This is a genomic window from Pseudonocardia sp. Ae150A_Ps1 (assembly GCF_001932315.1).
In the GTDB taxonomy this organism is placed as follows: domain Bacteria; phylum Actinomycetota; class Actinomycetes; order Mycobacteriales; family Pseudonocardiaceae; genus Pseudonocardia.
In genome coordinates this window covers 5,506,187-5,561,564 of sequence record NZ_MCIJ01000001.1, presented here as the reverse complement: position 1 = coordinate 5,561,564, position 55,378 = coordinate 5,506,187, and the positions used below count along the sequence as shown (strand labels likewise).

Annotated in this window: 52 protein-coding genes, 1 tRNA gene and 2 pseudogenes (2 of these 55 cut by a window edge); 28 read left to right on the top strand and 27 right to left on the bottom strand. The window is 74.0% G+C overall.

The features are described from left to right. The 5 genes from Ae150APs1_RS26175 to Ae150APs1_RS26155 form a co-directional block, all read left to right on the top strand. Window positions 1–163, top strand: the 3' end of a protein-coding gene (locus tag Ae150APs1_RS26175) for an acyl-CoA dehydrogenase family protein (RefSeq protein ID WP_075300905.1). The gene continues 1,019 nt to the left of window position 1, outside the view; 163 of the gene's 1,182 nt are visible here — the last part of the coding sequence; its start codon lies off the left edge, out of view; it ends in the stop codon at window positions 161–163. 42 nt (window positions 164–205) lie between these two features. Further along, window positions 206–1,861: an AMP-binding protein gene (locus Ae150APs1_RS26170; RefSeq protein ID WP_075300903.1), complete on the top strand. Its 1,656-nt coding sequence runs from the start codon at window positions 206–208 to the stop codon at window positions 1,859–1,861. Next, window positions 1,858–2,700 (top strand): enoyl-CoA hydratase/isomerase family protein, encoded by an 843-nt coding sequence (locus Ae150APs1_RS26165; RefSeq protein ID WP_075300901.1) that lies wholly within the window; start codon window positions 1,858–1,860, stop codon window positions 2,698–2,700. Before Ae150APs1_RS26170 ends, Ae150APs1_RS26165 begins: the two co-directional genes overlap by 4 nt. 135 nt (window positions 2,701–2,835) lie before the next feature. Continuing rightward, window positions 2,836–3,222: a hypothetical protein gene (locus Ae150APs1_RS26160; RefSeq protein ID WP_139317202.1), complete on the top strand. Its 387-nt coding sequence runs from the start codon at window positions 2,836–2,838 to the stop codon at window positions 3,220–3,222. Window positions 3,223–3,341: 119 nt separating this feature from the next. Further along, window positions 3,342–3,980 (top strand): hypothetical protein, encoded by a 639-nt coding sequence (locus Ae150APs1_RS26155; protein WP_075300900.1) that lies wholly within the window; start codon window positions 3,342–3,344, stop codon window positions 3,978–3,980. A gap of 70 nt (window positions 3,981–4,050) precedes the next feature. On the opposite strand, the gene Ae150APs1_RS26150 is transcribed toward Ae150APs1_RS26155, so the two are convergent. Further along, on the bottom strand, window positions 4,051–4,419 hold the full coding sequence (locus Ae150APs1_RS26150; RefSeq protein WP_010238659.1) for a hypothetical protein: 369 nt from the start codon (window positions 4,417–4,419) through the stop codon (window positions 4,051–4,053). A gap of 126 nt (window positions 4,420–4,545) precedes the next feature. Here Ae150APs1_RS26150 and Ae150APs1_RS26145 point away from each other — a divergent pair, with 126 nt between their 5' ends. Next, window positions 4,546–5,538, top strand: coding sequence for a sugar-binding domain-containing protein (locus tag Ae150APs1_RS26145; RefSeq protein WP_075300899.1), 993 nt, complete (start codon window positions 4,546–4,548; stop codon window positions 5,536–5,538). Window positions 5,539–5,542: 4 nt separating this feature from the next. On the opposite strand, the gene Ae150APs1_RS26140 is transcribed toward Ae150APs1_RS26145, so the two are convergent. The 3 genes from Ae150APs1_RS26140 to Ae150APs1_RS26130 are packed head-to-tail and all read right to left on the bottom strand — an operon-like array spanning window position 5,543 to window position 9,546. After that, the gene (locus Ae150APs1_RS26140; RefSeq protein WP_075302619.1) at window positions 5,543–6,553 is read right to left on the bottom strand and encodes a LacI family DNA-binding transcriptional regulator; all 1,011 of its coding nucleotides are present in this window, start codon (window positions 6,551–6,553) and stop codon (window positions 5,543–5,545) included. A gap of 51 nt (window positions 6,554–6,604) precedes the next feature. Then, window positions 6,605–8,158, bottom strand: coding sequence for a DASS family sodium-coupled anion symporter (locus Ae150APs1_RS26135; protein ID WP_075300898.1), 1,554 nt, complete (start codon window positions 8,156–8,158; stop codon window positions 6,605–6,607). Next, entirely contained in the window at window positions 8,155–9,546 is a 1,392-nt protein-coding gene (locus Ae150APs1_RS26130; RefSeq protein WP_083680550.1) for a lyase family protein, read from the bottom strand. The genes Ae150APs1_RS26135 and Ae150APs1_RS26130 overlap by 4 nt, the downstream gene beginning before the upstream one ends. A 501-nt stretch (window positions 9,547–10,047) precedes the next feature. Here Ae150APs1_RS26130 and Ae150APs1_RS26125 point away from each other — a divergent pair. Both Ae150APs1_RS26125 and Ae150APs1_RS26120 read left to right on the top strand, forming a co-directional pair. Next, the gene (locus Ae150APs1_RS26125) at window positions 10,048–10,896 is read left to right on the top strand and encodes a GAF domain-containing protein (protein WP_075329540.1); all 849 of its coding nucleotides are present in this window, start codon (window positions 10,048–10,050) and stop codon (window positions 10,894–10,896) included. Further along, window positions 10,845–11,609, top strand: a complete 765-nt coding sequence (locus Ae150APs1_RS26120; RefSeq protein WP_010224715.1) for a GAF and ANTAR domain-containing protein — start codon at window positions 10,845–10,847, stop codon at window positions 11,607–11,609. The genes Ae150APs1_RS26125 and Ae150APs1_RS26120 overlap by 52 nt, the downstream gene beginning before the upstream one ends. A 5-nt stretch (window positions 11,610–11,614) precedes the next feature. On the opposite strand, the gene Ae150APs1_RS26115 is transcribed toward Ae150APs1_RS26120, so the two are convergent. From Ae150APs1_RS26115 to Ae150APs1_RS26105, 3 genes are all read right to left on the bottom strand, one after another. Beyond that, entirely contained in the window at window positions 11,615–12,493 is an 879-nt protein-coding gene (locus Ae150APs1_RS26115) for a YhjD/YihY/BrkB family envelope integrity protein (protein ID WP_075300896.1), read from the bottom strand. Between the two features lie 247 nt (window positions 12,494–12,740). Next, a complete protein-coding gene (locus Ae150APs1_RS26110) occupies window positions 12,741–13,724 on the bottom strand; it encodes an AraC family transcriptional regulator (protein ID WP_075300895.1) in 984 nt (327 codons plus the stop codon). Between the two features lie 80 nt (window positions 13,725–13,804). Next, window positions 13,805–15,643: a PP2C family protein-serine/threonine phosphatase gene (locus Ae150APs1_RS26105; RefSeq protein ID WP_075300894.1), complete on the bottom strand. Its 1,839-nt coding sequence runs from the start codon at window positions 15,641–15,643 to the stop codon at window positions 13,805–13,807. Window positions 15,644–15,801: 158 nt separating this feature from the next. Here Ae150APs1_RS26105 and Ae150APs1_RS26100 point away from each other — a divergent pair, with 158 nt between their 5' ends. Beyond that, complete coding sequence (locus Ae150APs1_RS26100) at window positions 15,802–16,530, top strand: GAF and ANTAR domain-containing protein (protein WP_010224720.1); 729 nt, start codon at window positions 15,802–15,804, stop codon at window positions 16,528–16,530. 8 nt (window positions 16,531–16,538) lie between these two features. Here Ae150APs1_RS26100 and Ae150APs1_RS26095 read toward each other — a convergent pair whose 3' ends face one another. From Ae150APs1_RS26095 to Ae150APs1_RS26085, 3 genes are all read right to left on the bottom strand, one after another. Then, window positions 16,539–16,859, bottom strand: coding sequence for a hypothetical protein (locus tag Ae150APs1_RS26095; RefSeq protein WP_010224721.1), 321 nt, complete (start codon window positions 16,857–16,859; stop codon window positions 16,539–16,541). After that, on the bottom strand, window positions 16,856–17,200 hold the full coding sequence (locus Ae150APs1_RS26090; protein WP_010224722.1) for an STAS domain-containing protein: 345 nt from the start codon (window positions 17,198–17,200) through the stop codon (window positions 16,856–16,858). Before Ae150APs1_RS26090 ends, Ae150APs1_RS26095 begins: the two co-directional genes overlap by 4 nt. A gap of 268 nt (window positions 17,201–17,468) precedes the next feature. Next, window positions 17,469–18,290, bottom strand: coding sequence for an alpha/beta hydrolase (locus tag Ae150APs1_RS26085; protein WP_075300893.1), 822 nt, complete (start codon window positions 18,288–18,290; stop codon window positions 17,469–17,471). 161 nt (window positions 18,291–18,451) lie between these two features. On the opposite strand from Ae150APs1_RS26085, the gene Ae150APs1_RS26080 reads away from it, so the two are divergent. Continuing rightward, window positions 18,452–19,489, top strand: coding sequence for a helix-turn-helix domain-containing protein (locus tag Ae150APs1_RS26080; protein WP_075300892.1), 1,038 nt, complete (start codon window positions 18,452–18,454; stop codon window positions 19,487–19,489). Here Ae150APs1_RS26080 and Ae150APs1_RS26075 read toward each other — a convergent pair. The 5 genes and pseudogenes from Ae150APs1_RS26075 to Ae150APs1_RS26040 all read right to left on the bottom strand — a co-directional run bounded on the left by Ae150APs1_RS26075 (window position 19,391) and on the right by Ae150APs1_RS26040 (window position 27,065). Next, complete coding sequence (locus Ae150APs1_RS26075) at window positions 19,391–20,236, bottom strand: alpha/beta hydrolase (RefSeq protein WP_170918136.1); 846 nt, start codon at window positions 20,234–20,236, stop codon at window positions 19,391–19,393. The genes Ae150APs1_RS26080 and Ae150APs1_RS26075 overlap by 99 nt on opposite strands. A gap of 395 nt (window positions 20,237–20,631) precedes the next feature. Beyond that, window positions 20,632–21,816, bottom strand: a complete 1,185-nt coding sequence (locus Ae150APs1_RS26070; RefSeq protein WP_075300890.1) for an acyl-CoA dehydrogenase family protein — start codon at window positions 21,814–21,816, stop codon at window positions 20,632–20,634. 106 nt (window positions 21,817–21,922) lie between these two features. Further along, window positions 21,923–23,851: pseudogene (locus Ae150APs1_RS33990) on the bottom strand (CoA transferase); the annotation flags it as partial. Window positions 23,852–24,759: 908 nt separating this feature from the next. After that, entirely contained in the window at window positions 24,760–26,064 is a 1,305-nt protein-coding gene (locus Ae150APs1_RS26045) for an MFS transporter (protein ID WP_075300885.1), read from the bottom strand. A 107-nt stretch (window positions 26,065–26,171) separates the two neighbouring features. Further along, on the bottom strand, window positions 26,172–27,065 hold the full coding sequence (locus Ae150APs1_RS26040; protein ID WP_075300883.1) for a LysR substrate-binding domain-containing protein: 894 nt from the start codon (window positions 27,063–27,065) through the stop codon (window positions 26,172–26,174). 63 nt (window positions 27,066–27,128) lie between these two features. Between Ae150APs1_RS26040 and Ae150APs1_RS26035 the strand changes: the two genes are divergently transcribed. After that, window positions 27,129–27,203, top strand: a tRNA-Ile gene (locus tag Ae150APs1_RS26035). Here the strand turns inward: Ae150APs1_RS26035 and Ae150APs1_RS26030 are convergent. From Ae150APs1_RS26030 to Ae150APs1_RS26020, 3 genes are all read right to left on the bottom strand, one after another. Next, the gene (locus tag Ae150APs1_RS26030; RefSeq protein ID WP_075302613.1) at window positions 27,162–27,749 is read right to left on the bottom strand and encodes an NUDIX domain-containing protein; all 588 of its coding nucleotides are present in this window, start codon (window positions 27,747–27,749) and stop codon (window positions 27,162–27,164) included. The two genes, Ae150APs1_RS26035 and Ae150APs1_RS26030, sit on opposite strands and share 42 nt — an antisense overlap. Before the next feature lie 30 nt (window positions 27,750–27,779). Then, the gene (locus Ae150APs1_RS26025) at window positions 27,780–30,032 is read right to left on the bottom strand and encodes a DPP IV N-terminal domain-containing protein (RefSeq protein WP_075300881.1); all 2,253 of its coding nucleotides are present in this window, start codon (window positions 30,030–30,032) and stop codon (window positions 27,780–27,782) included. 126 nt (window positions 30,033–30,158) lie between these two features. Beyond that, window positions 30,159–31,130, bottom strand: coding sequence for an NAD(+)/NADH kinase (locus Ae150APs1_RS26020; RefSeq protein WP_010239481.1), 972 nt, complete (start codon window positions 31,128–31,130; stop codon window positions 30,159–30,161). Between the two features lie 280 nt (window positions 31,131–31,410). Between Ae150APs1_RS26020 and Ae150APs1_RS33985 the strand changes: the two genes are divergently transcribed. The 4 genes from Ae150APs1_RS33985 to Ae150APs1_RS26000 all read left to right on the top strand — a co-directional run bounded on the left by Ae150APs1_RS33985 (window position 31,411) and on the right by Ae150APs1_RS26000 (window position 33,750). After that, entirely contained in the window at window positions 31,411–31,683 is a 273-nt protein-coding gene (locus Ae150APs1_RS33985; RefSeq protein WP_249266484.1) for a hypothetical protein, read from the top strand. Beyond that, entirely contained in the window at window positions 31,680–31,946 is a 267-nt protein-coding gene (locus Ae150APs1_RS26010) for a hypothetical protein (RefSeq protein ID WP_075300879.1), read from the top strand. Before Ae150APs1_RS33985 ends, Ae150APs1_RS26010 begins: the two co-directional genes overlap by 4 nt. Then, window positions 31,943–32,275: a rhodanese-like domain-containing protein gene (locus tag Ae150APs1_RS26005; protein ID WP_075300877.1), complete on the top strand. Its 333-nt coding sequence runs from the start codon at window positions 31,943–31,945 to the stop codon at window positions 32,273–32,275. The genes Ae150APs1_RS26010 and Ae150APs1_RS26005 overlap by 4 nt, the downstream gene beginning before the upstream one ends. A gap of 119 nt (window positions 32,276–32,394) precedes the next feature. After that, window positions 32,395–33,750 carry an MFS transporter gene (locus Ae150APs1_RS26000; RefSeq protein WP_075300876.1) on the top strand — a complete coding sequence of 452 codons (1,356 nt, stop codon included), beginning with the start codon at window positions 32,395–32,397 and terminating at the stop codon, window positions 33,748–33,750. Between the two features lie 4 nt (window positions 33,751–33,754). On the opposite strand, the gene Ae150APs1_RS25995 is transcribed toward Ae150APs1_RS26000, so the two are convergent. Then, window positions 33,755–34,615, bottom strand: a complete 861-nt coding sequence (locus tag Ae150APs1_RS25995) for an LLM class flavin-dependent oxidoreductase (protein ID WP_075302611.1) — start codon at window positions 34,613–34,615, stop codon at window positions 33,755–33,757. A gap of 423 nt (window positions 34,616–35,038) precedes the next feature. On the opposite strand from Ae150APs1_RS25995, the gene Ae150APs1_RS25990 reads away from it, so the two are divergent. The 4 genes and pseudogenes from Ae150APs1_RS25990 (at window position 35,039) to Ae150APs1_RS25975 (ending at window position 39,153) form a co-directional block, all read left to right on the top strand. Then, complete coding sequence (locus tag Ae150APs1_RS25990) at window positions 35,039–35,380, top strand: hypothetical protein (protein ID WP_139317203.1); 342 nt, start codon at window positions 35,039–35,041, stop codon at window positions 35,378–35,380. A 305-nt stretch (window positions 35,381–35,685) separates the two neighbouring features. Then, window positions 35,686–35,847 carry a hypothetical protein gene (locus tag Ae150APs1_RS32275; RefSeq protein WP_010239461.1) on the top strand — a complete coding sequence of 54 codons (162 nt, stop codon included), beginning with the start codon at window positions 35,686–35,688 and terminating at the stop codon, window positions 35,845–35,847. A gap of 141 nt (window positions 35,848–35,988) precedes the next feature. After that, a complete protein-coding gene (locus tag Ae150APs1_RS25980) occupies window positions 35,989–37,155 on the top strand; it encodes a mandelate racemase/muconate lactonizing enzyme family protein (RefSeq protein WP_075302609.1) in 1,167 nt (388 codons plus the stop codon). A gap of 110 nt (window positions 37,156–37,265) precedes the next feature. Beyond that, window positions 37,266–39,153 (top strand): annotated as a pseudogene (locus Ae150APs1_RS25975) (molybdopterin-dependent oxidoreductase). 144 nt (window positions 39,154–39,297) lie between these two features. Here the strand turns inward: Ae150APs1_RS25975 and Ae150APs1_RS25970 are convergent. Both Ae150APs1_RS25970 and Ae150APs1_RS25965 read right to left on the bottom strand, forming a co-directional pair. Next, window positions 39,298–39,615, bottom strand: coding sequence for a PASTA domain-containing protein (locus tag Ae150APs1_RS25970; RefSeq protein WP_060572922.1), 318 nt, complete (start codon window positions 39,613–39,615; stop codon window positions 39,298–39,300). A 50-nt stretch (window positions 39,616–39,665) separates the two neighbouring features. Beyond that, the gene (locus tag Ae150APs1_RS25965) at window positions 39,666–40,202 is read right to left on the bottom strand and encodes a metal-dependent hydrolase (RefSeq protein WP_075300874.1); all 537 of its coding nucleotides are present in this window, start codon (window positions 40,200–40,202) and stop codon (window positions 39,666–39,668) included. A 195-nt stretch (window positions 40,203–40,397) separates the two neighbouring features. Here Ae150APs1_RS25965 and Ae150APs1_RS25960 point away from each other — a divergent pair, with 195 nt between their 5' ends. The 4 genes from Ae150APs1_RS25960 to Ae150APs1_RS25945 all read left to right on the top strand — a co-directional run bounded on the left by Ae150APs1_RS25960 (window position 40,398) and on the right by Ae150APs1_RS25945 (window position 43,345). Then, window positions 40,398–40,736: a hypothetical protein gene (locus Ae150APs1_RS25960; protein WP_075300873.1), complete on the top strand. Its 339-nt coding sequence runs from the start codon at window positions 40,398–40,400 to the stop codon at window positions 40,734–40,736. A gap of 45 nt (window positions 40,737–40,781) precedes the next feature. Next, complete coding sequence (locus Ae150APs1_RS25955) at window positions 40,782–42,080, top strand: D-arabinono-1,4-lactone oxidase (RefSeq protein WP_075300872.1); 1,299 nt, start codon at window positions 40,782–40,784, stop codon at window positions 42,078–42,080. Then, on the top strand, window positions 42,062–43,072 hold the full coding sequence (locus Ae150APs1_RS25950) for an alanine racemase (protein ID WP_075300871.1): 1,011 nt from the start codon (window positions 42,062–42,064) through the stop codon (window positions 43,070–43,072). Before Ae150APs1_RS25955 ends, Ae150APs1_RS25950 begins: the two co-directional genes overlap by 19 nt. Window positions 43,073–43,153: 81 nt before the next feature. After that, a complete protein-coding gene (locus Ae150APs1_RS25945; protein ID WP_029239844.1) occupies window positions 43,154–43,345 on the top strand; it encodes a DUF1918 domain-containing protein in 192 nt (63 codons plus the stop codon). 58 nt (window positions 43,346–43,403) lie between these two features. On the opposite strand, the gene Ae150APs1_RS25940 is transcribed toward Ae150APs1_RS25945, so the two are convergent. The 4 genes from Ae150APs1_RS25940 to Ae150APs1_RS25925 are packed head-to-tail and all read right to left on the bottom strand — an operon-like array spanning window position 43,404 to window position 46,646. After that, on the bottom strand, window positions 43,404–43,838 hold the full coding sequence (locus Ae150APs1_RS25940) for an SRPBCC family protein (RefSeq protein WP_075300867.1): 435 nt from the start codon (window positions 43,836–43,838) through the stop codon (window positions 43,404–43,406). Between the two features lie 20 nt (window positions 43,839–43,858). After that, entirely contained in the window at window positions 43,859–44,614 is a 756-nt protein-coding gene (locus tag Ae150APs1_RS25935; RefSeq protein WP_139317205.1) for a hypothetical protein, read from the bottom strand. Next, complete coding sequence (locus tag Ae150APs1_RS25930; protein WP_060572931.1) at window positions 44,614–45,447, bottom strand: phosphoenolpyruvate hydrolase family protein; 834 nt, start codon at window positions 45,445–45,447, stop codon at window positions 44,614–44,616. Before Ae150APs1_RS25930 ends, Ae150APs1_RS25935 begins: the two co-directional genes overlap by 1 nt. Continuing rightward, window positions 45,444–46,646, bottom strand: coding sequence for a Tm-1-like ATP-binding domain-containing protein (locus Ae150APs1_RS25925; RefSeq protein ID WP_075300863.1), 1,203 nt, complete (start codon window positions 46,644–46,646; stop codon window positions 45,444–45,446). Before Ae150APs1_RS25925 ends, Ae150APs1_RS25930 begins: the two co-directional genes overlap by 4 nt. A gap of 126 nt (window positions 46,647–46,772) precedes the next feature. On the opposite strand from Ae150APs1_RS25925, the gene Ae150APs1_RS25920 reads away from it, so the two are divergent. Next, window positions 46,773–47,939 (top strand): hypothetical protein, encoded by a 1,167-nt coding sequence (locus tag Ae150APs1_RS25920; RefSeq protein ID WP_075300861.1) that lies wholly within the window; start codon window positions 46,773–46,775, stop codon window positions 47,937–47,939. A gap of 47 nt (window positions 47,940–47,986) precedes the next feature. Here Ae150APs1_RS25920 and Ae150APs1_RS25915 read toward each other — a convergent pair whose 3' ends face one another. After that, window positions 47,987–49,087: a DoxX family protein gene (locus Ae150APs1_RS25915; protein WP_075300859.1), complete on the bottom strand. Its 1,101-nt coding sequence runs from the start codon at window positions 49,085–49,087 to the stop codon at window positions 47,987–47,989. A 112-nt stretch (window positions 49,088–49,199) separates the two neighbouring features. Here Ae150APs1_RS25915 and Ae150APs1_RS25910 point away from each other — a divergent pair, with 112 nt between their 5' ends. Both Ae150APs1_RS25910 and Ae150APs1_RS25905 read left to right on the top strand, forming a co-directional pair. Beyond that, a complete protein-coding gene (locus tag Ae150APs1_RS25910) occupies window positions 49,200–50,162 on the top strand; it encodes an ROK family protein (RefSeq protein ID WP_083680553.1) in 963 nt (320 codons plus the stop codon). A 46-nt stretch (window positions 50,163–50,208) separates the two neighbouring features. Then, window positions 50,209–51,927 carry an alkaline phosphatase D family protein gene (locus tag Ae150APs1_RS25905; RefSeq protein WP_075300858.1) on the top strand — a complete coding sequence of 573 codons (1,719 nt, stop codon included), beginning with the start codon at window positions 50,209–50,211 and terminating at the stop codon, window positions 51,925–51,927. 16 nt (window positions 51,928–51,943) lie between these two features. Here Ae150APs1_RS25905 and Ae150APs1_RS25900 read toward each other — a convergent pair whose 3' ends face one another. Further along, window positions 51,944–52,726, bottom strand: coding sequence for a maleylpyruvate isomerase family mycothiol-dependent enzyme (locus Ae150APs1_RS25900; RefSeq protein ID WP_075300856.1), 783 nt, complete (start codon window positions 52,724–52,726; stop codon window positions 51,944–51,946). 86 nt (window positions 52,727–52,812) lie between these two features. Here Ae150APs1_RS25900 and Ae150APs1_RS25895 point away from each other — a divergent pair, with 86 nt between their 5' ends. Next, window positions 52,813–53,259, top strand: a complete 447-nt coding sequence (locus Ae150APs1_RS25895) for a hypothetical protein (protein ID WP_139317206.1) — start codon at window positions 52,813–52,815, stop codon at window positions 53,257–53,259. A 125-nt stretch (window positions 53,260–53,384) separates the two neighbouring features. Beyond that, window positions 53,385–55,378, top strand: the 5' portion of a protein-coding gene (icmF, locus tag Ae150APs1_RS25890; RefSeq protein WP_060572940.1) for a fused isobutyryl-CoA mutase/GTPase IcmF. 1,282 nt of this gene lie beyond the right edge of the window; the window shows 1,994 of its 3,276 coding nt (coding positions 1–1,994); it begins with the start codon at window positions 53,385–53,387; its stop codon lies off the right edge, out of view.

The following is a 55,378-nucleotide window of genomic DNA, read 5'->3' as shown; positions in this document are numbered from 1 at the left end:
GATGCTCGGCGGGAACGGCCTGTCCGCCGCGTACCCGCCGCTGCGGCACGTGGCGAACCTGGAGGCGGTGCGGACCTACGAGGGCACCGACGAGATCCACACGCTGATCCTCGGCCGGGCCCTCACCGGGATCCCGGCCTTCACCGCGGGCGGTGCGGGGTGACCCGCCCGGCCCGCACCTGACGCCCTCGACGAGGAGGAGCCGATGTACACCTACGACCCCGCACCCTTCCGGGAGTGGTTCGAACGCGACTTCACCTACCTGGCCGGGTTCCGGCGCACCGTGCGCCGGTTCGGCCGCCGGACCGCCGTCGTCGACCCGGCCACCGGTGACCGGCACACCTACGCCGACCTGGCCGCCCAGGTGGACGCTCTGGCGGCCGGCCTGCTCGACGCCGGGGTGCGGCCCGGCGACGTCGTCGCCTACCAGCTGTTCAACACCGCCGACTTCGCGCGCCTCTACCTGGCCACCCAGGCCGCGGGCGCGGTCGGGGCACCGGTCAACTTCCGGCTCGCCGCGGGCGAGGTCGCGCACGTCCTCGACGACAGCGGGCCACGGGTGTTCGTGTACGACACCGAGCTGGCCGGTACCGCGCGCGACGCGCTGGGGATCGCCGCGCATCGCCCGGAGCTGCTCGTCGCCGCCGGCGGCGGGGAGCCGCTGCCCGGGTCGGTCCGGATCGGCGAGCTCGCCCGGCCCGGCGAGGTGCCCCCGGAACCGGCGCGCACCACCTACGACGAGACCACCCGGCTCTACACCTCCGGCACCACCGGCATGCCGAAGGGCGTGCCGCTGAACAGCCTCGTCGAGGTGTTCAGCGCGCACGACGTGCTCATGCACTTCCCGCTGGGGCCGGGCGACCTGACGCTGAACATGACGCCGTGGTTCCACCGCGGCGGGCTCTACGCCGGCGGGCCGAACCCGGCGTTCTACGTCGGCGCGGGCGTCGTCCCGCTGCGGGCGTTCGACCCGGACCGGGTGCTGGACCTGGTCGCCGAGCACGGCATCACCTACCTGGTCGGCGCCCCGACCAACCTGGAGATGCTCTCCCACGCCCAGGCCGGGCGGGCCCGGGACCTGTCGTCGCTGCGCGGCGTCGTCACCATGGGCGCGCCGCTGGAGCGCGAGGCGTGCCTGCGCTACCAGGAGCTGCTCACCCCGCGGATCTTCAACGGCTACGGCACCACCGAGACGTTCTGGAACACCTTCCTGCGCCCCGACGACCTGCCCGGGCACGCCGGGACCACGGGGCGGGCCTGCACCGACGACGACGTCCGCGTGGTCCGCATCGACGACTCCGGCCGGGCCGACCCGGACGATCCCGCCGCCCGTGACGGCCAGGAGATCGGCGAGGTCGTGGTGCGCTCCCCCAAGGGCGGCTACGCCTACACCGGCGGCGCCGACCCGGGGAAGTTCGCGGGCGGCTGGGTCCGGCTCGGCGACCTCGCGACCTGGGACGCCGACGAGTTCGTCACCGTCGTCGGCCGCAAGGACGACATGCTCGTCTCCGGTGGCGAGAACGTGCACCCCGCGCAGGTCGAGGAGGCGCTGAACCAGCACCCCGGGATCGCCGACTCGCTCGTCGTCGGCGTGCCCGACGCGCGGTGGGGACGCCGCGTCGTCGCCTACGTGGTGCGCGCCGATCCCGGCCTGACCGCCGACGACTGCGACCGGCACTGCCGCGCCCACCCGATGCTCGCTGACTTCAAACGCCCCCGCGGCTACCGCTTCGTCGACGAGCTGCCCCGCAACGCGACCGGGAAGAAGATCCACTACAAGGCGGTGGCCCAGGCCGCCGACGACGACGCCGGCGGCCTCTTCGAGACCGTCACCACCCGTCCGGAAGGAACACCACGATGACCACGACGACAACGACGACCCTCGACCCGAGCTCCTACTCCCAGCTGCTGTTCGAGCGCCGCGACGACGGCGTCCTGCTCATCACGATCAACAACCCGGAGAAGTACAACGCCACCGACGAGCAGCTGCACGGCGAGCTCGCCCGGGTGTGGAACGACGTCGCCCGCGACGACGAGACCCGGGTCGCGGTGATCACCGGTGCCGGTAAGGCGTTCTCCGCGGGCGGCGACCTGGGCATGGTCGAGCGGATGGCCGGTGACCACGAGCGCGTCTCGCACATGCTCACCGAGATGAGCGACCTGGTCTACAACATCATCAACTGCGAGAAGCCGGTCGTCTCCGCGATCAACGGCGTGGCCGTCGGCGCCGGTGTCGTCGTGGCGTTGCTGGCCGACATCGCGATCTGCGCCGAGGACGCGAAGATCGGTGACGGCCACGTCAGGCTCGGGGTGTCGGCCGGGGACCACGCCGCGATCATCTGGCCGCTGCTGGCGGGGATGGCGAAGGCCCGCTACTATCTGCTCACCGGCGAGATCCTCTCCGGCGCCGAGGCCGAGCGGCTGGGCATGGTCGCCAAGGCGCTCCCCCGCGACCAGGTTCTCGACGAGTCGCTGCGGGTCGCGCACGAGCTGGCCACCGGGTCGCAGCAGGCGATCCGGCTCACGAAGCGCTCGCTGAACAGCTGGCTGCGCAGCGCCGGACCGACCTTCGACCAGTCGGCCGCCTACGAGATGCTCTGCTTCCTCGGCCCGGACGTCGTCGAGGGCGCTGCGCGAGAAGCGCCGGCCCGACTTCCCCCTCGGCGAGGCGCCCCTGACACCCGATCGGTGGGGGCGTGAGAGCGCCCTCACCGCAATTCCTGCGTACTTTCACGCTTCAGGTCGTGTTTAACCGGGTTCGCGCCGGGAAGAATGATACGCGGGCTGCACCACCGGGGGGCGGCGTACCGGAAGGGGCAACGGACTGTGAGCGCCGTGAGCACCGGTAGGACGAACGCCGTCATGGCCGTGGTCCGGGTCGAGGCCCCGGCCGGGGCCGAGGCGCACACCGTGGAGGCCGAGCTGACCCGGGCCCTGCACGCCCGGCAGAAGCGCCCGATGACGGTCGAGCTGTCGCTGGCCGACGGCACCGGCCCGTGGCCCCGGCGCGGCCCGGCGCGGTACGCGTTCGTCGCCGTCCTCACGATGGCGGGCCGGTCTGTACCGGAGCGGCTGCACCGCAAGATCGAGAAGACCGCCCGGAAGGCACTCGAGCGGCGCTTCGGGTGCCCGGCACGGGCACGGGTGCGCACCGAGCTCTCCGACGCCGAGGCGGGCGCCTACTGGTTCAGCCTGCGCGGCACCCCGCACCGCCAGGCCTGACCGGGCGTACCGGGCCGCTGCCCGCGCGTGCCGCGCTGACCGGAAACGGAAACTTGTCCGGACGTCTGCCCAGGTAGGGGGCCCGTAGGCGGTCCGGTGACCTGACGTACGGTGCGGCCATGGCTACCGAGACGACCCGAGACACGGAGACCACGCCGGCCGACACGGACACGGCCGGGACCGACGGCGCCGGCACCGAGTCGACGACGGCCACCACCAAGCCGGCCACCGCCGGGGCCGACGAGAAGACCGGTGAGAAGTCCGGCGACACGGTCACCGAGAAGGCCGCCGAGCCCGTGAAGGCCGCCGAGACCACCGGGACCGGTGCCGGCGCGGCCGCGACCTCCGGCGGGCTCGTCGCCGGTGCCGGCGCGGTCGTCGGTGCCGCGCTCGGCCTGGTGTCGCTGACCGGCACCCAGCTCACCGACATGCTCCGCGACCGGCAGAGCCTGATCGGCCAGATCGAGGCCGCGACCGGCCTGCCCGGCAACCAGATCGAGGCGTTCTACGGCGCCCCGTGGCACACCGCGGCGCTGGCCAACGGTGTGTTCGCGATCCTCGCCGTGATCGTGGCCGGCGCGATCGCGTTCGGCCCGGCGGCCCGCCCCGGTGCGGCCGCGTGGGCCCGCCCGGTCGCGCTCGGCGGGCTCGTGCTCGGCGTGCTGGGCCTGCTCGTCGCGGGCGGGATGTACCTCGACGTGTTCGCCGCGCAGCCGGTGCTGCCCGCGATGCCGGGCATGCCCGGCATGGGCGGCTGACACCGCAGGGACCCGGCCCGGGCCCGTCACCCCGCGTGGGTGGCGGGCCCGGCGTGCGTCCGGGGGTGGGTCAGGCGGGCCGCGCGCCCGGCGCGGACAGCACGAGCAGGTCCAGCAGGCCCGCCGCACCCGTGCCCAGGACCTCCACCGCGAACGTCCGCCCCCGCCCGAGGTGCACGACCTCGTTCGGCGACAGCACGGCCGTGACGCCGCCGTCGACCGTCACGCGGGCGTGCCCGGTCAGGACGACGAGCAGGCGGTCCTCGGTCGAGGCCGGTCCGCACCATGGCGCCGGGCCGGGCACGAGCGACAGCCGCTCGAGCGCGACGTCGCCGTAGCCGTCGTCCGGACCGACGAGCAGCTGGTGGGCGGGCGCCGGGCCGGACGGCCCGTTCGGGGCGCCCCACCGCACGACGCGATCGACAGCGGTGGCGGTCATGTCACCCTCCCGGTACTCGGTGACTCAGATGAGCGGAACACTCCGTGTTCCGCCACTCGGCCAGTAGAGGGTTTCGGGGTCCGACGGGTCAACTCGACCGGCGAAATGGTGGGCTAGGGTGCTCAGATGAGCGCCACTGCCGGGGACTCCGGGCCGGACGACCGGTGGGGGCCCGCCCGCAGGTTGCTCGCCGCCGACGTCGCCGACCGGTACTTCGCCGCCGGCCAGACGAAGATCACGATCGCGGCGGAGCTGGGGCTGAGCCGGTTCCAGGTGGCCCGGCTGCTGGACGCGGCCCGCGAGCGTGGCCTGGTGCGCGTCGAGATCGACGCGGGCCCGGACGTCGACCGGGCCCGCTCCGCCGGGCTGCGTGCGGCCTACGGGCTGCGCCGCGCGCTCGTCGTCCCGCCGGGGCCGGCGCGCTCGGTCCCGGTGCGGGTCGCCGCGCTGGCCGCGGATCTGCTGCGCGAGACCGTCGGCACCGGCGACGTGCTCGGGCTGGCCTGGTCGCGCACGGTCAACGACGTCGTCGAGCACCTCCACCGGCTGCCCCGCTGCCAGGTCGTCCAGCTGTGCGGGGCGTACTCGCTGCCGTGGCGCCGCGACGGGTCGGCGACCGCGGTCTACCGGGCCGCCGCGCTGTGCGGCGGGGACGCCTTCCCGATCTACGCCCCGCTCGTGCTCCCCGACCGGGACTCGGCGACCGCGGTGCGGTCCCAGCCGGGTGTCGCGGACGCCGTCGCCCGGTTCGCCGAGCTCGGCACCGCCGTCGTGTCGGTCGGCGCCTGGCGGACCGGGCACTCGACGGTGCACGACGTGCTGACGGCGGCCGAGCGGAAGCGGCTCGGCGGGCGGGGCGCGTGCGGCGAGATCGTCGGGCTGCTGGTCGACCCCGACGGGCGGGTCCTGGACACCCCGCTGGCCCAGCACGTCGTCGCGGTCGGCGAGGCCGAGCTGCGCGCCGCACGGGAGGTCGTCGCGCTGGTGCGGGACCCGGAGCGGGCCGACGCCGTCGACGCGGTGCTGCGGTCCGGGCTGGTGCACACCCTCGTCGCCGACGCCGGCACCGCCGACGCGCTGCTGCGGCTCACCGCGGAGCGACCGGTGCCCGGGGTGTGAGCCGCTACGGCCGGGCCGGGACGGCGCCGGTGACGGATCCCCGGATCCGGAGCTCGCCGGGCAACCGGATCGTCCCGCCCGCCGGGCCGGGCTCCTCCCCCATCGCGGCGATCAGCTCGTGTGCGGCCCGCCGGCCCATCTCGGCCAGCGGCGGCGCGAACGTGGTGATCCCCGGCTGCCAGATCGCGAACCACTCGGGGTCACCGAGGCCGGCCAGCGACAGGTCCGCGGGGATGCGGACCTCGTGCTCGCCCGCCCAGCGCAGCACACCCATCACCAGCCGGCTGCTCAGCGCGACGACCGCCCCCGGGAGGTCGCCCGCGGTCCGGGCCATCGCCGCGGCCCCGCCGTCGGCACTGAACCCGGTGACGAGCACCCGGTAGCGGGCGCCGCGGGGCCCGTCCTCGGCGAGACCGGCCGCGTCGGCGGCCGTGCGGAACCCGGCGAGCCGTTCGGCGCTGGTGGACAGCTCGGGTGCGCCGACCAGCACGGCGAGGTCGGTGTGGCCGGCGGCGATCACGTGCCGGGTCAGCTCCGCGACCCCGGCGACGTCGTCGCTGACGACGGCGGGCGTGCCCGCGGTGCGGGTGTGCCGGTTGAGCTGGACGACGGGGAGCCCCGGCGGTGCGACGCCGCCGGGATCGACCGGGACGTGGACGACGCCGTCGACCTGGCGGTCCAGCATCGTCTCCCAGGCGTGCCGTTCGGCGTCGGCGCTGTTGCCGGTCGCGACGACGAGCAGCTGGTACCCGGCGTCGGCCAGCTCGGCCTGCAGGACCGCGGCGCTCGCCGTGTAGAACTCGTTGTGGATGTCGGGAAGCATCAGCCCGACGACCAGGCTGCGCCGCTCGCGCAGGGCGCGCGCGGCGGCGTTGCGCCGGTAGCCGAGCTCGCCGGCCGCGTCGAGCACGCGGCGCCGGGTCGCGTCGTCGACGTAGCCCTTCCCGCTGATCGCGCGGGAGGCGGTACCGACACCGACCCCGGCCAGCCGGGCGACGTCCGCGAGGGTGCTCACGGTGTCGAACGTACTGACCGGGGCCTGGTGACCGGGCACGCGCTCAGGTCCTCACGGCAGGGCCAGCCCGATCATCGAGCCGATCCCGACGGTGGCGAGCAGGATCAGCGGGATCGTCGCCAGGTCGGCGACCACCCCGGTGCGGATCATGCGGATCATCGGGACGTAGCCGGATCCGTAGACGATGGCGTTCGGGGGCGTCGAGACCGGCAGCATCGCGCCGGCGTTGCCGCCGAAGATCGCGGCCATCGCGGGGATCAGCGGGTCCACCCCGATGGCCACGGCGATCGGGATGACGATCGGCACGACGATGCCGACCGAGGCGGTGTTGCTCGTCGTCTCCGAGATGACCATGCCGAGGACGACCGCGACCAGGCAGAGCAACAGTGTGGACTGCACGCCGGTCAGGTCCGCGACGGCGGCGCCGACCGAGTCCGCGAGGCCGGTCTCGCTCATCATCCGGCCGATGGTCAGTCCCACCCCGACCAGGACGACCGTGCCCCAGTCGATCCTCCCGGCGTCGGCCCAGGAGAGCGTCCGCTCCCCGCCGCCCGCCGGGAGGAAGAACAGCAGGCCCGCGGTGGCGACCACGACCGCGCCCTCGTTGAGCCGGTCCAGCACGATGGCGAGCACCGTGTCCGGCGCGACCGCCCCGAGGGTCTCCAGCAGCGACGGCGTCACCCACAGGACGACGGTCAGCGCGAAGATCCACAGCACGTTCCGCTCGCCGGTGCTCATGCCGCCGAGCTCGCGGTGGGCCGCGCGGAAGTGCTCCTGGCCGCCGGGGATGTGCCGGGTCTCGGGCCGGTTGAGCAGCACCACGGCGGTGAACACGACCACGCCGAGCGCGACGACGTACGGCGCGGACAGCGCGAGCCAGTCGAACAGCGGGATCTGGTAGCCGGTCATCTCCTGGACCGCGCCCCGGCCGATGACGTTCGCGATCCCGGTGATCGGGGTGAGCACCGAGCCGACCCCGGCGCCGTAGGCGATCGCCAGCATCAGCATGCAGGAGAAGCGGGTCCGATGCCCCCGCACCTGCGGGTTCTGCTCCTGGACGAGGTCCCCGACGGTGCGGACGACGCCGACGCCGATCGGCAGCAGCATCGCCGCGGTCGCCGACGCGGAGACCAGCGTGGCGAGCACCGTCGCGACGACGCCGAACGCCAGCGCCGTGCGGTAGGTGCTGTTCCCGACGCCGGGCAGCGCGAGCACCCGCAGCGCGAACCTGCGGTCGAGGCCGTGCACCGTCATCGCCCGTGCCAGCAGGAACGCGCCGATCACGAGGAACACGGTCGGCGAGCCGAAGGCACCGAACACCTCGGACGCGGAGCCGACGCCGAGCAGGACCAGCAGCGCGATCCCGATCAGGGCGGTCGCCGCGATCGGGATCGTCTCGCAGATCCACAGCAGGACGACGAACGCCAGCACCGCGAGCATCCCGCGCTGGTCGGCGGGGAGGTCACCGGGCCAGAGCAGGGCGAGCGCCATCAGCGGGAGGACCGCCCATCCGCCGATCCGCGAGCGGATCCGGTCGAACCGGTTCTCCGGGCCCTCGGCGTCGCCGTCGGCCGGGGCGGGCGCGGAGGTCGTGGGGGCGGTCACGACGCCGTCCCCGGGCCGCTCGCGGCCAGGGCCGGGACGGCGATCCAGCCGCGGACCGCGGCGGCGGAGATCCGGGAGGCCTCGCCGACGTAGTCGTCGGCGGTGACGAGCGGGTCGGGCAGCAGCGCGGCACGGCCCTGCTCCTCGGCGACCTCGGGCAGCACCTCGGCCAGGGTCCGGCCGTCCCGGCGGGCGCGGGCGGCGGCCTCGTACACCAGGTCGTGCGCGTGCTCGCGGCCCATCGCGCCGGCCAGCGAGATCATCTGGGCCTCGGCCATGACCAGCCCACCGTCCTGCTCCAGGTTGGCGCGCATCCGGCCGGCGTCGACCCGCATCCCGCGGACGACGACGAGCGTCTCGGCCAGCGCGGTCCCGGCCAGCACCGCGAGCTGCGGCAGCACCTGCCACTCGATCTGCCACTCGCCCGCGGCCCGCTCGTGCCCGGCCTCCTGCATCCGGGCCAGCGACGACGCCAGCGCCCCGGCCGTCCCGGACAACCCGATCACGATCTCCGAGGAGATCGGGTTGACCTTCTGCGGCATCGTCGACGACGCGCCGCGGTGGCTCTCGAACGGCTCGAAGACCTCGCCGATCTCGGTCCGCGACAGGTCGACGACGTTGCGGGCGAGCTTCGCGCAGGTCGCGGTGACGGTCGCGCAGAGCCAGCCGAACTCGGCGACGCCGTCGCGGTCGACGTGCCACGGCACGTCGGTGTGGTGCAGGCCGAGCAGCTCCGCGGTCGTCGCGCGGACCTCGGCGGAGCGCGGGCCGAGCGCGGCGCCGGTGCCGCCGGCGCCGAACAGCGAGACCAGCGCGATCCGCGGGGCGGCCTGGGCGAGGCGCTCGCGCTGGCGGGTGAACTGGGCGAGCAGGGTCGCGAGCGTGGCGCCGAACGTCGTCGGGACGGCCTGCTGGGCGTGGGTGCGGGCCGCCATCACCGTCCCGGCGTGCTCGCCGACCCGCTCGGCCAGCGCGTCTCCGAGCGCACCGAGGCGACGGTCGAGGGCGGCCAGCGAGCGCGCCATCTGCAGGGCGAGACCGGTGTCCATGATGTCCTGGGTCGTCGCGCCGTAGTGCACGCGGCCGTCCGGCCCGGGCGGCAGCGACCCGCAGATCTCGCGGACCAGGCCGAGGATCGGGTAGCCGACATTGCGGGCGGTCTTCCAGACGGCGTCCTGGTCGATGTTGTCCAGGTGCGCGGCGGCGACGATCGCCTCGGCGTCGTCCGGGGCTATCACGCCGTGCCGTGCCTGGGCCTGGGCCAGTGCCCGTTCGGCGGCGAGCCAGCTCTCGATCGAGCTCTGCTCGGAGAAGATCTCCAGCTGCTCCTCGTCACCCGCGAGCTGGGTGAGCAGGGAGAACGGGGACCGACCGGCGGTCGGGGTCATCGTCGAACCTCCATGGCGCGTCGCTGCACCACTCCGCGTCGAGCGGTGCGGAATGCATTCCACTATGGGATCGATTCCACACTCCGTCAAGACCTGTCCCGGCCGTAGACGCCGGGACGCCGCGTGCCTCACACTCGTCGGGTCGCCGGCCCCGGATACGTCCTCCTCCGCCGCGCGGCAGTGCCACCGGCCCGCGCGACGCCCCTGTCCCCGCCGTCGCCGCACCCGGCCCGTTCCGTGCCGCACGCCGTTCCGGACGGCCGCGCGATCGCCGTGCGCCGGCTCGGGCGGATCCGGTCGGTTCGTGGATACCCTTGACGCTCGGCGGACAGGTGCCGGAGCGTGGGCACCGACGGAGAGACGGCGGTGGGCGACCCCGCGGTCGTACTCCGCACCCGCGCCGAGGGCTGGAGGCCCGATGGACCGGAGGTACCGGACCCGACCGGAGCCGTCCCGCCCCGGCCGGGCGGAGAACGGAACGACCGGGTGGGGGGACGACCCGTGGTCGACCTCGGCCGCCTGAGCCGCGACCTGGCGGCAGCGTCGGAGGTGGCCGGGCCGGACGCCCCGATGGCGGTGTGCGAGGCGTGCGTGTCCTGGCTCCCGATGACCGGTGCGGCGGTCACCGTGATGACCGGGCAGGAGCAGCAGGAACTGGTCTGCGCCACCGATCCGGTCGCCGCACGGATCGACGAGCTCCAGTTCGCCTTCGGGGACGGGCCCTGCCTCACCGCCTTCCGCACCGGGCGCGCCGTGCTCGTGTCCGACACGACCGACCCGTCCGACCGGCGGTGGCCGCTCTTCACCGCCGCCGCGGTGGAGACCGGTGCCCGTGCGATGTTCGTGTTCCCGCTGCAGATCGGGGCCGCGCGCGTCGGGGTACTGGACTGCTACCGCACCGAGGCCGGGCCGCTGAGCAGCGCGGAGCTGGCCGGTGCGCTCCGTGCCGCGGACGTCGCCGTCTGGACGTTGATCGACCGGATGGACTGGGCCGGACCCGCGGCCGACGACCTGCCCGGGGGCCCTCCGGGCAGCGGGACCCCCGTGCTGGGCGGGGGACTCGCGGCGGCGGCACCACCCCGGGCGGAGGTGCACCAGGCGACCGGGATGCTCGTCGCGCAGGCCCGGGTGAGTGCCCCCGTCGCGCTGGCCCGCTTGCGCGCGGCGGCGTTCGCCACTGAACTGTCCCTCGGACAGGTCGCGGCCGAGGTCGTGGCACGGCGTCTGCGGCTGACCCCCGACGGCGCGTGGCAGCCCGACCTGACACGGGTCGCGCGCGGCGTCGAGGAGGGACCGCCATGGCCGGAGAGTCACCAGCACGGTCGCCCCGGGAACGGGAGGGGCCGCTGATCGAGGCGTTCGTGCGGCTCGCGGACACCCTGGTCGACGACTACGACGTGATCGACCTGCTCAAGGGCCTGTGCGACGACTGCGTCACGCTGCTGGGCGCCGACGCCGCGGGCCTCGTCCTGACCGACCGGCGCGGGGCGCTGCAGGCCGTCGCCGCCTCGGCCGAGGCCGCGAACCTGCTCGAGCTGTTCCAGATCCAGGCCGACCAGGGGCCGTGCCTGGACTGTTTCCGGACGACCAGGCAGGTGCGCTCGCCCGATCTCCGGCGGGACCGTCGCTGGCCGGCGTTCGCCCCGCGGGCGCGCGCGGCCGGCTTCCTCGCGGTACACGCCCTGCCGATGCGTCTGCGTGGCCTCACCATCGGCGCGCTCAACCTCTTCCACCGCACCCCGGTCGCGATGCCGGTGGGTGACCTCCGGGTCGGGCAGGCGCTGGCGGACGTCGCCACCATCGGGATCCTGACCGACCGCACCTCCCGGGAGCGGGAGCTCCTGACCGGGCAGCTGCAGGCCGCGCTGTCCAGCCGGGTCGTCATCGAGCAGGCCAAGGGGGTCCTGGCCGAGCGCGGTGGCGTCACGATGGACGACGCCTTCACCCGGCTGCGCGCGTACGCGCGGTCCACCAAGCAGCAGCTGTCCGCGGTCGCCCGCGGCATCGTCGAGGGCCGCGTCGACACCACCGTGATGCTCCCCCGCCGCGACGACGACCGCTGAGGAGCTCAGGCGCGCGCCCCACCGATCGTCCGCGGGGTGGTCGCGTCACCGTCGTCGGGCTCGGGCTCGGGCTCGGGCTCGGGGTCCGGGTCCGGGCGGGTCGCCGGAGAGCCGGGGACGGGTGCCCCCGCCAGCTCCGCACCGAACACCGCGGCGCCGACGAGCAGGTAGGCCAGGACCAGCAGCCACGAGACCAGCACGAACGCCACACCGAGGACGCCGAACCGGTCGGCCTGCTCCCCCACGGCGAGCCGCAGGTAGGGCCCCGACAGCAGGGTCGCCAGCGTCTGGCCGACGCCCGTCACCACCGCGCCGGGCAGGAGCCGGCGCAGCGTGACGCGGTCACCGACGAGCAGCTGCTGGATCGGCAGCCACAGCACCGCCGCGATGAGGGCCTGCACGGCGAGTGCGGCCACGGGGTGCGGGCCCTCGTCCGACGGCGCGAACACGACCGCCGCGAGCACGGCGGCCACGAGCGCGGCGACCGCGAGCAACGCGTGCAGGAACCCACGCAGGCCGAGCGGGCTGAGCACCCAGGCCGAGACGTAGAGCCGCTGCAGCGTCCGCGTGAACCCGATCCCGGTCATCACGACGAGCACGACGCCGCCGACCGCCCCCGGCGTACCCGCCTGCCGGGGCCGCGCGACGAGCTCCCGCACCGCCTCGGCCCCGTCGCCGGTCAGCCCGAAGCGGTCGATCAGGTAGGTCACGGCCGCCCCCTGGTCCACCGGGAAGTAGGCGAGCGTGAGCAGCGCCGCCGGGACGAGGGCCACGAACGCCTGCGCCGCCAGGGCCAGCGCCCGGTCGTATCCGCTGGCCGCGACGAACCGGACCACGAGGCGCCCGGCGAACCCGGACTGCAGGGTGGCGACCGACGCCCGCACGCTCCGATGTGGCCTGCCGGACCGGTGGGGCCGGCGTGGCCTGCGGGACCGGCCGGCCGGGATCAGCCGGCGCATGCGGGCGGCTGCCGGGCCGGTACCGGCGGGCCGTCGTGCACGCCGTTCCGCGAGTGCGGGTCCCGGGAGGCCGTGACGGGCTCGGTCATCGTCTGCCTCCGGGGACTCGGCGTGCTCCGACCCTGCCGCAGGCGGGCGTCCCGCTCGTCACCCGGCACGGGTGAGGACAGAACTACCGCCGCAGCGTCGCGCTCGGGGAACAGCCGTAGGCGTGGCGGTACTCGACCGAGAACCGTCCCGAGTGGGCGAACCCCCAGCGGGCCGCGATCGAGCCGACCGTGTCCCCCGAGGTGGGGTCCGCGGCCCGCAGATCGGCGTGCGCGCGGGCCATCCGGACCCGGCGCAGCTCCTCGAGCGGCGTGCCACGGCGGTGTCTGCGGAACATGTGCTGCAGCCCGCGGACGCCGATCCGGGCCGCCGCGGCGATGTCGTCGACCCCGATGTCCTCGCCGGCGTGCTCGTCGATGTAGGCGAGGGCCCGCCGCAGGACGGCCGGATCCGCCCGGCCCCCCGCGTCGGTGCGTTCCCCGGCCCGGGCGAGCCCGACGTTCGGGAACACGACGAGGGTCGCGGTGGCCAGCGCGCGGGTCGCCTCGGCGAGGACGAGCGGGTTCGCCGCCACCGCGTCGTCGCCCAGGACGTCGTCGCGCAGGTGGGCGACGACGCCCTGCCAGTACCGGGCCGCCTCCGGCGAGACCGGTGCCGTCGAGGTGAAGCGGGTCGGGGGCACGTCGGCGCCGAACGCCGACCGGGCGGCCCGGTCCATGAGCGACGACGTCAGCGACACGGTGCGGACGTCCACGTCCGCGAGGCGGCAGGTGATCTCACGCCTCGGCAGCATCGTCGGTGTGCCCAGGCCGGGGGTGACGATCTCCCTGCCGTCCCGCAGACACACCCGGCCACCGGCGTAGGTGGCCAGGTGGAACTGCCGGTCCTGCGGCGGCACGCCCATCTCGGCGGCCGCGCCGTACCGCGTCCGTGCGAGCACCACGTCGCCGGTCCGGACACCGGTGAGTGCGAGGCGGAAGTCGTCGAGGTTCCTGGACGTGCGGACCGCGAAGTCGGTGTAGGTCGCGCGGAGCACCTCGTGCGAGTACTCCGGATCGGACGACCTCACGTCGAACCGCGAGACCGGTGACGTCACCGGTTCGGTCATCGGACCTCCTCGGAACGGGGACGGCGTGTACCCGAGGAACCGCGGGCCAAACCCCGGGAGCGCCGCCGGTCCGGGCCCGGTCAGCCGGGCGGGAAGCGGATCGCGAACGCGACGACGTCGTCGTCCGCCCCCGGGGCGAGCGTCTCGACTGCGATGTCGGCGATGTCGTCCACGGACCGGTCGGACACGCCCGCCAGCAGCTCGACCAGGGCCGCCGTCCCGGCGTCGAGGTCGCTGCCGCGCTTCTCCACCAGACCGTCGGTGTAGAGGAACAGCGTGCTGCTGGGCGCGAGGGCCCGGTGGTGGTCGTGGCGGGCGCCGGGCCCGGCGAGGTCGTACCCGAACAGCACGTCGTGCTCGCTGAGCAGCTCGGCGGTGCCGTCGGGGTGCAGCAGGACGGGTGGCGGGTGGCCCGCGTTGACCCACGTCATCGACCAGCGGCCCGCCGGGTCACGGCGCAGGTGGACGACGACGGTCGTACCGGCGGCACCGAGGTCGAGCCCGCTGTTCGCCGCCTCGAACGACTCCAGGATCGCGGTGGGCGGTCCTCCGGGGTTGTCCCAGGTGGCCTGACGCAGCATCGAGCGGGCCTGCCCCATCAGGGTGACCGCGGTCACCGAGTGGCCGACGATGTCACCGACCGACACCGCGAACAGCTCGTCGCGGGGCCGGTCGGGATCGGTCTTGGGGACGACGTCGTACCAGTCGCCGCCGACGTACTCCCGGGAGTCGGCCGGACGGTAGCGGGCGGCCATGGGCAGGCCGTCGATCTTCGGCAGCGTCGTCAGCATGGCGTTCTGCATCTCGTGCGCCACCGCGGTGCGGTGGTCGAGCCGCCGGGCCCTGGCCAGCGCCTGGGCGGCGTAACCGGCGATGGTGGCGATGGTCAGGAGGTCGGTCGGCTCGACGGCGTCGGGCGTGGTCCACCCGAGCACGAGGGAACCCGGCGCGCCGGCCGCCGAGGGCAACGGCACGGAGACCACGGAGTGCAGGCCGAGGTCCCGGAGCTGGTCACGGACGCCCCGAGGGAACTCCCGGTCGAACTCCGCGCGACCGCGGAAGTACTGCACGCCGTCGCGCCGCCCGCCGTCCGGGGCGGCCAGCACGGACCCGGCGAACCGCAGCGGGCCCGGATCGTCGTCCGCGGTCCGCTCGGGGGCGAACTGCTGCAGACCGCCGCGCTCGTCGGTCACGACGACCGTCAGGAGCGCGGGGGCCAGCGCCTCCCCCAGTAGGTCCTCGATGCGGGACCGGACGTCGTCGACGGTCGTCGTGCCGGTGAACGCCTGCGACGCCGACAGCAGCATCTGGCTGCGGTCGAACGCCCGGCGGTGGCCGGTCGCGATCTCGTCGCGCCGGTCGATCTCGATACCGGCGTCCTGACGGAACAGCCGCAGCCGCAGGTCCGTGGAGCACGCCCGGCCGACGTTGAACAGCGTCCGGATCTCGTCCGGATCCCAGCTCCGCGGACGGTCGTCGGCGACGACGAGAGCGCCGAGGACGTGGCCGTGGCCGTCGGTCAGGGGTGCGGCGGCGAGGGCGACGGCCCCCGGAGCCACGGTACGGAGCGCCGGGAGGACGTCCGCCCCTCGGGCGTCGTCGACCACGACGGCGGTCGCCAGCTCGGCGGCGTGCCGGCACACCGGCCGGGTCAGCGGCACCGACCGGGGCGGGGCGGCCGGTCCGGTCCCGCCCGCCAGGCCGGGGACGACCAGCCGGACCGGGTGGACCAGCAGGACGACCGCCAGCGGGACGCCGACGGAGGTGCGGACCCACTCCGCGTGGAACTGCATGTGCGGGTCGGGAGCGCCGGACAGACCCGACGCCGCCAGCGCCGCCAGCCGGTCGGGCGCGCAGACCACCTCGCAGGCGGTGTGGTCGCCGCCGTCGGCGGGACACGTCGTGGCCAAGGCGTTCATCCTGCTCCTGCGGGGCCCTCTGGTCGGCCGCCCATTCTGCCAAACCGGCCGGGAGGGGGGCATGCCTTCCCACCCGGACCGGGGGTGCCGGCACCGCTCACGTCACCGGGCGGGTCGCTCCTTGGACAAACGCTGCCGTGGGCGGATAGTCCCTGTGCGTGGACACCCACCAGCCCCCCGGCAGCCACGAACCGCTACAGGCGGTCCTCGACCGGATCGCCACGCAGCTGACCAGCGGTGTCTCCCGGCAGTGCGGACCGCGCAGCCGGGTGCTGCTCGAGCACCTGACCGCCGCGGCGGTCGCCACCATCCCCGGCGCCGACTACGCCGGCCTGACGGTGCACGACCACGACGGTCTGTCGTCCCGCGCACCCAGCCACCCCGACATCACCCAGCTCGACCAGCTCCAGGTGACCCTCGGCGAGGGGCCCTGCGTCGAGGCGGTCGCGCCGGGCACCGCCGCACGGGTCGTCGTCGACGACTTCCGCGACGAGCGACGCTGGCCGCGGTTCGCCACCGCCGCCGCGGAACGCGGGGTGCGCAGCCTGATCTCCTACCGGACGGCGCCGCACGACGGCACCCGCGCGGCGCTCAACCTCTACAGCGTGACGCCCCGCGGGTTCGACGAGGAGAGCCGGGAGATCGCGGGCGTGTTCGCCTCGCACGCCGCCGTCGCGCTCTACGGCGCCACCGACATCGCGAACCTGGAACGCGCCCTCGCCACCCGCGACCTCATCGGGCAGGCCAAGGGCGTGCTGATGCAGACCTACCAGCTCGACGCCGACCAGGCGTTCAGCCTGCTCACCCGCTACTCGCAGCACACCAACAGCAAGCTGCACGACGTCGCCCGCCGGATCACCGAGAGCGCGGTGCACCCGCGGCGGTGACCCGCGGTTCAGCGACCGTCGATCGGCAGTGTCCGGGCGACGAGCACCCGGTGCTCGGCCCACCGGTCCAGCCCCTCGCGGACCGTCGGCAGGTCGGCAGGCCGCCGGCCGCGCAGGTGTTCCTCGTAGCGGCGGCGGCGTCCGCCGACCGGGCCGGGATCGGTCCGGCTCCAGAGCAGGAAGCCCTCGACGACGATCCGGATCCGGCGCCGGGCCGTCTCGTCCAGCGACCGGGTGGCCAGCCAGGCGACGAAGGGTGCGAGCTGGTCGGCGACCACCCGGTCCAGCGCTCCTCCGTCGTCCTTCGCCGGCGCGTCGTCGTGCGTCACGGTCGTCCGCCTTCCGGGGCCGTCGGGAGTCCCGGCGGGCGCACCGCGGGGAACACGAGATCGGGTGCCAGACGCAGCGTCCGCGCCGCGGGTGCGGCGTCGTCGAGGACCACCCGCAGCTCTGCGTCCAGGCAGGCGGCCCGTTCCGCGGCCGCGCGGAGGACCTCCAGTCCGCAGGCGCCGAGGAAGCGGACCTCGTCGAGCTCGACGAGGATCCGGTGTCCGTGCGAGGCGGCGACGACGTCGAGGAGCGTCCGCGCGACCGCGTCCGCGGTCGCGAGGTCGATCTCCCCGGACAGCCGCACGACGGTCGTGCCGGGTCGCAGCCGTTCGACGGCCACCCGTGCCCCCTCCGGGACCGCCGCCGGCGCAGTGGGCGCAGCGCATCCGGACGAGTGCCGTGCTGCGTCGGAACCGTTCATGTGACACCGCCCGAACAGGGGGTACGCAGACCGTGCGTGACCCGGGGAACGTTCAGGGCGTCGTGGTTTGAGCCCGGACGCGGGAGCCGCGCCGACCCGTCCGAAGATCGAGCCTGTTATCCCGGTCACACTATCCGGTCGGCGTCTGCGATGTCCACAGCACGAACGGGCTGCGTCCGCCGGACCGTCAGCTGCGCACCGGCACCACGGCGTGCCGGACCGCCCAGGCGAGGACGAGGTCGGCGATCTCCTCCCAGCCCGGCGCCGCGGGCAGCAGGTGCGGTCTGCCGCCGAACTCGACGACCTCGGTGACCGTGGACGTGCCCCGGTAGTGGGCGGCGTTGGACCACTGCACCTTCGGCGGCATGATCTTGTCCTCGCTCCCACCGACGAACAGCAGCGGCGCCCGGTCCTCGTTGCGGTAGTCGACCCAGGTGCCCTGGTGGCCGGGGGTGAGGTTGGCCAGCGCTGTCTCGAACAGGGTGCGGCCCGACACCGGGACCGCGTAGCGCTCGTAGAGCGCGCGGGCCTCGTCCTCGGGGAAGGTGTTCGTGAACGCGTAGTTCCACTGCTCGAAGTCGTAGCGCACCGCCCGGTGCCGGTTCCCGGGGTTCTTCAGCACCGGGAAGGTGGCCTTCACCTGGGACAGCGGGACCACCGGCACACCCTCGGTCGGCGCCGAGTTCAGCGCGACCCCCGCGGCGCCGAAACCGTGGCCCAGCAGGATCTGGGTGAACGCGCCCCCCGCGGAGTGGCCGATCAGGATCGGGGGCGCCGACAGGCCGCGGACGACCTCCGCCAGCCGGTCCACGATCGCCGGGATCGTGACCTCCTCGACCGGGGAGGGGTCGGCGTTGAGCGACTCCACCTCCGCCTCGAAGCCCGGGTAGGCGGGGGCGATCACCCGGTAGCCCCGGCTCTCGTAGTGGGCGATCCAGTTCTCCCACGACCGGGGCGTCACCCAGAAGCCGTGGATCAGGACGATCGTGTCGGGTGCGGCGTACGTCATACGAGGTGTCCTTCCGGTCGGTCCGGTGGCACTGCGACCGGAACGAAGGTAGGAACAGGGCACGGACCGGACAGCTCCTGTCTGCGGGGTCCTTGTCCCTGGGCGCGCGATCCGGGCGGCGCCCGTGTAGCACCGGCGGGTGCGGCGGCGAGTCCCCGGAGATGCTGCTGCTCGACTCGCGCACCGTGCCCGAGCAGGACCGCGCCGGGACCGTCGCGAGCCGGCTGGCCGAGGCCAGCGGCGCGACCGTCACGCTCGCCCCGCACGAGCGCCTGCACGCGCGCATGGAGCTGTGGCGGCTCGGCAGGCTGGGCCTGTTCCGCAACGAGTCGTCCGGGCTCGCGATGTCCCGCGACGAGCGGCAGGCACGGCGGGACGGCGGGCCGGTCGTCGCACTCGCCGTCCAGGAACGCAGCAGCGCCCGGCACGAGCAGTTCGGCCACCGCCACGACGTACCGGCGGGCGGGTTGATGCTGGTGGACCTCTCGGCCCCGTTCGCGTTCTCCTGGAGCGCCCGGGGCGCGTCGCGGGCGCTGCAGATCCCGCGGGACGCGCTGGAGCTCCCCGCCGACGTCATCCGCGCGGCGGCGCCACGGCTCGGCCGGAGCCCGCTGTCCGACCTGGTGGCACGGCACGTCGTCGACCTGTTCCAGCAGGCCGGGCACCTCGCCGACCGTCCGGAGGCCGCCGCGGTCGGCGGCGCGAGCATCGACCTCGTCCGGGCCCTGCTCTCGTCGGCCGCGGACGGTCCGGCCGCGCACCGCGACGCCGTGCACGAGACCCTGGCGACGCAGGTCCGCGAGGTCGTGCGCCAGAACCTCCGGCGCCCCGACCTGGGCCCCGAGCTGGTCGCGGCCGCGCTCAACATCTCGGTCCGCCACCTCTACGAGGTCTGCTCCCGGGCCGGCATCAGCCTGGAGCAGCTCGTCATCACGCGGCGGCTCGACGGGGCGCACCAGGAGCTCGCCGGCCCCGGCTCGTCGCACCGGACGATCGGCGCGATCGCCCACGGCTGGGGCTTCCGGGACCCCGCCCACTTCAGCCGCAGGTTCAAGGCCGCGTACGGCATCACCCCGCGGGAGCGGCGCGCCCGTGCGGGATCAGGACGCGGACCGCACGGCGGCGAGCACGTGGGCGGTCAGCGCCTCCGGGGCGTCGAGCTGGATCAGGTGCCCGGCCCCGGGGACCAGGTGCAGTGACGACCCCGGGATCGCGGCGGCCAGCCGGTGCGCCCGGTCCACCGGGATCCAGGTGTCCTCGGTGCCCCAGACGATCCGGACCGGCAGGTCGAGCTCGCCGTAGCGGGGCTCGATCTCGTCGGTGAACCGCTCGTCGGCCTGGGCGATCTGCCGGTAGAACGCGGTCTGCCCCGCTGCCGGGAGCCAGGGTCCCACCAGCATGTCCTCGTCGTCGGCGCGCAGCTCGCGGTGGGCGGCCCCACGGACGTAGGCGCGCACCAGCGCCTCGTGCAACGGGGCGGGGAGACCGGCGAACGCCGCCACGTGGTCCCGGACCAGCCGGAAGAACGGCGATCCCCACGGGGCGAGCGCGACGACGTCGACGAGCGTCAGCGACGCGTACGCCGCGCCGTGCAGCAGGTGGGCGCGCAGCGACACCGCGCCCCCGTAGTCGTGCGCGACCACGTGCGGACGGTCCAGGCCCCAGCGCTCCAGCAGCGCCGCCAGCACCCGCCCCTGGGCCGCCAGCGACACGTCCGATCCCTCCGCCATCGACGACGCGCCGTAGCCCGGCATGTCCCAGAGGTACACCCGGAACTCGGTGGCCAGTACGGCCGCGATCGGCGCCCACAGCCGCGACGACCAGGGCGTCCCGTGGCAGAACACGACCGGCGGGCCGTCGCCGGACACCGACCAGCGGATCCGGTGCCCGTCGACGTCGATCTCGTCGGCCGGGTCCGGGACCGTGTCGGACGTGCGGTCGGCCATCGGGTCGGTGCCTCCTGGTTCGGCGACAAGTGGCACCGGAACGGTACGGGGCGGCCCGGCCGTCCGGGGTCCCGTCGCAGGTGCCCGATCCCGGCCACCCGTTCGGACGCACCATTCGGGACCACGGTTGCGTCCGCTTCGACCTTGACCTGTCCGGATCGCGTTTCACCTGGTCAAGTCGGCTGTGGATCCTTGACCGTCGAATTCGGTCGGCGCTACGTTCTCCGGTCTGAACGGCAGGGTGACGGCCGGTGAACGGAGGTGATCCCCCCATGGGCAAGAAGAAGAAGGACAAGAAGAAAAAGAAGTGACGTGACGGTCCGGCACCCCCGCGGCGAGGTCCTCGTCGTGGGCGGTCCCGGATCCCGTCCTGACGGACGGGCCGCGCTCCCACCTCAGCGGAAGGCGCCGATCCCGGTGAGCGCCTTGCCGACGGTGAGCTGGTGGACCTCCGAGGTGCCCTCGTAGGTCAGCACCGACTCGAGGTTCGCCGCGTGCCGCAGCACCGGGTACTCGAGCGTGATCCCGTTCGCGCCCAGGATCGTGCGGCTCGTCCGGGCGATCTCCAGCGACTCCCGGACGTTGTTCAGCTTGCCGATGCTGATCTGCTCCGGCGTGATCGTGCCCGCGTCCTTGAGCCTGCCCAGGTGCAGAGCCAGCAGCATCGCCTTGTCCAGCTCGACGGCCATGTCGGCGAGCTTCGCCTGGGTGAGCTGGAACCCGGCGAGCGGCCGGTCGAACACCGGGCGCGCGAGCGCGTAGCCGATCGCGGACTCCAGGCAGTCCCGGGCGGCTCCGGGCGCACCGAACACGATCCCGAACCGCGCCTCCGACAGGCAGCTCAACGGACCGCGCAGGCCGGTGACCCCGGGGAGCACGGCTGTGGCCGGGAGCCGGACCCCGTCGAGCACCAGTTCCGAGGTCACCGAGGCCCGCAGCGAGAGCTTGCCGGGGACGGCGCGGGCGGTGAATCCGGGCGTGCCCGCCGGGACGACGAACCCGCGGATGCCGTCGTCGGTCCGCGCCCAGACGACCGCGACGTCGGCGACCGAGCCGTTGGTGATCCACATCTTGGTGCCGTCGAGGACCCAGTCGGCGTCCGGGCCGTTGCCGTCGCGGCGGGCCCGGGTGCGCATCCCCGACGGGTCGGACCCGAAGTCCGGCTCGGTGAGGCCGAAGCAGCCGATCGCCCGGCCGGCCGCCATCGCCGGCAGCCACTCCTGCCGGTGCTCCTCGGACCCGAACGCGTGGATCGCGTACATCGCCAGCGAGCCCTGCACCGAGACCAGGCTGCGGATGCCGGAGTCGACGGCCTCCAGCTCGTGGCACGCGGCGCCGTAGGCGGTGGCCGAGGTCCCGGCGCAGCCGTGGCCCTCCAGGTGCATGCCGAGCACCCCCAGCTCGCCCAGCTCGACCGCGAGCTCGCGCACCGGCAGCTCGCCGGTCTCGAACCAGCCGGCCACGTGCGGCCGGAGCCGCTCGTCGCAGAACCGGCGGACGGTGTCGCGGATCGCGCGCTCCTCCTCGCCGAGCAGGGCGTCGAGGTCGAGCAGGTCCAGGGAGCGGGTCGCGGTGGTCACGGGGTCCTCCGGGGGGGGTGACGTGCAGGGCGTCGAGCACGTCGTCGGTGTGCTGTCCGAGCAGGGGCGGCGCGGTCCGCACGGCGGGGCGCGTGCCGTGGTAGTTGACGGGGAACCCGACCTGGCGGATCGGGCCGGCGGTCGGGTGTTCCACGGTCGAGACGATCCCGAGCGCCTCGGTGTGCGGGCTGGTGTAGACCTCGTGGAGGTCGCGGATCGGGGCGGCCGGGACACCGTCGGCCCGCAGCAGCTCGCACCACTGCGCGACGGTGCGCGGGGCGAGCGCCTTCTCGATCAGCGCGACCAGGTCGGCCCGGTGGGTGACCCGGTCGGCGTTGGTGCGGAACCGCGGGTCCTCGGCGAGCTCGGGCCGCTCCAGCGCCGAGCACAGCCGTGTCCACAGCGTGTCGTTGCCGACGGCGATCACGACGTAGCCGTCCGCGGCCGGGAACGCCTGGTACGGCACCAGGTTGGGGTGTCCGGAGCCGAGCCGCCGCGGCGTCTCGCCGGTCGCGAAGTAGCCGGTCGCCCAGTTGATGTGCAGCGCCAGCTGGGTCTCGTACAGCGACGTCGTCAGATACTGCCCGAGCCCGGTGCGTGACCGCTCGACCAGCGCCGACAGCACCCCGATCGCGCCGAACAGGGCGGCGCCGAGGTCGCCCATCGCGTAGCCGGCCTTCAGCGGCGGCCCGTCGGGCTCCCCGGTGAGCGACATGAGCCCGGCGGTGGCCTGGGCGACCATGTCGTAGCCGGGCTCGTCGCGCATCGGTCCGTCGTCGCCGAACGCCGAGATGTGCAGGACGACCAAGTGCGGGTGCCGCTCGGACAGCTCACGGTGGTCGAACAGCCGCTGCAGGCTGCTGCCGGGCCGGAAGTTCTCGACGACGACGTCGGCGTCGCGCAGCATCGCCTCGACCGTCGCGCGGCCCTCGTCGGACTTCAGGTCGACGGTCACCGACCGCTTGTTCCGGTTCGCCGCCAGGTAGTAGGTGGCGTCGGAGCCCTGGAACGGCGGGCCCCACTGCCGGGTCGGGTCGCCGCCGTCGGGGTGCTCGACCTTCACGACGTCGGCGCCCAGGTCGGCGAGGGTCATGCCGACGTAGGGCCCGGCGAGGATCTTCGACAGGTCGACGACCCGGATCCCGTCGAGCGGGCGCGCGGTGCGCGGTGCGCCGGTCCCCTCCTCCGCGGAGACGCCGGGGATCCGCACGGGCTCCGGCAGCGGACCGCCGTCGGCGATGACGCCGAGGTGGTCGAGCGCGGCGACAGGGGTGGCGCCCGGGTCGTCGAGCCGGTGCAGCACCGTCTCGGCGACGAGCAACGACCGGTGGTCACCGTCGGCGTGGAGCCGGTGCTCGGCCTGCTCCAGCAGCAGCGTCGCCATCAGGGTCTCTGCGACGTCGCCGGCCCAGCGGGCGATGCCGATCTCCTGCTCGCCGGCCGGGCTCCCGAGGAGCCGGTCCGCGTCCGCGGCGAGCCGGGACCAGCGCTCCCCCAGCCGCCGCGCCGCGCCGTCGGTGAGCGGGTGACGCACGGCGTCGAGGCGGGCCCGGTAGGTCGTCGCGAGGAGCCGGTGGGTGCCCTCCTTGCGCAGGCAGCGCAGGATGTCCAGCGCGATGACGTTCGACGAGCCCTCCCAGATGGACCCGAGATGGGCGTCGCGCAGGAGCCGGGGATCGACGAAGTCCTCGATGTAGCCGTTGCCGCCACGGATCTCCATCGTCTCGCCGGTCACGAACCGGGCCCGCTTGCAGACCGTGTACTTGGCGAGCGGCGTGAGGATCCGGATCAGCGACCGGGCCGCGGGATCGGCTGCGTCGCGGGTGACCTCGCCGAACGTGACGGCGTCGGCGGCGTCGAGCCGGTCGGCGCACTCCAGCACCAGGGCCAGCGACGCCTCGGCGTCCAGCAGCAGCGGCAGCAGCGTGGCCCGCATCAGCGGCTTGTCGAACAGCGCCGTCCCGGACACGACCCGCTCCCGGGTGTGGTCCACGGCCTCCCGCACGGCCCGCCGCATCAGCGCCGCCGAGCGCATGGCGTTGGACAGGCGCGAGACGTTGACCATCTCGGCCATCTGCAGGAACCCGCGGGACAGCTCGCCGACCGGTTGCGCCCAGGCCCCCTCCAGCGTCACCTCGCCGCTGGCCATCGACCGCGTCCCCAGCTTGTCCTTGAGCCGGTCGACGCGGACCGCGTTGCGGCTGCCGTCGGGGCGTGTCCGCGGCACCAGGAACATCCCGAGCCCGCGGGTCCCCTCGCCCTGTCCCGGTACCCGGGCCAGGGTGAGCACGACGTCCGCGGTGACGTTGGAGCAGAACCACTTCCGCCCGGTCAGCGTCCAGTGGTCGCCGTGGTCGGTCGCCTCGGTGGCGGTCCGCCCGACATCGGTGCCGCCGTCGATCTCGGTCATGAACATCGCGCCGGTGGCGGCGGTGGCCGGGTCGGTGGAGCTGAGGGCGTCGATCTCGGCGGCGAACCGGCCGGCGTCGAACAGGCGCAGGATGCGGGCCGCGGAGTCGGTCATCGACAGCGGGCACGCGATGCCGAACTCGGACTGCACGAACAGGTACGACAGCGCGTACTTGACGACGTGCGGGGTGCGGCCGGGCCACCCGTTGACGCCCGGGCGGTGCGACATCGCGGCCAGGCCGAACCGGTGGAACGCGACCTCGGCGAGGCCGTCGTAGGCGGGGTGGAACTCGATCTCGTCGATCCTTTCCCCGGACGGCGCGAACGGGACGTGCCGGGGCGGGTGGCGGTCGGCTGTCCGGGCGAGCCGGTCCACCTCTCCCCCGGCCGCGGCGCCCATGGCGTCGAGCAGCGGGCCGGCACGGTCCCGGTCGGCGGGGGCCAGCACGCGGTCCAGCATCGGGCGCAGTGCCGGGTCCCGGTCGGCGACGTTCACGGAGAGTTCCTCCCGGAGTGGGGTCGGGTGCGGGGCGGTCATCGGTCCGCCCAGGTGCTGCGCCGGATCAGGGCGGCGGTGCAGACGATCGAGACGACGACGTAGCCCAGGCCGAGCACGACGACCGACCAGATGCTGCCGGTGGCGACCAGCAGGGTCTGCGAGACCAGTGGCGCGGTGCCGGCGAACACCGTGGTGCAGAGCTGGTAGGCCAGCGAGGTGGCGGTGTAGCGGACGTCGACCGGGAAGACCTCGGAGAGGATCCCGGCCAGCGCGGCGTAGAACATCGCGTGCGGCACCGTCGCCAGCGCCATCCCGAGCATCGCCAGGCCGAGCGAACCCGTCTGCACGAGCACGAACATCAGGGGCAGCAGCACGATCTCGGGGAGCAGCATCCAGAGCACGGCGCGCCGCAGGTCGATCCGGCTGGCGAGCACCGCCCCGAACGGCTGCACGATCACCTGGACGACGAGCGCCACGGTGATCACGGTCAGGAACGTGGTCCGGTCGAACCCGATCTCGGTCGTGGCCCAGGACAGCGCGAACGTCGTCTTCACGTAGGTGATCGCCACGCCCGCGGCACCGGCGCCGACCCCGATCGCGACCAGCAGGCGGTGCTTGCGCAGGACCTCCGCGATCGGCAGCTTCGCGGTGCGCCGCGACTCCAGCAGCGCGGTCATCTCGGGCGTCTCGGCCATCCGCAGCCGGATGAACAGGCCCACCATCAGCAGGAGCAGCGACGCGATGAAGGGCACCCGCCAGCCCCAGGAGGCGAACGCCTCCTCGTCGAGCTGGGAGATGCCGAGGAAGGCCAGGGTGGCGAGGAGGTTGCCCACCGGCGAGCCCTGCTGGGCGAACGCGCCGTAGAGGATGCGCTTGTGGCGGGGCGCGTACTCGGTCGCGATCAGGACCGCGCCGCCCCACTCACCGCCCATGGCGACGCCCTGCACCATGCGCAGCACGATCAGCAGCACCGGGGCCAGGACGCCGATCTGCGCGTAGGTCGGCAGCAGGCCGACGCCCGCCGTCGCGACCGCCATCATCGACAGCGTCGTGACGAGCGCCGTCTTGCGGCCGACGCGGTCGCCGATGTGCCCGAACACGATCCCGCCGATCGGGCGGGCGAGGAACCCGACCCAGAACGTCCCGAACGCGGCGAGCGTGCCGAGCACCGGGTTCATGTCGGGGAAGAACAGCTGCCCGAACACCAGCGCGGACGCGGTGCCGTAGATGTAGAAGTCGAACCACTCGACGGTCGTCCCGATGAAGGCGGTGACGCCGGCCTTCCGGGCCTCCCTCGGCATCGCCGTCGTCGTCTCGGTGCGGGGTACGGAGTCGGTCATCGCAGACTTCCTTGTCGGCGTGCGGGGGTCTGCGACGACTGTGTCAGCGAGGATTATGCCTGGTAAAAGACCAATTCAGTCCGGCATTGAGACTGCTTTGGCAACAGTTAGGACTGTGCCGTCGGCAGCACCCGCTCGGCGACGTCGAGCACGGCCCGCAGCGCCCGCGACGGGTTGTCCGCCCGCCACGCCAGTGCGATCGGCAGCGCGGGCGGCTCGTCGCTCAGGGGCCGGAAGACCACGTGCCCGGTGTGGATGCGCTGCGCCGACGAGACCATCAGCGCCACACCCACCTCGGCCCCAACCAGGGTCAGCATCGTGTACGAGTCCGGCGCCTCCTGGGCGATGCGCGGCGTGAACCCTGCGTCGAAGCACGCCCGGTGCGCGGCGTCGCGGACCGCCGACCCGCCGGCGGCGGGGAACGACACGAACGGCTCCGACGCCAGCTCGGCCAGCGCGACCGACTCCTGCCCGGCCAGCCGGTGCCGGTCCGGCAGCGCGACGACGATGCGCTCCAGGCGGACGACCCGCGCGTCCAGCCCGGTCCGCACCGGGACCGCCGCGAACCCGATGTCGAGCCGCCCGTCGGCGACGTCGTTGAGCGCCTGCCCCGAGTACGTCTGCCCGCGCAGCACCAGTTCGATCCCCGCCAGCTCCGAGGTGACGGCCCGGGTCAGCAGGGGCAGCACGTCGTAGCTGCTGGCACCGGCGAACCCGATGCTGACCCTGCCGACCTCGCCGTGCCCGGCCGCGCGCACCGCCCGCTCGGCCAGCGCCGCCTCGTCGAGCAGGCGGCGGGCGTGCTCCAGCAGCGCGTCGCCCTGCGCGGTCAGCGCGACGCTGCGGGTGCTGCGCTCGAACAGCTGCGCGCCGAGCTCGTCCTCCAGCGTCCGGATCCGCCGGCTCAGCGGGGACTGGGCCACGTGCAGGCGCTCCGCCGCGCGTCCGAAGTGGAGTTCCTCGGCCACGGCGACGAAGGCCGCGAGGTGACGCAGCTCCATGGGGGTCATTGTTCCCGCCGCTCGTCGTGAGGGGTGGTCGCCTCGGGTAATCTGCGCGCCGCAGCGGCGGTAGCTCAACTGGTCAGAGCAGCGGACTCATAACCCGTCAGGTTGCCGGTTCGAGCCCGGCCCGCCGCACGGCCGCGATGCCAGGTGGTGGAGCACCGCGACCAGGGTCCCGGCTCCGAGCAGCTCGCCACGGGCGGCGAGATCGGTCATCCGCGACAGCGGGACCCACTCGACGGTCCCCACCTCCTCGGCGTCGGTCGGCTCGCCGATCCGCTCGAACTCCCGCCACAGGTACACCGCCGTCGGCGCGGTCACGTTGCCCGGCAACGGCTCGAAGCCGACCAACCTCGTCGGCTCGCCGACCGGCGCCCATCCCGACTCCTCGGCCGCCTCGCGCGCCGCGGTCGCCGCGGGCTCCTCCCCGTCCTCGACGAGGCCGCCCAGCAACTCGTACCCCCACTGACCGGGGATGAACCGGTAGCGCCGCAGCATCAGGACCCGGTCGGCGTCGTCGACCAGCAGCGCCACGGCGATCCGCGCCAGATGGACGACGTGGTACTCCCACCGCTCCCCGTTCGGCGCCCGGACGTCGACCAGGCCCAGCCGGACCCATCGGTCGTCGTAGACCGTCCGCTCTCCGAACGTCTGCCACCCGCCACTGCCCTGTCCGGTCATGCCGGGACCCTAGTGGCGCCGAGGCACCCGTCAGCCCTCGAGCGGGAGGGGCGCGACCCGGTACCGCGGCGGCTCGGTCCCGTGCAGGTGCCGGACGAGGTGGTCCCAGGTCCGCCGCACGACGTGGTGCCGGCGCTGGTGCAGCGAGTGCTCCCCGCCGGGGACGATCAGCATGTCGACGTCCTTGTCGGCCGCGACGAGCGCGTCGACCAGCCGCAGCGTCTGGGTGGGGTGCACGTTGTCGTCGAGCTCCCCGTGGATCAGCAGCAGCTTCCCTTGCAGGTTCGCCGCGAGCGCCGGGTTGGAGATCGCGCGCAGGCTCTCCTCGCCGACGTCGCCGTGGTACTGCTCGGCCCAGAACGGCTGGTAGACGCCGTTGTCGTGGTTCCCTGCCAGCGCGACGCCCACGGAGTAGAACCCGGGATGGGCCAGCAGCGCGCGGGCGGTGGCGAAGCCGCCGCCGGAGTGGCCGGTGATCCCGACGCGCCCGGTGTCGATCCAGGGGTGCCGCAGCCCGAGCTCGCGGATCGCGGCCACGTGGTCGGCGAGCGCACCGGCGTCGCCGAGCGCTCCGTAGGAGTGGTCGTGGAAGGCCTTGCTCCGGCCCGGGGTGCCACGCCCGTCGATCGCGACGACGACGAACCCGAGCGCCGCCAGCGCCTCCGGGTCCCCCGTGGCGTCGTTGTCGAAGCCCGACGACGTCCGGCTGACCTGCGGCCCCGGGTAGACGTGGTCGACGACCGGGTAGCGACGGCCGGGTTCGAAGCGGTGCGGCCGCCACAGCAGTCCGTACACCGGCGTCGTCCCGTCGGCGGCGGTGGCGCGGAAGCGCTCCGGCGGGGTCCAGCCCAGCATCCGCAGCTCGTCGGCGTCCGGGGACTCGAGCTCGACGAGCACCCGCCCGTCGGCGTCCAGCACCCGCGAGCGCGGCGGGACGGCCGGGGTCGACGCCCGGTCGACGACGTAGCCGCCCCCGGGCGGGCAGACGGCGTCGTGGTCGAGCTCGTCGTCGGTGAGCCGGGTGACGCCGGTGCCGTCGAGGTCCACACGGCAGATCTGGCGGACGTACGGGTCGTCGCCGACCAGCCCACCGGCCAGGAAGAACACCCGACGGCGCTCCTCGTCGACCCCGAGGATCCTCGTGACCAGCCACGGCCCGGAGGTCAGCTGCACGGGGTCCGCGCCGTCGGCGGGGTACAGGTACAGGTGCCCCCAGCCGTCGCGCTGGGACCACCAGAGGATCTCGCCGCCCTCGAGCACGCGCACCATCGGCAGCTCGCCGAAGGTGTACTGCGGCATCGGGTCGAGCCGGGTACGGCCGGTCTCGCTCACCAGCGTGGTGCTCTCACCGGTGGCCGGGTCCATCCGGCGCAGCTCCAGCGAGCGCCCGTCGCGGGAGTGGTGCAGCACGTGCACCCACTCCCCCGCCGGCCCGGACCACCAGCGGTACACCTGCATCGCCGACGGGTGGGTGACGACGTACGGCTCGTCCCGCTGACGCACCACGCTGCCGGTGGCGACGTCCAGGACGTTCCACGACATCGTCGGCTGCGCCTCGTCCCCCGGGATCGCGGTGCGGTAGCGGTGCTCCCGCGGACGGCCGCCGTCCGGCGGCGCGGACTCGACGAGCACCTGCTCTGCCACGTGCCGCTGGTCGAGGCGGTGGACCAGGATCCGGGTGGAGTCCGGCGACCAGGCCAGGACCGGTGCGGGGTCCAGGCCGAACGAGCGCATCAACGTCCGGTGGCCGAAGAAGTCGAGCACGCCGCCGTAGCCGTGATCGGGCTCGGCGTCGTCGGTCAGGGCGAACTCCTCCTTCCCGTCCCGTGATCGGACCCGGACGTCGCCGTCACGGAGGAACGCGACCCACGCCCCGTCCGGCGACGAATGCTCCCCCGGCCCCGCCGGTCGGCCACCATCGGCCTCCCCGTCGACACGCACGCAGTCTCCTGTCTCCCCCGACCATGACCACCGGGCATCGAACGCGCTGAACAGCACCCGGTCACCGTCGACGTCGAGGTCACCGAGCACCAGCGACGCGCCGTCGACGGCATGCCCGGACGCCTCCGACAGCGCCGCGGCGAGCCGGTCGTGGTCGACGAGGTCCCGCCGCGTTCCCGCCGCCGGGTCGACGACGACGTGGCGCGGACCGACCTGGTAGCGGAACCGGGCCCCGCCGGACAGCCAGTGCGGGGTCACCGCGGCACCGCGGACGCGACGAGCGCGGTGCGGGGCGAGCATCTGTTCCGCACGCGCGTAGTTCGCGTCGGTGAGCGGGGTCATCGGGCCGTCCCTCCGGGTCGGTGCGGCGCCGGGAGCGGCGCCCGTCGCCGACAGCGGACACCGTGCCGTCGCGGCCGGCTCAAGCCCGGCGTGGCTGCGATCACGCGATCGGGCGAGGGACCCGGATCAGCTCCGCGGCCGCTCCCGGCCCCGTTCGAGCACCTCCCGCAGCCGGACGGGATCGGACTGCAGGTCCGCAGGCAGCAGCTCGACGATCTGCTCCGGGCGCAGCGGCAGGTCGAGCAGGCTGAGCTTGATCCGGCTGCGCCGGGCGTGGGCGTCCGGGTCGAGCCGGACGACCTGGGCGGCGTCGGCGCGCAGGCGCGCTGTCAGGGTCGCGTCGGGACCGAGGTCGCCCCACCGGGTGCCGTCGAGCTGCAGCTCCGCGCTGCGGCTCGACGGATCGAGGTGCAGGGCGACGGTGTCCCCGGCCGGGAGGACGATCGACCGGCTCACGCCCGACATCGGGGCGACCGGGGTGATCGTCAGGACGTCGGCGCCGGGCGACACGACCGGCCCGCCGGCGGCGTAGTTGTAGGCGGTCGAGCCGGTCGGGGTGCTGAGCACGAGGGCGTCGCACCGGTAGTAGCCGTAGTGCGCACCGTCGACGACCAGGTCGGCGACGACCGACGACCCGGGCGAGTTCCGGCACAGCACCAGGTCGTTGAACGCCGACCCGGACACCTCGTCGTGGTCGGCGTCGATGCAGCTGTGCGGCTCGACGACGTAGTCCCCCGCACCGAGCCGGTCGAGCGCCGCGGGCAGCCCCGACGGCTCGACCTCGACGAGGAAGCCGACGTTGCCGTGGTTGACCCCGATCACCGGGACCGGGCGGGCCGCGACCAGGCGCATCGCGCCGAGCATCGTCCCGTCTCCCCCGAGGCTGACGACCGCGTCGACGCGGTCGAGGAACCCGGGCTCGTCGAGCACGGTGACGTCGGTCCCGAGCCGGGCCGCGTCCCGCGGCCGGACGACGACGTCCGCGTCGTGCCCCGCCGCCCACGCCAGGACGGTGCGCACCGAGTCGTCCACCGCCTTCGACGGGTGCACGACGAGTCCGATGTGCAGGTCGGCGCCGTCGGCGCGGGTGACCACCATGACCGTTCCTCCCGATGCGTGCGACGGGGCGGGTGCCCACCGCACACCACCCCATCATCGCGAACCCCGGGCACGCCGTCCCCGGGCGTACTTTCAGCTAGGCTGAAACTCATGGAAGCCTTCCTGCTGTCCGTCCACGTCGTGGCGGGCATCCTCTTCGTCGGCCCGGTCGCCGTGACGACCAGCCTGTTCCCCCGGTACGCAACGGTGACCGTCGCAGCGGCCGGCGCGGAGCCCCGACGTCGCCCGCCTGCTGCACCGCATCACCCGCGTCTACGGCGTGCTGGCGATCGGGGTCCCGGTCGTCGGCCTCGTGCTGGCCGCCGTCCAGGGCCGGACGACGGAGGTGTGGGTCGTCGTCGCGATGGTGCTGACCGCCCTCGCCGGCGGGCTGCTCGCACTGCGGATCGCGCCGGACCAGCGCGAGGCGCTCGACCGCCCCGACGACGGCACCCGGCTGCGGCGGCTCGCCATGACGTCCGGCGTGTTCAACCTGCTGTGGGCGGTCGTCGTCGTCCTCATGATCGTGCGGCCCGGATCGGACAGCACGTGACCGGGCTGCTGCGCACCCTGGCCGCGCTGTCCGCACTCGAGCTCGTCAGCGTGCTCGCACTGCTGGTGAACCTCGCGACCCTGCACGACGCGACCGTCGCGAGCGTCGTCGGCCCGGCCCACGGTGCGCTCTACCTCGCCGTGGCCGTCACCGCCCTGCTCGGACGCGGACTGACACCGTGGACCCGGATCGGCGCGATACTCCCCGTCCTGAGCGGCCCGCTCACGATGGTCAACGTGCGACGGGAGGCACGGACACCGTGAACCTGCGCCACCACCTGCGCCGGGCACCGGCCGTCGATGCGGCCGACGCGGTCCGGCTCGTCGCGGACGGCGCGCTCGTCGTCGACGTCCGGCGAGCCTTCGAGTGGAAGCGGCAGCACATCCCGGACGCCGTGCACATGCCCCTCGAGGTCCTGCCCGAACGCTGTGTCGAGCTCCTGGACGACCGTCTCCTCATCACGTTCTGCACCGGCGGGCTCCGCTCCGCCGGAGCGGCGAACCTGTTGCGAGAGAACGGGTTCGACGCGGTCAACATGACCCGCGGACTGATCGGCTGGCGGGCGGCGGGCGGGGCGCTCACGACGAGCTGACCGGTCAGGCCGTCCGCCCCGGACGGAGAGCCCGCAACGGCACCGGTGACGGATCGGTCCGGATCCGGCAGGCTGTGCCCGGACCGCAACGACGCGGCCGACCGGCACCGGAGGGGTCGATGACGACCGGACAGCGACGTGAGGACTTCCTGCCCGCCGACCGGGGACAGCAGGCCCCCAATGCCGGACGCTTCCTGCTGCTGCTGTTCGCGGCCAACACCTTCAACTTCTACGACCGCGCCATCCCGGCGATCGTGGCCGAGCCGATCAAGGTCGAGTTCGCACTGTCCGATCTGGACATCGGCATCCTCGCGGCGGCGTTCACCGTCGTCTACGCCCTGTGCGGGCTGCCGCTCGGCCGGCTCGCCGACCACCGCTCCCGGGCGAAGATCATGGGCTGGGGCCTGGTCGCGTGGAGCGCGCTGACGGCGGCGAGCGGCGCCGCCTGGAACTACACCTCGCTGCTCCTGCTACGGATCGGCGTGGGCGTCGGCGAGGCGAGCTACGCCCCCGCCGCCAACTCGACGATCGCGGACCTCTACCCGGCCGAGAAGCGGGCCCACGCCATCGGGCTGTTCCAGCTCGGCCTGCCGGTCGGACTGATCCTGGCCTACTTCTCGGTCGGCGCGATCACCGAGGCGTTCGGGTCGTGGCGGGCACCGTTCGTCCTCGCCGCGGTGCCGGGAATCCTCATCGCGATCGGCTTCTTCCTCGTTCGCGAGCCCCGGCGTGGCGCGTCCGAGGCGACCCCGGCAGCCACGGGGCACGAGAAGGTCGACCGTCCGTTCCGGAGGATCCTGGCCGTCCCGACGATGTGGTGGCTAATCATCGCGGGGATCGGCGCCAACCTCGCCGCGTACTCGGTCAACACGTTCACCGTGCCGCTGTTCCAGCGCTACTTCGGCGCGTCGCTGACCGGTGCGGCCGCGCTGACCGGCGTCGTCGTCGGCATCACCGGGCTGGTCGGGCTGCTCGCCGGCGGATGGATCTCCGACCGTGCCGCCCGGCGGTCGTCCGGGGCGCGGGTCCTGGTCGGCGCCGTGGCGACGCTGCTCTCGGTGCCGCTCACCTGGTTCGCGCTCACCCTCGGGCCCGAGGCGACCGGGACCTTCGTGTTGCTGTTCGGTGTCGGCTGGCTGCTGCAGTATCTCTACTACACCTCGGCGTACCCGGCCGTCGCCGACGTCGTCCCACCGCGCCTGCGCTCCACCGCGACCGCGGTCTTCTTCGCCGCGTTCTACCTGCTGGGCGGCGCCATCGGCCCGGTGATCGCGGGGGCGCTCTCCGACTCGTTCGCGGCGACGGCGATGGCCGCCGGCACGGGGCAGGCCGAGGCTGGCGCGATCGGGCTGCGCCAGGCGCTGTCGGTCATCGTCCCGATCTCGATGCTGATCACGGCGGTCGGCCTGTTCCTGGCGACCCGGACCGTCCAGCGCGACAACGAGCGGATGAAGGCCGCGACGGCGACGGGCTGAGCTCCTACCGTGCCCGCAGGACGGGCCGCGGCCGCAGCAGCGGGACGTCGTCGACGACGGGCTCCGCGGCCTGTGCGACGGGCGCGGGGTGCGCCGGCCCGGCGACCCCGAGGAACGGGCGCACGAACCGCGCCGTCCGTTCCAGCACCTCGCGGTGCACGTCGGCCGGTGCCGTGGTCGGCTGGGCCTGCACGATCGTCTCGCCCGCCCACGGGAGTGCGGGATCGGCGAGGAGGTCGTCGATCACGCGACCGGTCGAGTGGCCCGCGGGGAGCGGCCGGGACAGCGCGACCCGGGGCAGGCCACGGGCGTAGGTCCAGTACCGGGCGAGGTCCGGGACGACGGTGCCCTCCGCGGGCGGCCGCCCTGAGATCACGCCCAGCCCACGGGCGGCTGCGGCGCCCACCTCGGACGACGTCGCCCACCACACCCGCTGCTCGGCCAGCGGCGGCGGGAGGAGTTCGAGCAGCACGTCGAGCGCGGCGAGGGTGTCGGTGTGCCGGTCGTCGTAGTGACGTCCGAACCGGACGGACGCAGCATCGTCGGCCCCGGCGCCCACGCCGAGCTCCAACCGGCCGCCGGACAGCGCGTCGAGCACGGCGGCGTCCTCCGCGAGACGACGCGGGTCCTCCAGCGGCAGCGCGACGACGGCCGTCCCGAGCCGGATCAGCCGGGTGCGCTCCGCGACGGCGGCGAGCAGGACCAGCGGCGACGGCAACCGGCCGCCGAGATGGCCGTCGTGATGCTGGGCGACCCAGAACGAGTCGTACCCGAGCTCCTCGGCGCGGACGGCCAGGTCGACGGTCTCGCGGTACGCCCGCGCGGGGTCGTCGCCCGTGACGTGGGTGAGATAGCCGAGCCGCACCCAGCGGAGGATAGGAGGTGACACCCACGCACCGGACGGGTGACTCGGCGGTGACACGGGGTACCGGGATCGGCCGAGGCGCTCGATCTGCCGATCGACCTCCGCGAGACGCTCCAGCGCGAGCGCAGCCCGGTACTCGGCCTGCACCCGCCGGTACGTCAGCGCCAGGGTCTCCGCCGTCGCCGGTCCGCGACCAGCCCGCACGGGGCGGTCTGTCCGGGAAGAGGCAGACAGGATGGCCGAGCGCCCTCTCGAGATCCGCATCGGACGTGGGGCCGGTGCACATCGGACGATAAGCAGGCTGCCCCGCTCTCACCACGAGAATGCGGGATTCCCGGCGTTTCTCCCGATTGCGTGCAGGATCGGCGCGGTTCGTGACACCGCAGCTTCCGGTGAACCGGGTTCATCTGTACGTTCCCCGGCATGACCACTGCTGCCAGGACGATTTCCTGTCGATGCGCCGTGCGGATTCTTCGCGCAGTGATCATCGTACTCGCCGCATCGTTCGTCGCCGTACCGGCGACGCTCCCCGGGAACGACGGCTCGACGCCGTCCGTGGAACGGACGACGTCCCAGTCGTCCGAGGAATGTCCCCCGGAGCTGGAACTCCGTGCGACGCAGAGCGGGCCGGACCAGCCTCTCCAGTGGGTGTGCTCCAACGAGGACGGAAGCGTGACGGCGAGACCCGTCGACTGCCCCGAGAGCCACCCGAACCGGCACACCGACAAGAACGGAGAGCTCCTCAGCTGCTACAGCTGGTTCTGACGCGGATCGTCGTCGTCCCGTCGGCAGGACGGAATACGAGCGGGACGTCACAGTCGAGCGCCCATCCGGTCGCGCGGAATCCGTCCGGCAGACCTCCCGGGCATCACACGAACCGCCCGATCCCCGACGTGACACACAGGGGCATCATGACGTCACCTGCCCTCGCCGATCTTCTCCCCACTGCAGTTCTGATTCTCCAGTTGAGCCTTCTGATGATACTCGGCGCGATGGCGCCGGCAGTCTTTCCGGCCGCCCACGGGAATCGGACGGTCCTCCTGGCGGTCCGCCGATTCGCCGGATGGTCGGTGCTACTGGCACTCGGCGGTGGGGCGTCGGTGGCACTGCTGGACGCCCCGGCCGTCCCGACCGGGGTGACGTCGTGGATCCCGCTCCTCGTCACTGCGCTGGCGGGAGCCGTCGCGGTCCGGGTGGGCCACCTCCTCCGGCGTCACCGCACCCCACCGTGAGAGCTTCTGCCTATCGAACGACCCATCATTCCGTCTTGGACGTTCTCCTTCCCGTGCCCGCTAATGGTCGCTGTGACAGCGCGCGGTCGGTCACCCCGATCCGTGCGGACGATCCACGCGAAACCGGAGGACGGGAAGTCGATGAAGATCATCTCGGTGCACGAGGGCGTCGTCCCGATCAGCTCGTCGATCCGCAACGCCTGGATCGACTTCAGCGCCATGGACTGCTCGATCGTCGCCGTCGTCAGTGACGTCGTGCGCGACGGCGAGCCGGTCGTCGGGTACGGGTTCAACTCCAACGGCCGCTACAGCGCCGGGGACATCCTGCGCCGTCGCATCGTCCCCCGCCTGCTCGCCGCCGACCCGGACTCCCTGCTCGCCGACGACGGCCGGCTCGACCCGTCCCGCGCCTGGGACGTCGTCATGACCAACGAGAAGCCCGGCGGTCACGGCGAGCGCTCGGTCGCGGTGGGCGTACTGGACATGGCGTTGTACGACCTCGCCTCCAAGATCGACGGGCAGCCCCTCCACCGGTGGCTGTCCGACCGCCACGGCGACGGCGAGCCCGACGACGACGTCTTCGTCTACGCGGCCGGCGGTTACTACGCCCCCGGGAAGACCCTGTCCGACCTGCAGGACGAGATGCGCGGGTTCCTCGACCAGGGCTATCGCGTCGTGAAGATGAAGATCGGCGGCGCCGACCTCGCCGAGGACCTCCGCCGTAACGAGGCGGTGATCGACGTCCTGGACGGCGACGGCTCCCGGCTCGCCGTCGACGTCAACGGCCGCTTCGACCTCGCCACCGCCCTCGAGTACGGCGCGGCCATCGAGCCGTACGGCCTGTTCTGGTACGAGGAGGTCGGCGACCCGCTCGACTACCGGCTCAACGCCACCCTGTCCGAGCACTACCGCGGCCCGATCGCCACCGGCGAGAACCTGTTCTCCCTGCAGGACGCCCGCAACCTCGTCCGCTACGGCGGCATGCGCCCCGACCGCGACTGGATCCAGGTCGATCCCGCCCTGAGCTACGGGCTCACCGAGTACCTGCGCATCCAGGAGATGCTCGCGCAGCACGGCTGGTCCTCGCGCCGCTGCATCCCGCACGGCGGACACCAGTTCTCGCTGCACATCGCCGCCGCACTCAAGCTCGGCGGCAACGAGTCCTACCCCGGCGAGTTCCAGCCGACCGGTGGCTTCGCCGACGGCGCCGTCGTCGAGAACGGCCGGGTCGGGCTCGCCGAGACCCCCGGCATCGGGTTCGAGCAGAAGGCTGCGTTCCACGCGGTTCTGCGCGAGCTGCACGCCTGACACCCCGCGCGGAGGAACGTGATGGGAACGCCGCCACGTGGGTAGGCCACGGCAATGGATGCACGGCCGATGTGCCCGTCCCGCAAGCGTCCGACGCCGGAGGCATCCGGATGAGCCGGCGGGACCACGACGTCAGCGAGGCGGATCTCGAGGTGCACCCGCCCCAGGACCACGCGGCGGGGCCGACCGCCGTCGCGGTGTCGATGAAGCGGGCGCTGGAGCGGATGGGTCCCGCCCGTACGGCGCGGACGTTCCTGGACCTGAACAAGGCCGAGGGGTTCGACTGCACGAGCTGCGCGTGGCCGGACCCGGACCCGGCCACCGCGCCGTCGCCGAGTTCTGTGAGAACGGCGCGAAGGCCATCGCGGAGGAGGCCACGAAGGGCCGGGCGACGCCCGAGTTCTTCGCCCGGCACAGCATCGCCGAGCTCGACGCCCGCTCCGAGTACTGGCTCGGCCGGCAGGGCCGGATCACGCACCCGATGGTGCGGCGACCGAACGGCACGCACTACGAACCGATCGGCTGGGACGAGGCGTTCCGGCTGATCGCGGGCGAGCTCGACGGCCTGGACTCGCCGGACGAGGCGACCCTGTACACGTCCGGCCGGGCCTCCAACGAGGCCGCGTTCGCCTACCAGCTCTTCGCCAGGGCGTTCGGCACCAACAACCTGCCGGACTGCTCGAACATGTGCCACGAGTCGACGTCGATCGCGTTGCAGGAGTCCATCGGGATCGGCAAGGCCAGCGTCACCCTCCCGGACCTCGTCGGCGCGGACCTCATCGTGATCGCCGGCCAGAACCCCGGCACCAACCACCCGCGCATGCTGAGCCAGCTCGAGCACGCCAAGCAGAACGGCGCCAGGATCCTGACGATCAACCCGCTGCGGGAGGCCGGGCTGCTGCGGTTCAAGAACCCGCAGACCCCGAAGGGCGTCGTCGGACGCGGCACCGACCTGTCCGACCTGCACCTGCCGGTACGGGTCAACGGCGATCTCGCGCTGTTCCAGGCGATCGGCGCCCTGCTCGTCGAGTGGGACGCCCTCGACCACCCGTTCCTCGAGCGCCACACCACGGGCTTCGAGGAGTGGCGCGAGCACGTCTCCCGGATCGACTGGGACGACGTCACCCGCTCCACGGGCCTGTCCCGGGAACAGATCACCGAGGCGGCCGTCCTGCTGCGGGACTCGCGCAAGACCGTCTTCTGCTGGGCGATGGGGTTGACCCAGCACCGCAACGGCGTCGCCACCATCAAGGAGGTCGTCAACCTCGCGCTGGCCCAGGGCAACATCGGGAAGCCGGGCGCGGGGCTGTTCCCGGTCCGGGGCCACTCGAACGTCCAGGGTGACCGGACCATGGGGATCTGGGAGCGCGTGCCGAAGACCTTCCTCGACTCTCCCGTGTCGTCGTCGGCTGCGAGAGCTACGAGGTCAACGCGCGCAGGCCCGGTGGCTTCGTCCTGCCGCACCCGCCCCGGGACTCCCGCACCTTCGAGACCCCGTCGGGACGCGGCGAGTTCGCGGTCTCGCCGATCGAGGTGCTGGACGTCCCCGAGGGCCACCTCCTGCTGCAGACCCTGCGCAGCCACGACCAGTTCAACACTACCATCTACGGGATGTCGGACCGCTACCGCGGCATCGAGGGCGGCCGGCGCGTGGTCTCCGCCCACCGCGAGGACATCGCTGCCCTCGGGTTCGACGACGGCGACCACATCGATCTCGTGACGCCGTGGGACGGCGACGAGCACGTCCGCTGCGCCCAGGACTTCCGCCTGGTCGCCTACAAGATCCCGCGCGGCACCGCGGCCGCCTACTACCCGGAGAGGAACCCGCTGGTCCCGCTCGACTCGACGGCGCTGAAGAGCAACCAGCCCGCGTCGAAGTCGGTCGTCGTCCGGCTCACGACCGCGGGATCGGAGGGCTGCGTGCCCGAGGGCGCCCAGGGCGCGGTCGGCGGGGACTGGTCACACAAGTCCCACCCCGAGGTCCCCCACCTGTCCTGACCCACCCTCCGGGACCCGGGGCCGCGCCGGGACGCTCTGTTCGCACGGGATCGGTTCGTTCGCCCGGGATCCGATCCCGTGCGAGGGACGCGAACCCGTGCGAAACGAGGCGGGCCGGCTATCCGCTCGCGCCGCGACGATGCGTCACCCCGCTCGTCCGGCCCGCACGGGACCGGGACCTACCGGGGCCGGACCGCCATCGCCGCCGCCACCGCCCGGGTCGCCGGGGTCCGGTGGCGGCGACGTCCACACCTGGACGGTGCTGCCCCACGGGACGGTCTCCCCGCCCGGTGGCTGCTGCCCGGTCACCCGCCGCTCCGGCAGGTGCCCGGCGACACCCTCCTCGACGGCGAGCACGCCGCCGTCGAGGGCGGTGTCGTGGGCCCTCGGGACGTCGAGTCCCGCGAGATGCGGGACGGTGACGATGCGCTCGCGTTCCGGCCGTGTCCGTGTCCTCCCCATGACCGGGGATTGCCGCAGGAGCGACGCCGAAACCCGCACGCCGCGCCCGTTCACCACGCCCAGGAGCCGGTGACCAGCGCGACCCCCGTCACCGCGAGCAGCCCGACGACGACGTGCTCGCCCCGGCCGCCGGTGCGGAACCGCAGCACGTCGGGCCAGCGGATCCGGGCCAGCGGCCAGAACGCGAACCGGTTCCCGGCCGACGTCAGCTCGTCGCCGATCGCCCCGATCCAGCAGCCCGCGCCGGCTGCGGCACCCGTCCAGACCGCGGTGTCACCGGGCAGGACGAACCCGGTCCCCCACCAGACGAGCAGCCCGACCGCCGCGGCGAACACCGGCGAGTGCGACAGGCCGCGGTGCGAGACGCCGGTGAGCATCCGCGACGACCACCGGATCACCCGGCACAGCAGCCACGTCACCGGCGGCAGTGCCCGCGACGCCGTGCTCGACGGGTGGTCGAGGTCCGGTGCGAACGCCGCGAGCGCGCACACCACCACGACGACCGGGACCAGCACGGGCGGCGGCGGCACGACCGCGCACACGGCGAGGCCGAGGACGGCCCCGGACAGGGCGTGGGTCCGGCCCATCACCTAGTTCTCACGGCGGCGTCGCACTCCCGGGTCGTCGGTTCGAGCATCGCGGCGCGCGTCCGGCGGGTGGGCCGGCGGCCGGACGGCCGGGCGGGCCGCACCGACCGTAGCCGCGGTGGAGCCGTCCCCCGTCCGGACGACACGCCCACCGGCGAGATGATTCGACGGGCACAGGTGAGGTACCCCGGGGGGATGACCGATCAGCTCCCGATCCCGGACTACGACAACCTGCCCGAGAACGCGCTGGCCAACCGGATCCGCACGCTCGACGCGGACGGCGTCGCCCAGCTCCTCGAGTACGAGCGCGGGCACGCGAACCGGATCCAGGTCGTGATGGTGCTCGAGCGCCGGCTCGGCGACCTGCGCTCCGGCGACGCGGCGCCGACCGGTGGCGATCCCGCCGGCGCCCAGCCGGAGGTTCCCGGCACGCCGGACCGCGGCTCGCCCGTCGAGGCCACCGACCAGCAGCAGTACAACCAGCCACTGCGACACGGCGTCGCCGGGCAGACGCCGAACCGACCGATCCGCTGAGCCGCCGCTGTTGACCTCCGGGCCCGCCCGGCCGAAGCTGCATCCGTGACGGGTGGCTGGCGGAACTGGGCGGGCAACCAGCGCAGCCGCCCGGCCCGCACCGTCCACACCCGCGACGCCGGCGAGGTCGCCGCCGCCGTCCGCGCCGCGGCCCTGCTCGACCTGCGGGTCACGGCACTGGGCAGCGGGCACTCGTTCACCGGCATCGGGGCGCCCGACGGCGTCGCGGTCCGGCCACCGTCCGATCCGGAGCGGGTCCGGCTCGACGGCGACCTGGTGCACGTCCCCGCCGGGGTCACGCTCCGGGTGCTGAACCGGTGGCTGCGCTGCCGCGGCCGGGCCCTGCCCAACCTGGGCGACATCGAGGAGCAGACGGTCGCCGGTGCGATCTCCACCGGCACCCATGGCACCGGGGCCGGGTACCGGGGCATCTCCGCCGGCGTCCGCGGGCTCGAGATCGTCACCGCCGACGGTGCCGTGTACCGGCCGGACGGCGCCGAACTCGCGCTCGCCGCGGTCGGTCTGGGCGCCCTCGGCGTGATCACCGAGGTCACGCTCGTGACGGTGCCCGCGTTCGACCTGCACGCCGTCGAGTCCGTCCGGCCGCTGGCCGAGGTCGTCGACGGCCTCGGCGAGCTGGCCGCCGCCCACGACCACGTCGAGTTCTACTGGTTCCCGCACACCGACGTCGCCGTGCTGAAGTGCAACGACCGCACCGGCCGGTCCGGCCCGCGGCGGGGCCGCGCCGCGGCCTGGGTCGGTGACGAGCTGCTCGGCAACGCCGGGTTCGCCCTCGCCTGCCGCGCCGGCGAGCTGGCCCCGCCGCTCGTCCCCCGGCTGAACGGGTTCCTGGCGGGCCGGATGGCCGCCGCCGAGTACGTCGGGCCCTCGCACGAGGTGTTCTGCAGCCCGCGCCGGGTCCGCTTCCTCGAGATGGAGTACGCCGTGCCCCGCGCGGCGCTGCCCGAGGCGTTCGCCGGCCTGCGCGCCGCCGCGGCCCGGCACGCCCGCGACGTCACGTTCCCGGTGGAGGTCCGGGTGCTCGGCGCCGACGACGTCCCGCTCTCCACGGCGTACGGCCGGGACAGCGCCTACCTGGCCGCCCACGTCCGCGCCGGACGCCCGTACGAGGCGTACTTCGCCGCCGTCGAGTCGGTGCTGTCCGCGGCCGACGGCAGACCGCACTGGGGAAAGATCCACACCCGGACCGCGGCCCAGCTGCGACCGCGCTACCCACGGTTCGCGGAGTTCGTCGCCCTGCGGGACCGGCTCGACCCGGAGGGCCGGTTCCGCAACCCCTACCTGGACCGGGTCCTGGGAGTTCCGTGCGCCTCACCGACCTGACCACGCCCGCCCTCGTCGTCGACGCGGGCGCCCTGGAGGCGAACCTCGCCGACATGGCGGCCGCCCTGCCCGGCCCGCGGCTGCGGCCGCACGTGAAGGCGCACAAGACGACCGAGCTGTCCCGGCGGCAGCTCGCCCACGGTCACGCCGGCTTCACCTGCGCCACGGTGCGCGAGGTCGAGGGGATGGCCGCCGCCGGGCTCGGGACGGACCTGTTGCTGGCGAACGAGGTGCTCGACGCCCGCCGGCTCGGCGCCGTGGTCGAGGCCGGGGCCCGGGTGACGGTCGCGATCGACTCGGAGGCGACGCTGCGCGCCGCCGTCGACGGCGGGGTGCGGGAGGTGCTCGTCGACGTCAACGTGGGCATGCCGCGCTGCGGGATCGCCCCCGGCCGGGCGGGCGCGCTCGCCGACGCCGCCCGGGCCGCCGGGCTGACCGTGCGCGGTGTGATGGGCTACGAGGGCCACCTGCAGATGGTCGGCGACGCGGCCGAGCGGGCCCGGCTGACCGCCGGGTGCACCGACCTGCTGCTCGCCGCGCACGCCGACGTCGGCGGCGAGATCGTCTCCGGCGGCGGTACCGGCACCCACGCGATGAACACCGCCTGCACCGAGATCCAGGCCGGGTCGTACGCGCTGATGGACACCGCCTACACCGCGGCGGGCCTGCCGTTCCGCCAGGCGCTGACCGTGCTGTCCACAGTGGTCTCCACGACCGCGCCGGCGGGCGACATGCCCGGCTGGGCGGTCGCCGACGCCGGGCTCAAGGCGTTCGGGATGGACCACGGCAACCCGTCGGTGCCCAGCGGGAACGTCTGGTTCTGCTCCGACGAGCACCTCGTGTTCGCGCTCGACGCGCCGCCGCGGGCCGGTGACCGGGTCCGGATCGCCCCGGCGCACGTCGACCCGACCGTCGCCCTGCACGAGCGGATGCACGTCGTCGACGGCGACGACGTGCTCGACACCTGGCCGGTCGACCTGCGCGGCTGGTGACCCGCGCGGCCGATGTCACGGGCGTCGCCGGGTGGCATGCTGGACGGCTCCACACGGAGCGATCCGAAGGAGGTGACGACGATGCACGACACGGCATCGGTCGGGGACCGGATCGTCGTCGAGGCGGCCGTCGTGGACCACGGGCGGCGCCGCGGCGAGGTCGTGGAGGTCCTCGGCGGCGACGACGAGCAGGTGCGCTACCGGGTGCGGTGGAGCGACGGGAGCGAGTCGCTCTACTTCCCGGGCGCGGACGCGCACGTCGAACACGCCTGACGGCCCGCGGGCACGGGGCCGGCTCCCGTGCCCGCTCCGGGCCCGTCGGTGCCCGCGGTCAGGCCCAGCGCTGCGCCAGGGCCGCCAGCCCGGCCCCGAACACACCGTTCGCGAACAGCTCGACGAGCTCGCCCTCGGCTGCGGCGTCGGCGTCGAACTCCACCCACCACTCGGCGAAGGTGTGACCGGCCGCCGTCACCGGCGCGAGCCGCAGGGTGGAGACGTAGCGGCGCACCGGGAACGGCGACTCGACGATCTCGTAGGTCAGCGCGTGCCCGCGGTCGTCGAGCGCCAGCAGGTTCTCGACGACGACGCCGCCGTCACCGAGGACGAGCCGCCGCTGCGCCCCGATGTCGGAGCCCGAGGCGCCGCGGGTGAGCTCGGCGGAGTCGATCGCCGGGTGCCAGCGGTGGATGGCGCCGAAGTCGCGGACGTGCGGCCAGACCTCGGCCAGCGGCGCCGGGATCACGGCGCTGGAGTAGGGGCGGGGCATGGTCTCCTCCTCGGGAGCGGTCAGGTCTGCCGGCGCAGGTGTGGGGCCTGTGCCGTGAGCTGGTCGAGCTGGGCGCGGACGTCCTCGAAGCCGGAGTCGGCGCGCAGGTCCAGCGCGATCGACGCGGCGTGCTCGGTCGTGTCGTGGAAGGCGGTGCGGGCGACCTCGAGCCGGGCGCCGACGGAGCGGGCGACGTCCCCGCCCGGTGCCCCGGACTCGACGCTCTCGCCGAGCCGCGCCGTCCGCAGCGCCTCGGCGAGCTCGGTGTCGAGGCGGCGGCCGATGTCGTGCAGCCAGTCCTTCGCCGGGCCGTCCGGCACGGTGCGGACGATGCCGTGGAAGGCGGTCACCGACCCGACGCAGCCCTCGTAGGCGCGGGCCCAGCGGGACCCGGCGACCAGGCCGGCGGGGAGGGCGTCGGGGGCGTTCTCGGCGGCCAGCTGCATCGCCCGGCGCTCGTCGGGGCTCGCGGAGCGCAGGTAGGAGCGTGCCAGGTACTGCGCCGGGAGCCCGACGAACAGCACCGACGGCGCCGCGCAGAAGACCACTCCGGCGATCGCGCCGCCGATCGTGCGCCCGATCAGTTCCGACATCGGGTAGGCACCGAGCTCCGACACCCCCATCGCGACCCCGACGACCAGCCCGACCGCCACCCCGACCAGCAGGAACACCAGCCAGCCGTGGGACGCCAGCGTGTGTGAGACCCGCCCGCCGCGGACCGCCATCCGGCGCCGCCAGTCCCCGCCCGGTGGCGGGACCGGCCGCCGCGGTGCCATCACCGCCCCACGGCGTTCTTGAAGGCCCGCGTCTGCTCGGTCAGCGCCCGCTCGGTCGGGAGCCGCTCCATCGACGAGGCGCCGTAGAAGCCGTGGCAGACCTGCGCCCGCGCCAGCACGTACGCGGCGTCCTCGGGCATCGCGATCGGGCCGCCGTGGCAGAGGACGAGTACGTCGTCGCGCACCTCCAGCGCGGCCGCGGCCCACTCGTCGACCAGCTCGACGCAGTCGTCGAGGCTCTTCGCGGTCTCCGCGCCGATCGAGCCGCCGGTGGTCAGCCCCATGTGGCAGACGACGATGTCGGCACCGGCGCGCGCCATCGCGCGGGCGTCGTCGGCGGAGAACACGTACGGGGTGGTCAGCAGCTCCTTGGCGCGGGCGGCGGCGACGAGGTCGACCTCCAGCCCGAAGCCCATGCCCGTCTCCTCCAGGTTGGCCCGGAAGACGCCGTCGATCAGGCCGACCGTCGGGAAGTTCTGGATGCCGGCGAAGCCGAGCGAGGCGAGCTCGTCGAGGAACCGGTCGGTGAGCAGGAACGGGTCGGTGCCGTTGACCCCGGCCAGCACCGGCGTCCGCTCGACGACCGGGAGCACCTCGGCCGCCATCTCGACGACGATGTCGTTCGCGTTGCCGTAGGCGAGCAGCCCGGCGAGCGAGCCGCGCCCCGCCATCCGGTAGCGGCCGGAGTTGTAGATCACGATGAGGTCGATCCCGCCGGCCTCCTCGCACTTCGCGGAGAGCCCCGTCCCGGCCCCACCGCCGACGATCGGCTCGCCGCGGGCCGCCATGCCGGTGAACCGCTCCATCAGCTCGGCGCGGGTGGACCGCCTCATGCCTGCACCTCCCGCCACGCGGCCAGCACCGCGTCGGCGAACTCGGGGTCGTTGACGTGGTGCGGGATCCGCCGGACCCGCTCCGGTTCGTCCACACCGGACTCGATCGCGGCGAACAGCGCCGCGTCCGCCGCGGGGTCGTGGAACGCCTGGCCGGGTGCGTCCAGTGCGGACACCCCGCCGAGCGGGAGCAGGAACAGCCATGGCCCGGTGAAGCCGTTCAGCCTGTGCGCCAGCCACTCCCCGATCCCGCGGTTCTCCTCCACGGTGGTCCGCATGAGCGTCACGTTCGCGTTGTGCTCGTACAGCAGCCGGCCGTCGAACCGGTCCGGCACGGTCGCGACGGCACCGAAGTTGACCATGTCGAGCGCACCGCAGGAGCCCACCCAGGGGACACCGGTCCGGGCGACGGCGCCGAGCCGGTCCTCCCCCGCGGCCATCACGCCGCCGACGAGAAGGTCCGCGACCTCGGTGGTGGTCAGGTCGAGCACCGAGTCGACCAGGCCGTCGTCGACGAGCTTCTCCATCGAGGCGCCACCGGAGCCGGTCGCGTGGAAGACCAGGGCGTCCACCTCGTCGCCGAGCCGCTCGCGGACCGCGGTCACGCACGGCGTCGTGACACCGAACATGGTCACGCCGACGGCGGCCAGGCCGGCGTCGCCGTCCGGGACCGGGGCCGCCACGGCACCGGCGATCATGTGGGCCGCGTTGCCGAGTACCCGCCGGGAGATCCGGTTGAGCCCGGCGACGTCGGTGACCGCGTACAGCATCGCGATGTCGCTCGCGCCGACGTAGGGGGCCGTGTCACCGGACGCGACGGTGGAGACCATCAGCTTCGGCACACCGACCGGGAGGTCGCGCATCGCGGGCGTGACCAGCGCGGTCCCGCCCGACCCGCCGAGCCCGAGCACCCCGCCGACGTCGTCCCGGCCGGCGAGGAAAGCGCGCAGCGCCTCCGCCATCGCCTGCACCGCGCTGCCCCGGTCACCGGTGAACACCGCGGAGGTGCCGCCCGGGTGGTGCGCGGCGACCTCGGCCGCACCGACGTCCGGTGCCGGTTCCCCCGCACCCGGGCCGGAGCCCGAGGTGGACACGTCCACCCGGCACACCGCGACGCCGGCGGACTCCACCAGGCCCGCGACGAAGCCGAGCTCGGCGGCCTTCGTGTCGGACGTCCCGATGACGTATGCGGTCCCCACACCCGATTTCTACCGGTAGTTCCCGCTCCGGGGCGAGAGCCGAGACCGGAACGACGCAGGGCAGGATGGGTACGCCCCCGCCGGCAGGTCCCGTGACCTCGCGGCCCGTGACGTCGTTGGAGAGACATGCTCGGTCACCCGGACGATCCCCGCGGCGTCGTGCTCCCGCTCGACGGGCGGCCCGGTGCGGCTGGGACGGGGCAGGGCGGGAACCCGGCACCTGCCCGGAACGGCACACCGCCCGGCCCCGCCCTGCTGCTGAGCTGGCGGCCGGCCGATCCCCGCTCCACCGACGCCGACCGGCCCTGGGGCGCGACGCTCTCCGCCTCCAGCGAGCTGGCCCGCCGGCTCGCCCGGCCGGGGAGCTCCCGCGGCCCGGAGCGCGGCCGGACCTTCCGCCTCACCCTGCCCGAGGCGTTCGGGGCCGAGCCGCTGCTCACGCTCGCGGGCGGCGCGACCGCTCCCGGCCACCCCGGGCTCTCGGCCGTGCTGCCGGTGGGCGACCCCGCGTCCGGCCCGGCACCGGGCGCCGGGCTCGGCCTGCTCGCGCTCACGGTCGCCGCCGAGATCGCCGCGATCGGTACCCAGCACCGGGTGGTCGACGAGCTGACCTCCGCCGTCGACGACCTCGCGCCCGGGTGCACGCTGCGGCTCGACTCGCGGCTGCGGGCGGCCGAGGAGTCGCTGCGCGACGCGCAGACGGAGCTGCTCGAGCACGGGGCGATCACCTCCGGTGCCAGGCTCGACACCGCCGTCGCGAACCTGGCCGTGCTGCGCCACCAGACGCACGCGTGGATCTCCGGCTGGGAGCGCGTCACGGCCGCGGCCGACCCGTCGGGAACCGGCGGCATCGGCCTGCGCGAGCAGCTCGGCGAGGTGGGCAGGCTCGGCTGGGACCGGTTCCCGGGCGCGGTGCTCGGCGCCTACCTGGCGCTCGTCCTCGACGCGCGCCGCATCCTGCTCACCGCGGCCGACCACCTGCTGCGGTCGCCGAACCGGCCGCTGGCGGCGCTGCGCCCGCTGGTCGAGTCGGACCTGTCCGGGCGGATCGCCGACGTCGGGCGGCTGCACCGGCTGGCGACCGGCCTGTCGGTGCTGCCGCTGACGGTCCGCAAGCGGTCCGGCGGGATGCTGCCGCACCTCATCGCCGACCAGGCCGCGACGAACGCGCGCACCCAGGCGCTGTTCACCCGGCTGGCGAACGCGCTGCGCCCGGCCCCGTGGTCCGGGCGGGTCGTGGTCGAGGTGCAGTCACTGGAGAGCGGCGAGCTGCAGGTCCTGCGCCCGGTCTGACCGGCACACCCCGCCCCCCGGACCGGATCAGCGAGGACGGGGCGCGCTCAGCGCGCGGCGGCCTTGGCGCGCTTGCGGGCGTCCTTCGCGCTCTTCTTCGCCTGCTTGGCCGTCTCGGCACCGGCGGTGGCGGCACGGTCGGCCAGGTCGGAGCCGAACTTCGCGGCCTGCGACTGGGCCTGGCTCGCGAGCGAGGAGAACCGGTCGGCGTACTCCGGCGCGCGCTTCTCGACGCGGGCGACGGCCTTCTGGGCCTGCTTCTCCCAGCGGGCCCGGCGCCGCTCGGCCTCCTGGATCCACCGGTCCCCGGTGCGCTCGGCGACCTTGCGGTACTGCGCACCGCGGCGGTCGACGGCCTTCTCCAGCTTCGCGCCGTGCTTGTCGGCGGCCTTCGCGAGCTTGGCGCCCTTCTTCTCGGCCGCCTTCGCCCGCTTCTCGGCCTTCTTAGCCGCCTGCTCGGCGGCGGCCGAGAGCTGCTCGGACCAGGTCGAGGCCCGCTCGGAGGCGACCTCACCCAGGTGCGCGGCCTGCTCGGACGCCTTGCCGCTCCACTCCGTCGCGCGGTCCCGGACCACCGGGCCGTACTCCTCGACGGCGTCGTGCAGCCGCTCACGGCCACCTGCCGCGGCCGCCGCGATCGACGACCCGGCGCCGGCCAGGCCGGCCGCGAGCTGCGAGCCGGTCTCGGAGTCGGCCGAGGAGAACCGGTCGTGCACCTGCTCGGCCGCCTTCCGCGCCCGGTAGGCGTTCGACGGCTTGCCGTGCGTGTCGGACGCGGCGATGAGCAGGCCGCCCAGCAGCCCGACGTTCTTCAGGAAGTGGATCTGCTGCTCGGTGCGCCGCTGCTGGTCGGTCTCCTCCCAGAAGCGGTGCCCGGCGAGCGTCGTCGGGATGACGGTCGCGGCGAGTGCTGTGGAGGCGAGGCGGGGGAACTTGCCGACGGCCAGCAGCGTGCCGGCGGCGATCTTCACACCGGCGTCGACCTTGACCAGGGTCTCGGCCTCGGGGCGCCGGTCGAGCGGGGCGTTCTCGACGACCTTGTCGATGGCCGGGGAGGCCTGGTCGAGAACCGGCTTGGCGGCCTGCGCGTGGCCCTCGGGCTGGCGGAGGGCGTTGACACCGCCGTAGATGAAGACGGCCGCGAGCATGGGCCGGGCTACTCGTCGCAAGACTGGCATGGGTCACCTTTCCCCGGTCGCCGTATCCGCAAACCCGGGGGCGGGTGTGGCATCACGACGGTCGTGTCGCAATCATGCCGGGGTGACGAACGGACGGCGGGCGATCGGGCTCGACATCGGAGGAACGAAGGTCGCGGGAGCGATCGTGGGCGAGGATGGCACGGTCCACGCCGAACTGCGGCGCAACACCCCGGACACGTCCGACGCGAGCACGATGAACGACCTCCTCCGGGGGATGGTCGAGGAGCTGCGCGCGGACGGGGCCGGGGCCGGGGTGTGCGCGATCGGGGTCGGCGCGGCGGGCACGGTGGAGTGGCCGGTGGGCCGGATCCGCTGGGCACCGAACAACAACTACGAGAACTGGGACCTGCGGGCGGACCTGGAGGCGGCGACCGGGCTGCCCACCGTGGTCGACAACGACGGCAACGTCGCCGGTCTCGCCGAGGCCCGGCTGGGCGAGACCCGCAACGACGACATGGTGCTGCTGACCGTGGGCACCGGCGTCGGTGCCGGGATCGTGCTGGGCGGGAAGATCTACCGCGGGCCGCACGGCCTGGGCGCCGAGGTCGGGCACATGAACGTCAACCCGGAGGGCCCGCTGTGCGGGTGCGGGAACCACGGCTGCCTGGAGTCGATGGCCTCGGGGACCGCGCTGACCCGGATGGGGCGCAGCACCGCCGCGCACGATCCCGACGGGATGATCGCGGGCCTGGCCCGCGAGGCGGGCGGCGAGGTGACCGGGCAGCACGTGACGATGGCGGCGATGGCGGGCGACCGGACCGCGCAGTCGCTGTTCCAGCGGCTCGGGCGGGCCCTGGGCGTCGGGATCGCGAGCATCAACGCGATCTTCGAGTTCGAGGTCGTCCTGATCGGGGGCGGGCTGGTCGACGCCGGGGAGCTGCTGCTGGGTCCGGCCCGGCGGGCGGCGCGGGAGTTCCACTACGGGCCGCCCGGGGTCCGGCCGATCCCGCCGGTCGTGCCCGCCACCTACAAGGGGGACGCCGGCAAGATCGGCGCCGGCCTGCTGGCGCTCGAGGAGCTCTGAGTACGGCCCCCGGCGACGGGCCCGGGCCGGGTCTACCCTCGACCGGGTGACGCTCCTCCTCGGCCCGGTGCTGCGGCACGTCGACGACACCTCCGCCCTGGTCTGGGTCCAGACCGACCGGCGCTGCCGGGTGGAGGTGCTGGGCTGCACGGCGGACACCGTCGAGGTGGCCGGGCTGCACTACGCGATCGTCGTCGTCACCGGGCTGGAGCCGGACTCGCGCACGCCCTACGAGGTCCGGCTCGACGGCGAGACGGCCTGGCCGCAGCCCGGCTCGCCGTTCCCGCCCAGCGCGATCGCGACCCGCGGTCCGGCCACCGCCCGCAGCCAGCGGGTCGTCTTCGGGTCCTGCCGGTACGTGAAGCTCGCCGACCCGAAGCAGGCCCGGCACTACGGCCTCGACGCACTCGACGCCTACGCGACGCGGATGACCACCCGTCCGCACGAGGAGTGGCCGACCGCGCTGCTGCTGCTCGGCGACCAGGTCTACGCCGACGAACTCACCCCGCAGAGCCGACGGCGCATCGCCGGGCGCGGCGAGCGGCGCCCCGAGTGGCCCGACGACGAGATCGTCAGCTTCGAGGAGTACTCCGGCCTCTACCGCGACGCCTGGTCGGACCCGGAGGTGCGGTGGATGATGTCGACGATCCCCACCGCGATGATCTTCGACGACCACGACGTGCGCGACGACTGGAACACGTCCGGCACGTGGCGGGCACAGATCGCGCAGAAGCCGTGGTGGCGGGAGCGGGTGCGGGCCGGCCTGGCGTCGTACTGGGTCCACCAGCACCTGGGCAACCTCTCCCCCGCCGAACTGGAGGCCGACACCGACTGGCAGGCCGTGCGGGCCGCCGACGGCGACGTGTGGCCACTGCTGGCCGAGCGGGCCGACCGGTGGGACGCCGAGACCGGGGAGGGGGCCGCCCGGCACAAGGAGGAGCGTTTCTCGTTCTGCTGGGAGCTGGGGCACACCCGGCTGATCGTGATCGACTCCCGGAACGGCCGGATCGTGGAGTCGACGCCTCGCAAGATGGTCTCCGACGCCGAATTCGACTGGATCACCGACCGGGCGCTCGCGCCCGGGCCGCTCGACCACCTGCTGCTCGGCACCTCGGTGCCGTGGCTGCTGCCGCAGGTCATCTCGGACCTGCAGGCCGCGGTGGAGAAGGGCGGCAACCGGCCCGGGCGGATCGGCCGGGCCGCGGAGTTCCTGCGCCAGGAGGCCGACCTGGAGCACTGGCCCGCGTTCGGCCACTCGTTCCTGCGGATGGCCGAGCTGATCCGGGAGGCGTGCCGCCCGCGCGGCGACCGCCCGGCCCCGGCGACGGTGTCGGTGCTGTCCGGCGACGTGCACCACTCGTACGCCGCCGCGGCCGACGTGCACACCGACACCCCGGGGGACCGCCCGGGCCGCGGCCGCGACGGGACCCGGGTGCACCAGCTGACCTGCTCGCCGGTGCACAACATCATCCCCGGGTTCATGCGGGTGCTGTTCCGGGTCACCTGGTCGCGGGCGATCGCCCGGTTCTCGACGTCGTGGACCCGGGGCACCGGGACGGGACGGGCGGGCGTCGCGTGGGAACGCACGGCGGGCCCGCTGTTCGGCAACCTGATCGCCACCCTCGAGCTGGACGGCCGGCGCGCCGCCGTCCGCTTCGAGCGGCCCCGGACGGCGTCGGTACTGGACACCGCCGCCGAACGCGTCCTCACGCCCGAGACACCCACGGCGCACGACCACCTCCGGGCCGTACCGGCCGGGAGCTGACCACCGCGGGCCCGGCTCAGAAGGCGGTGCGGGCCAGCCAGTCCTGCCAGACCTGCCGGTCACCGAGGACGTCGAGCCGGGCGTCGTCGGCGGGGATGCGGCGCAGGACGCCCTGCAGGAGGTCCGCGGCAGTGCCCCGGACGGCGGCGGCGCCCTTGCCGTGGCCGGGTTCCCAGACGACCCGGCCACTCTCGGCCCGGACCAGCCACTCCCCCGCCGGGCCCAGGCCGTCGTCGGTGGCGTGCAGGTGCAGCGTGGCCCCCGGGGCGAGCGCCGGCTCGTCCGCCGCGGGCCGCGCGGTGAGCAGGTCCAGCCACTCCGACAGGCCGTCGGCGGCGAGCGCGGGGGCGATCTCGAACGGGGTCCCGAGTGCGATCGCCGCGTCCGCCCGGTGCACGGTCGCCTCGTGCAGCCGCCGGCGCACCCACCAGGCCGACGGCCGCGGCCCGGTGAAGGTCCAGACCGGGGCCTGTGGCCCGGCGGCGACGACGGCGTCGAGGAGCTCGTCGGCCCCGTCCCGCAGCCACTGCGCGGCGACCTCCGGCCCGCCCTCGGGCGGCCTCCCGCCGACGACCTCGCGCGGGTCCAGCCCCTCGGTCGCCCCGGAGGCGACCATCTGCGCCGCCCAGCGGTGCCCCCGGCCGACGTGCCGCAGCAGCTGCAGGAGCGTCCAGCCGGGGCAGGTCGGTACCTCGGCCGTCGGATCGGCCGTCTCCAGGAGGTCGGCGAGCCGGTCGTTCTCCGCGACCAGGACCTCCGCGTAGGGGTCGACGGCGCTGCGGTCCGGTGTCGAGGGCATGAAATCCGGCCTCCACTCGCGAAACAGTGAGTCACTTTTCCGGCGAGTCGCGCATGACGATCGTGCCGGTCGGGTACAGATAGATCATGCCGCCTCATCGCGACTGGACGCGACGGGGAGCGGGGCGTGCGCTGCTGTACTGGCCGTTGGTGGCCTTCATCCTGGCGGCGGCCTTTCCCGCTCTCGCGGTGCCGCTCGTCGTCGGCTCCGGTCTCGCCCTCCTGGCGCTCGGTCTCGTCGGCGGGTTCGCGGGCAAGCGGTGGCGGGCACGGCGGCTGGCCCGGGCCCGCCGGATCGTCGCCGACATCGCGGAGGACGTCCTGCCCGGCCCGGCACCCGAGGCCGCGGACGACCCGGACGAGCGGAGCACCGGATCCGACGGCCACGCGATTCCTGCGGTGTGGCCCACCGGCCGGCACGCCCGCAGGCACCGGACCCCCGGTACCCCCGGCACCTCCGCCGCCGGGGACGACTCCCCCGGCGGCGACGGGAACCCCGTCCACACGGGGCGCACCCACTCCGACGCGGCCTGAGACCGCTCACCCGCCCGCCTGCTCCACGGTGTGACGCACGCCCCGTTTCTTGTACGTCCAATACTAGGATGTCAAACTAAATCGGCCGGGACCTGTCGCCGTCCGCCCGGCGGGAGGAGCGGGTCATGGCCGACCCCGAGCTGCACGTGCCCACCCACCCGGTCCGGTTCGTCACCGCCGCCAGCCTGTTCGACGGGCACGACGCCGCCATCAACATCATGCGGCGCATCCTGCAGAAGCAGGGCGCCGAGGTGATCCACCTGGGCCACAACCGATCCGTGGACGAGGTCGTCACCGCGGCGATCCAGGAGGACGTCCAGGGCATCGCCATCTCCTCGTACCAGGGCGGCCACGTCGAGTACTTCTCGTACCTGGTCGAGCTGCTGCGCGAGCGCGGCGCCGGCCACGTGCGGGTCTACGGCGGGGGCGGTGGCGTGATCGTCCCCGAGGAGATCGAGCTGCTGCACTCCCGCGGCGTCTCCCGGATCTTCTCCCCCGAGGACGGCCAGAAGCTGGGCCTCCCGGGAATGATCAACATCATGATCCGCGAGTGCGACACCGACCTCACGGACCCGTCGGCGTCGACGGCCGGCTACGCGAGCTCCGCCTTCGGCGACGGGGTCCTCGCCGGCGAGACCGCCACCCTCGCCCGGGCGCTGACCCTGGCCGAGGCCGGCCGCCTCCCGGACGAGGTGCGGGAGCGGATCGCGTCGGTGGAACGCGCCGTGCCCGTCGTCGGCATCACCGGCACCGGTGGTTCCGGCAAGTCCTCGCTGACCGACGAGCTGGTCCGCCGGTTCCGGCTCGACCAGGAGGACAAGCTGCGGATCGCGGTCCTCGCGGTCGACCCGACCCGGCGCAAGGGCGGCGGTGCGCTGCTCGGCGACCGCATCCGGATGAACGCGCTCTCCGGTCGCGGGCCCGCCGGCGCGGGCGGCCCCGACAGCGTGTTCTTCCGCTCGCTGGCGACCCGCGGTCAGGACGGCGGCTCGCTGCCGGAGAAGCTGGGTGACACGATCTCGGTCCTGAAGGCGGCCGGGTTCGACCTGGTGATCGTCGAGACCCCGGGCATCGGCCAGGGCGACGCGGGCATCGTCCCGTTCGTCGACCACTCGCTCTACGTCATGACGCCGGAGTTCGGCGCGGCGTCGCAGCTCGAGAAGATCGACATGCTGGACTTCGCCGACGTCGTCGCGATCAACAAGTTCGAGCGCCGCGGCGCCGAGGACGCCCGTCGCGACGTGGGTCGCCAGCTCGTGCGCAACCGCGAGGAGTTCGGCGCGAGCTGGGAGGACATGCCGGTCTACGGCACCTCGGCCGCCACCTTCAACGACGACGGCGTCACCGCGCTCTACCAGCACCTGCGCGACCTGCTCGCCGAGGGCGGCCTGGCCGTCGCCGACGGCAGGCTGCCGCGGGTGGAGACGAAGACGTCCAGCGACTACGCGGCCGTCATCCCGCCGGAGCGGGTGCGCTACCTCGCCGAGATCGCCGAGACCCTCCGCACCTACCACTCCGACACCGAGACCCACGCCCGCGCCGCCCGGACCGCGCAGCACCTGCGCACCGCGAAGGAGCTCGTCGGGGGGTCCGACGTGGACACCGCGCTGCAGCGCGCGGAGAAGGAGGTCCCGGCGGAGTCCGCGGAGCTGCTGGAGCAGTGGCCGTCGCGGGTCGAGGACTACTCCGGCGACGAGTACGTCTACACCGTGCGGGACAAGGAGTTCCGCACGAAGCTCACGCGGGAGACGCTGTCGGGGAACAAGGTCCGCCGGGTCGCGCTCCCCCGCTACGACGACGACGCGGAGCTGCTGCGCTTCCTGCGGCGGGAGAACCTGCCGGGCCACTTCCCCTTCACCGCGGGCGTGTTCCCGTTCAAGCGGGAGGGTGAGGACCCGGCCCGGATGTTCGCCGGCGAGGGCGACCCGTTCCGGACCAACCGGCGGTTCAAGCTGCTCTCCGCCGACTCGGACGCGAAGCGGCTCTCGACCGCGTTCGACTCGGTCACGCTGTACGGGCACGACCCGGACACCCGGCCCGACATCTACGGCAAGGTCGGCACCTCCGGCGTCTCGATCGCCACGCTCGACGACCTCAAGGCGCTCTACGACGGCTTCGA

Excerpts from the sequence above, each read along its gene's own strand:
- Ae150APs1_RS25940 (WP_075300867.1), bottom strand. The coding sequence starts at position 43,838 with ATGCCCCGCCCCTACTCCAGCGCCGTGATCCCGGCGCCGCTGGCCGAG.
- Ae150APs1_RS26120 (WP_010224715.1), top strand. The coding sequence starts at position 10,845 with ATGGCCGGAGAGTCACCAGCACGGTCGCCCCGGGAACGGGAGGGGCCG.
- Ae150APs1_RS26040 (WP_075300883.1), bottom strand. The coding sequence starts at position 27,065 with ATGGAGCTGCGTCACCTCGCGGCCTTCGTCGCCGTGGCCGAGGAACTC.
- Ae150APs1_RS25895 (WP_139317206.1), top strand. The coding sequence starts at position 52,813 with ATGCCGCCTCATCGCGACTGGACGCGACGGGGAGCGGGGCGTGCGCTG.
- Ae150APs1_RS26145 (WP_075300899.1), top strand. The coding sequence starts at position 4,546 with ATGAGCGCCACTGCCGGGGACTCCGGGCCGGACGACCGGTGGGGGCCC.
- Ae150APs1_RS25915 (WP_075300859.1), bottom strand. The coding sequence starts at position 49,087 with ATGCTCGCGGCCGTCTTCATCTACGGCGGTGTCAACGCCCTCCGCCAG.
- Ae150APs1_RS25970 (WP_060572922.1), bottom strand. The coding sequence starts at position 39,615 with ATGGGGAGGACACGGACACGGCCGGAACGCGAGCGCATCGTCACCGTC.
- Ae150APs1_RS26105 (WP_075300894.1), bottom strand. The coding sequence starts at position 15,643 with ATGAACGCCTTGGCCACGACGTGTCCCGCCGACGGCGGCGACCACACC.
- Ae150APs1_RS25990 (WP_139317203.1), top strand. The coding sequence starts at position 35,039 with ATGACCACTGCTGCCAGGACGATTTCCTGTCGATGCGCCGTGCGGATT.
- Ae150APs1_RS26130 (WP_083680550.1), bottom strand. The coding sequence starts at position 9,546 with ATGACCCCGACCGCCGGTCGGTCCCCGTTCTCCCTGCTCACCCAGCTC.
- Ae150APs1_RS25965 (WP_075300874.1), bottom strand. The coding sequence starts at position 40,202 with ATGGGCCGGACCCACGCCCTGTCCGGGGCCGTCCTCGGCCTCGCCGTG.
- Ae150APs1_RS26075 (WP_170918136.1), bottom strand. The coding sequence starts at position 20,236 with ATGGCCGACCGCACGTCCGACACGGTCCCGGACCCGGCCGACGAGATC.
- Ae150APs1_RS26000 (WP_075300876.1), top strand. The coding sequence starts at position 32,395 with ATGACGACCGGACAGCGACGTGAGGACTTCCTGCCCGCCGACCGGGGA.
- Ae150APs1_RS26165 (WP_075300901.1), top strand. The coding sequence starts at position 1,858 with ATGACCACGACGACAACGACGACCCTCGACCCGAGCTCCTACTCCCAG.
- Ae150APs1_RS26020 (WP_010239481.1), bottom strand. The coding sequence starts at position 31,130 with ATGGTGGTCACCCGCGCCGACGGCGCCGACCTGCACATCGGACTCGTC.
- Ae150APs1_RS26155 (WP_075300900.1), top strand. The coding sequence starts at position 3,342 with ATGGCTACCGAGACGACCCGAGACACGGAGACCACGCCGGCCGACACG.
- Ae150APs1_RS25920 (WP_075300861.1), top strand. The coding sequence starts at position 46,773 with ATGCTCGGTCACCCGGACGATCCCCGCGGCGTCGTGCTCCCGCTCGAC.
- Ae150APs1_RS25930 (WP_060572931.1), bottom strand. The coding sequence starts at position 45,447 with ATGAGGCGGTCCACCCGCGCCGAGCTGATGGAGCGGTTCACCGGCATG.
- Ae150APs1_RS25945 (WP_029239844.1), top strand. The coding sequence starts at position 43,154 with ATGCACGACACGGCATCGGTCGGGGACCGGATCGTCGTCGAGGCGGCC.
- Ae150APs1_RS26080 (WP_075300892.1), top strand. The coding sequence starts at position 18,452 with ATGCTGCTGCTCGACTCGCGCACCGTGCCCGAGCAGGACCGCGCCGGG.
- Ae150APs1_RS26170 (WP_075300903.1), top strand. The coding sequence starts at position 206 with ATGTACACCTACGACCCCGCACCCTTCCGGGAGTGGTTCGAACGCGAC.
- Ae150APs1_RS26085 (WP_075300893.1), bottom strand. The coding sequence starts at position 18,290 with ATGACGTACGCCGCACCCGACACGATCGTCCTGATCCACGGCTTCTGG.
- Ae150APs1_RS26045 (WP_075300885.1), bottom strand. The coding sequence starts at position 26,064 with ATGACCGACTCCGTACCCCGCACCGAGACGACGACGGCGATGCCGAGG.
- Ae150APs1_RS26110 (WP_075300895.1), bottom strand. The coding sequence starts at position 13,724 with ATGACCGAACCGGTGACGTCACCGGTCTCGCGGTTCGACGTGAGGTCG.
- Ae150APs1_RS26025 (WP_075300881.1), bottom strand. The coding sequence starts at position 30,032 with ATGACCCCGCTCACCGACGCGAACTACGCGCGTGCGGAACAGATGCTC.
- Ae150APs1_RS25935 (WP_139317205.1), bottom strand. The coding sequence starts at position 44,614 with ATGGCACCGCGGCGGCCGGTCCCGCCACCGGGCGGGGACTGGCGGCGC.
- Ae150APs1_RS25960 (WP_075300873.1), top strand. The coding sequence starts at position 40,398 with ATGACCGATCAGCTCCCGATCCCGGACTACGACAACCTGCCCGAGAAC.
- Ae150APs1_RS25900 (WP_075300856.1), bottom strand. The coding sequence starts at position 52,726 with ATGCCCTCGACACCGGACCGCAGCGCCGTCGACCCCTACGCGGAGGTC.
- Ae150APs1_RS26150 (WP_010238659.1), bottom strand. The coding sequence starts at position 4,419 with ATGACCGCCACCGCTGTCGATCGCGTCGTGCGGTGGGGCGCCCCGAAC.
- Ae150APs1_RS26030 (WP_075302613.1), bottom strand. The coding sequence starts at position 27,749 with ATGACCGGACAGGGCAGTGGCGGGTGGCAGACGTTCGGAGAGCGGACG.
- Ae150APs1_RS25980 (WP_075302609.1), top strand. The coding sequence starts at position 35,989 with ATGAAGATCATCTCGGTGCACGAGGGCGTCGTCCCGATCAGCTCGTCG.